The sequence below is a fragment of the Pseudonocardia halophobica genome (genome assembly GCF_027922425.1).
Classification (GTDB): Bacteria; Actinomycetota; Actinomycetes; order Mycobacteriales; family Pseudonocardiaceae; genus Pseudonocardia; species Pseudonocardia halophobica.
In genome coordinates, this window is record NZ_BSFQ01000010.1 from 57,672 (window position 1) to 113,988 (window position 56,317).

Annotated in this window: 51 protein-coding genes (2 of these 51 only partly in view); 23 read left to right on the top strand and 28 right to left on the bottom strand. The window is 73.9% G+C overall.

The genetic code is table 11. The features are described from left to right. Positions 1 to 551, top strand: the 3' portion of a protein-coding gene (locus PKE99_RS14180) for a helix-turn-helix domain-containing protein (protein ID WP_197040380.1). Its footprint begins 418 nt before the window's first position; the window shows 551 of its 969 coding nt (coding positions 419-969); its start codon lies beyond the left edge, outside the window; it ends in the stop codon at positions 549 to 551. A gap of 35 nt (positions 552 to 586) precedes the next feature. On the opposite strand, the gene PKE99_RS14185 is transcribed toward PKE99_RS14180, so the two are convergent. From PKE99_RS14185 to PKE99_RS14205, 5 genes are all read right to left on the bottom strand, one after another. After that, complete coding sequence (locus PKE99_RS14185; protein ID WP_037038754.1) at positions 587 to 1,012, bottom strand: MarR family winged helix-turn-helix transcriptional regulator; 426 nt, start codon at positions 1,010 to 1,012, stop codon at positions 587 to 589. Further along, a complete protein-coding gene (locus PKE99_RS14190; protein WP_037038753.1) occupies positions 1,009 to 2,454 on the bottom strand; it encodes an MFS transporter in 1,446 nt (481 codons plus the stop codon). The genes PKE99_RS14185 and PKE99_RS14190 overlap by 4 nt, the downstream gene beginning before the upstream one ends. Before the next feature lie 66 nt (positions 2,455 to 2,520). Then, positions 2,521 to 4,437, bottom strand: a complete 1,917-nt coding sequence (locus tag PKE99_RS14195) for an ABC transporter ATP-binding protein (protein WP_197040398.1) — start codon at positions 4,435 to 4,437, stop codon at positions 2,521 to 2,523. Positions 4,438 to 4,697: 260 nt separating this feature from the next. Next, on the bottom strand, positions 4,698 to 4,907 hold the full coding sequence (locus tag PKE99_RS14200; RefSeq protein ID WP_028932228.1) for a helix-turn-helix domain-containing protein: 210 nt from the start codon (positions 4,905 to 4,907) through the stop codon (positions 4,698 to 4,700). Between the two features lie 220 nt (positions 4,908 to 5,127). Then, on the bottom strand, positions 5,128 to 6,750 hold the full coding sequence (locus tag PKE99_RS14205) for an ABC-F family ATP-binding cassette domain-containing protein (RefSeq protein WP_037038752.1): 1,623 nt from the start codon (positions 6,748 to 6,750) through the stop codon (positions 5,128 to 5,130). Positions 6,751 to 6,891: 141 nt separating this feature from the next. Here PKE99_RS14205 and PKE99_RS14210 point away from each other — a divergent pair, with 141 nt between their 5' ends. From PKE99_RS14210 to PKE99_RS14225, 4 genes are all read left to right on the top strand, one after another. Then, positions 6,892 to 7,671, top strand: coding sequence for an SDR family oxidoreductase (locus tag PKE99_RS14210; protein ID WP_037038749.1), 780 nt, complete (start codon positions 6,892 to 6,894; stop codon positions 7,669 to 7,671). Positions 7,672 to 7,673: 2 nt separating this feature from the next. Continuing rightward, a complete protein-coding gene (locus PKE99_RS14215) occupies positions 7,674 to 8,873 on the top strand; it encodes a lycopene cyclase family protein (RefSeq protein ID WP_051736495.1) in 1,200 nt (399 codons plus the stop codon). Positions 8,874 to 8,955: 82 nt separating this feature from the next. Beyond that, complete coding sequence (locus tag PKE99_RS14220) at positions 8,956 to 9,405, top strand: universal stress protein (RefSeq protein ID WP_037038748.1); 450 nt, start codon at positions 8,956 to 8,958, stop codon at positions 9,403 to 9,405. Between the two features lie 7 nt (positions 9,406 to 9,412). Continuing rightward, positions 9,413 to 10,480 carry an adenylate/guanylate cyclase domain-containing protein gene (locus PKE99_RS14225; RefSeq protein WP_081923615.1) on the top strand — a complete coding sequence of 356 codons (1,068 nt, stop codon included), beginning with the start codon at positions 9,413 to 9,415 and terminating at the stop codon, positions 10,478 to 10,480. 153 nt (positions 10,481 to 10,633) lie between these two features. On the opposite strand, the gene PKE99_RS14230 is transcribed toward PKE99_RS14225, so the two are convergent. From PKE99_RS14230 to PKE99_RS14260, 7 genes are read right to left on the bottom strand one after another with little or no spacing between them, the layout of a single operon-like run. Continuing rightward, on the bottom strand, positions 10,634 to 11,047 hold the full coding sequence (locus tag PKE99_RS14230; RefSeq protein ID WP_037038746.1) for a metal-sulfur cluster assembly factor: 414 nt from the start codon (positions 11,045 to 11,047) through the stop codon (positions 10,634 to 10,636). Beyond that, positions 11,044 to 11,496, bottom strand: coding sequence for a Fe-S cluster assembly sulfur transfer protein SufU (gene sufU, locus PKE99_RS14235; RefSeq protein WP_037039267.1), 453 nt, complete (start codon positions 11,494 to 11,496; stop codon positions 11,044 to 11,046). The genes PKE99_RS14230 and sufU overlap by 4 nt, the downstream gene beginning before the upstream one ends. Continuing rightward, positions 11,496 to 12,785: a cysteine desulfurase gene (locus tag PKE99_RS14240; protein ID WP_037038745.1), complete on the bottom strand. Its 1,290-nt coding sequence runs from the start codon at positions 12,783 to 12,785 to the stop codon at positions 11,496 to 11,498. The genes sufU and PKE99_RS14240 overlap by 1 nt, the downstream gene beginning before the upstream one ends. Then, a complete protein-coding gene (gene sufC, locus PKE99_RS14245) occupies positions 12,782 to 13,537 on the bottom strand; it encodes a Fe-S cluster assembly ATPase SufC (protein ID WP_037038744.1) in 756 nt (251 codons plus the stop codon). Before sufC ends, PKE99_RS14240 begins: the two co-directional genes overlap by 4 nt. A gap of 30 nt (positions 13,538 to 13,567) precedes the next feature. Beyond that, on the bottom strand, positions 13,568 to 14,788 hold the full coding sequence (gene sufD / locus PKE99_RS14250; RefSeq protein WP_081923614.1) for a Fe-S cluster assembly protein SufD: 1,221 nt from the start codon (positions 14,786 to 14,788) through the stop codon (positions 13,568 to 13,570). Next, on the bottom strand, positions 14,785 to 16,221 hold the full coding sequence (gene sufB / locus PKE99_RS14255; RefSeq protein WP_037038743.1) for a Fe-S cluster assembly protein SufB: 1,437 nt from the start codon (positions 16,219 to 16,221) through the stop codon (positions 14,785 to 14,787). The genes sufD and sufB overlap by 4 nt, the downstream gene beginning before the upstream one ends. Next, positions 16,218 to 17,042, bottom strand: coding sequence for a helix-turn-helix transcriptional regulator (locus PKE99_RS14260; RefSeq protein WP_081923613.1), 825 nt, complete (start codon positions 17,040 to 17,042; stop codon positions 16,218 to 16,220). The genes sufB and PKE99_RS14260 overlap by 4 nt, the downstream gene beginning before the upstream one ends. Positions 17,043 to 17,215: 173 nt before the next feature. Here PKE99_RS14260 and mptB point away from each other — a divergent pair, with 173 nt between their 5' ends. The 4 genes from mptB to PKE99_RS14280 all read left to right on the top strand — a co-directional run bounded on the left by mptB (position 17,216) and on the right by PKE99_RS14280 (position 21,546). Beyond that, positions 17,216 to 18,784, top strand: a complete 1,569-nt coding sequence (mptB, locus tag PKE99_RS14265) for a polyprenol phosphomannose-dependent alpha 1,6 mannosyltransferase MptB (RefSeq protein ID WP_051736494.1) — start codon at positions 17,216 to 17,218, stop codon at positions 18,782 to 18,784. Positions 18,785 to 18,873: 89 nt separating this feature from the next. Continuing rightward, a complete protein-coding gene (locus tag PKE99_RS14270; protein ID WP_037039258.1) occupies positions 18,874 to 19,788 on the top strand; it encodes an ABC transporter ATP-binding protein in 915 nt (304 codons plus the stop codon). A 59-nt stretch (positions 19,789 to 19,847) separates the two neighbouring features. Beyond that, entirely contained in the window at positions 19,848 to 20,564 is a 717-nt protein-coding gene (locus PKE99_RS14275; RefSeq protein ID WP_051736565.1) for an ABC transporter permease, read from the top strand. A 25-nt stretch (positions 20,565 to 20,589) separates the two neighbouring features. Next, positions 20,590 to 21,546, top strand: coding sequence for a COX15/CtaA family protein (locus tag PKE99_RS14280; RefSeq protein WP_037038740.1), 957 nt, complete (start codon positions 20,590 to 20,592; stop codon positions 21,544 to 21,546). A gap of 33 nt (positions 21,547 to 21,579) precedes the next feature. On the opposite strand, the gene PKE99_RS14285 is transcribed toward PKE99_RS14280, so the two are convergent. After that, complete coding sequence (locus PKE99_RS14285; RefSeq protein ID WP_051736493.1) at positions 21,580 to 22,752, bottom strand: MFS transporter; 1,173 nt, start codon at positions 22,750 to 22,752, stop codon at positions 21,580 to 21,582. A 156-nt stretch (positions 22,753 to 22,908) separates the two neighbouring features. Between PKE99_RS14285 and PKE99_RS14290 the strand changes: the two genes are divergently transcribed. Then, the gene (locus tag PKE99_RS14290; protein ID WP_037038738.1) at positions 22,909 to 24,924 is read left to right on the top strand and encodes a S9 family peptidase; all 2,016 of its coding nucleotides are present in this window, start codon (positions 22,909 to 22,911) and stop codon (positions 24,922 to 24,924) included. A gap of 65 nt (positions 24,925 to 24,989) precedes the next feature. Here PKE99_RS14290 and PKE99_RS14295 read toward each other — a convergent pair whose 3' ends face one another. Further along, positions 24,990 to 25,973 (bottom strand): heme o synthase, encoded by a 984-nt coding sequence (locus PKE99_RS14295; RefSeq protein WP_081923611.1) that lies wholly within the window; start codon positions 25,971 to 25,973, stop codon positions 24,990 to 24,992. A gap of 319 nt (positions 25,974 to 26,292) precedes the next feature. Here PKE99_RS14295 and tkt point away from each other — a divergent pair, with 319 nt between their 5' ends. The 7 genes from tkt to PKE99_RS14330 are packed head-to-tail and all read left to right on the top strand — an operon-like array spanning position 26,293 to position 35,050. After that, a complete protein-coding gene (tkt, locus tag PKE99_RS14300; protein WP_037038736.1) occupies positions 26,293 to 28,386 on the top strand; it encodes a transketolase in 2,094 nt (697 codons plus the stop codon). A gap of 29 nt (positions 28,387 to 28,415) precedes the next feature. After that, positions 28,416 to 29,528: a transaldolase gene (gene tal, locus PKE99_RS14305; RefSeq protein WP_037038734.1), complete on the top strand. Its 1,113-nt coding sequence runs from the start codon at positions 28,416 to 28,418 to the stop codon at positions 29,526 to 29,528. Positions 29,529 to 29,574: 46 nt separating this feature from the next. Further along, on the top strand, positions 29,575 to 31,335 hold the full coding sequence (locus PKE99_RS14310) for a hypothetical protein (protein WP_037038732.1): 1,761 nt from the start codon (positions 29,575 to 29,577) through the stop codon (positions 31,333 to 31,335). A gap of 37 nt (positions 31,336 to 31,372) precedes the next feature. After that, positions 31,373 to 32,935, top strand: a complete 1,563-nt coding sequence (gene zwf / locus PKE99_RS14315) for a glucose-6-phosphate dehydrogenase (protein ID WP_051736492.1) — start codon at positions 31,373 to 31,375, stop codon at positions 32,933 to 32,935. 10 nt (positions 32,936 to 32,945) lie between these two features. Then, on the top strand, positions 32,946 to 33,890 hold the full coding sequence (gene opcA / locus PKE99_RS14320) for a glucose-6-phosphate dehydrogenase assembly protein OpcA (RefSeq protein WP_037038730.1): 945 nt from the start codon (positions 32,946 to 32,948) through the stop codon (positions 33,888 to 33,890). Continuing rightward, entirely contained in the window at positions 33,887 to 34,666 is a 780-nt protein-coding gene (pgl, locus tag PKE99_RS14325) for a 6-phosphogluconolactonase (protein ID WP_037038728.1), read from the top strand. Before opcA ends, pgl begins: the two co-directional genes overlap by 4 nt. 9 nt (positions 34,667 to 34,675) lie before the next feature. Further along, complete coding sequence (locus PKE99_RS14330; protein WP_037038725.1) at positions 34,676 to 35,050, top strand: PIN domain-containing protein; 375 nt, start codon at positions 34,676 to 34,678, stop codon at positions 35,048 to 35,050. A 64-nt stretch (positions 35,051 to 35,114) separates the two neighbouring features. On the opposite strand, the gene PKE99_RS14335 is transcribed toward PKE99_RS14330, so the two are convergent. Then, positions 35,115 to 35,612, bottom strand: a complete 498-nt coding sequence (locus PKE99_RS14335; RefSeq protein WP_051736491.1) for an Lrp/AsnC family transcriptional regulator — start codon at positions 35,610 to 35,612, stop codon at positions 35,115 to 35,117. A gap of 119 nt (positions 35,613 to 35,731) precedes the next feature. On the opposite strand from PKE99_RS14335, the gene PKE99_RS14340 reads away from it, so the two are divergent. The 3 genes from PKE99_RS14340 (at position 35,732) to PKE99_RS14350 (ending at position 38,016) form a co-directional block, all read left to right on the top strand. Further along, positions 35,732 to 36,220, top strand: coding sequence for a VOC family protein (locus tag PKE99_RS14340; RefSeq protein ID WP_037038723.1), 489 nt, complete (start codon positions 35,732 to 35,734; stop codon positions 36,218 to 36,220). A 41-nt stretch (positions 36,221 to 36,261) separates the two neighbouring features. Beyond that, positions 36,262 to 37,485, top strand: a complete 1,224-nt coding sequence (gene purT / locus PKE99_RS14345; protein WP_037038721.1) for a formate-dependent phosphoribosylglycinamide formyltransferase — start codon at positions 36,262 to 36,264, stop codon at positions 37,483 to 37,485. 81 nt (positions 37,486 to 37,566) lie between these two features. Beyond that, positions 37,567 to 38,016, top strand: coding sequence for a rhodanese-like domain-containing protein (locus PKE99_RS14350; RefSeq protein ID WP_037038719.1), 450 nt, complete (start codon positions 37,567 to 37,569; stop codon positions 38,014 to 38,016). A gap of 6 nt (positions 38,017 to 38,022) precedes the next feature. Here the strand turns inward: PKE99_RS14350 and PKE99_RS14355 are convergent, their stop codons facing one another. Continuing rightward, complete coding sequence (locus PKE99_RS14355) at positions 38,023 to 39,147, bottom strand: lysylphosphatidylglycerol synthase transmembrane domain-containing protein (protein WP_037038717.1); 1,125 nt, start codon at positions 39,145 to 39,147, stop codon at positions 38,023 to 38,025. A 65-nt stretch (positions 39,148 to 39,212) separates the two neighbouring features. Continuing rightward, on the bottom strand, positions 39,213 to 40,472 hold the full coding sequence (locus PKE99_RS14360; RefSeq protein WP_037038715.1) for a TrpB-like pyridoxal phosphate-dependent enzyme: 1,260 nt from the start codon (positions 40,470 to 40,472) through the stop codon (positions 39,213 to 39,215). A gap of 233 nt (positions 40,473 to 40,705) precedes the next feature. Between PKE99_RS14360 and PKE99_RS14365 the strand changes: the two genes are divergently transcribed. Together PKE99_RS14365 and PKE99_RS14370 are read left to right on the top strand one after the other, a co-directional pair. Beyond that, the gene (locus PKE99_RS14365) at positions 40,706 to 41,443 is read left to right on the top strand and encodes a hypothetical protein (RefSeq protein WP_051736490.1); all 738 of its coding nucleotides are present in this window, start codon (positions 40,706 to 40,708) and stop codon (positions 41,441 to 41,443) included. Next, positions 41,433 to 44,681 (top strand): bifunctional cytochrome P450/NADPH--P450 reductase, encoded by a 3,249-nt coding sequence (locus tag PKE99_RS14370; protein ID WP_051736489.1) that lies wholly within the window; start codon positions 41,433 to 41,435, stop codon positions 44,679 to 44,681. Before PKE99_RS14365 ends, PKE99_RS14370 begins: the two co-directional genes overlap by 11 nt. Before the next feature lie 75 nt (positions 44,682 to 44,756). Here PKE99_RS14370 and PKE99_RS14375 read toward each other — a convergent pair whose 3' ends face one another. The 9 genes from PKE99_RS14375 to uvrC all read right to left on the bottom strand — a co-directional run bounded on the left by PKE99_RS14375 (position 44,757) and on the right by uvrC (position 53,957). Beyond that, entirely contained in the window at positions 44,757 to 45,098 is a 342-nt protein-coding gene (locus PKE99_RS14375; RefSeq protein ID WP_037039243.1) for an RNA polymerase-binding protein RbpA, read from the bottom strand. Between the two features lie 63 nt (positions 45,099 to 45,161). Further along, positions 45,162 to 45,398 (bottom strand): preprotein translocase subunit SecG, encoded by a 237-nt coding sequence (secG, locus tag PKE99_RS14380; protein WP_037038713.1) that lies wholly within the window; start codon positions 45,396 to 45,398, stop codon positions 45,162 to 45,164. A gap of 246 nt (positions 45,399 to 45,644) precedes the next feature. Then, the gene (gene tpiA / locus PKE99_RS14385) at positions 45,645 to 46,430 is read right to left on the bottom strand and encodes a triose-phosphate isomerase (protein WP_037038711.1); all 786 of its coding nucleotides are present in this window, start codon (positions 46,428 to 46,430) and stop codon (positions 45,645 to 45,647) included. Then, positions 46,431 to 47,609, bottom strand: a complete 1,179-nt coding sequence (locus PKE99_RS14390; RefSeq protein ID WP_037038708.1) for a phosphoglycerate kinase — start codon at positions 47,607 to 47,609, stop codon at positions 46,431 to 46,433. After that, entirely contained in the window at positions 47,606 to 48,619 is a 1,014-nt protein-coding gene (gene gap, locus PKE99_RS14395; protein ID WP_037038705.1) for a type I glyceraldehyde-3-phosphate dehydrogenase, read from the bottom strand. The genes PKE99_RS14390 and gap overlap by 4 nt, the downstream gene beginning before the upstream one ends. A gap of 107 nt (positions 48,620 to 48,726) precedes the next feature. Further along, on the bottom strand, positions 48,727 to 49,710 hold the full coding sequence (gene whiA, locus PKE99_RS14400) for a DNA-binding protein WhiA (protein ID WP_037038704.1): 984 nt from the start codon (positions 49,708 to 49,710) through the stop codon (positions 48,727 to 48,729). 55 nt (positions 49,711 to 49,765) lie between these two features. Further along, entirely contained in the window at positions 49,766 to 50,749 is a 984-nt protein-coding gene (locus PKE99_RS14405) for a gluconeogenesis factor YvcK family protein (protein ID WP_037039241.1), read from the bottom strand. A gap of 65 nt (positions 50,750 to 50,814) precedes the next feature. Further along, on the bottom strand, positions 50,815 to 51,672 hold the full coding sequence (gene rapZ, locus PKE99_RS14410) for an RNase adapter RapZ (RefSeq protein ID WP_271214881.1): 858 nt from the start codon (positions 51,670 to 51,672) through the stop codon (positions 50,815 to 50,817). A 161-nt stretch (positions 51,673 to 51,833) separates the two neighbouring features. Beyond that, positions 51,834 to 53,957, bottom strand: coding sequence for an excinuclease ABC subunit UvrC (gene uvrC, locus PKE99_RS14415; protein ID WP_081923610.1), 2,124 nt, complete (start codon positions 53,955 to 53,957; stop codon positions 51,834 to 51,836). A 151-nt stretch (positions 53,958 to 54,108) separates the two neighbouring features. Between uvrC and PKE99_RS14420 the strand changes: the two genes are divergently transcribed. Beyond that, positions 54,109 to 54,888 (top strand): DUF2786 domain-containing protein, encoded by a 780-nt coding sequence (locus tag PKE99_RS14420; RefSeq protein ID WP_051736488.1) that lies wholly within the window; start codon positions 54,109 to 54,111, stop codon positions 54,886 to 54,888. Between the two features lie 28 nt (positions 54,889 to 54,916). Here PKE99_RS14420 and PKE99_RS14425 read toward each other — a convergent pair whose 3' ends face one another. Both PKE99_RS14425 and PKE99_RS14430 read right to left on the bottom strand, forming a co-directional pair. Beyond that, entirely contained in the window at positions 54,917 to 55,648 is a 732-nt protein-coding gene (locus tag PKE99_RS14425; protein ID WP_051736487.1) for an HAD family hydrolase, read from the bottom strand. A 186-nt stretch (positions 55,649 to 55,834) separates the two neighbouring features. Continuing rightward, positions 55,835 to 56,317 carry the 3' portion of a pyridoxamine 5'-phosphate oxidase family protein gene (locus PKE99_RS14430; protein WP_051736486.1) on the bottom strand. It continues 168 nt past the right edge of the window, so only the last 483 of its 651 coding nucleotides appear in the window; its start codon lies off the right edge, out of view; it ends in the stop codon at positions 55,835 to 55,837.

Here is a 56,317-nt window from a genome sequence, read left to right on the forward strand (position 1 = left end):
GGCTCGACGCCGGGGAGTCGGCCCGCGCCACAGCGCTGCGGATGGACGGCCGCGAGGGGCTGTCCGGGATCGTCGGCGGCATGCTGCGCGGGCTGCTGGCCGCCCCGCCCCGGCTGACGGCCGCCGGCGCCGCCCGGGTGGCCGACGAGACCGGCGACCTGGTCACCACCCTGGCCGTGGAGCACCTGGCCGGGCCGCTCGCCGTCGACCGGCCACAGCAGGCGCTGCTGCGCGAGATGCTCACCTACGTCGACGCCCACCTCGCCGACCCCGGCCTGGGCCCGGCCGCAGTGGCGCGGGCGCACTTCGTGTCGGTGCGCCAGCTGCACCGGCTCTTCGCGACCACCGGCGAGACGGTGAACCGGCGGATCCGGCGGCTGCGGCTCGAGCACTGCCGCCGCGAGCTGGCCGACCGGCGGCGGGCGGGTGACCCGGTCACGGACGTCGCGCGGCGCTGGGGTTTCCCCGACCTGGCCACCTTCAGCCGCGCGTTCCGGGGCGCCTACGGCGTCTCCCCCACCACCTACCGGGCGCGCCACCTCGGCGGCTGAATCAGAGCGGCGGCTGAATCAGAGCGGCGGTGGGATCAGAGCGCCGCCAGGATCCGGTCGAGCTGGGCCAGGTCCTCGGCCGGCAGGGCGCGCAGGACCGGGGGCGGGTCCCCCAGGATCGCCCGGGCGGTGGCGGCGGCCCGCAGCCCGTCCGGCGTCGCACTGACGATCTTGCAGCGCCGGTCGTCCGGGTGGTGCTCGCGGCGGACGAGGCCGCGCTTCTGCAGCTCGTCGACCACGACCGTGGCGTAGGGCCGGTCCACCGAGAGCCGGTCGGCGAGATCGGAGAGCGTCCCGGGCTCGCGCGCCACCTCGAGCAGCGCCTTGACGCGGACGAAGCTCAGCCCGACGGCCTCACAGGCCTCGCGCCGCCGGTCGTGCTGGTCCACGACCAGCGCCCGCATCCGGCCCCAGGCACGCACGGCCGGGTCGGCCGGGTCGAGCTCCCGCGGCGCCGTCACGCCACACCCGCCCTGGCCGGGGCGTCCGCGGTCGCGAACAGCTCGGCCGTGCGGGTCGCGCTCCGTCGCGCCCACGCCGTCGTGGTCACCAGGCCCAGCACGAGGACGACGGCGCCGCACGCGATCTGCACCGCCCAGCCGACGTGCGTGGCCTCGGCGAGCCCGGTCGGCAGCGGCCCGACGACGGACGCCGTGACCGCCGACCCGATGACCGCGACGCCGAGCGCGGTGCCGACCTGCCGGCTCGTCGACGCCACCGCGGAGGCGACCCCGGCCTGCGCGGCCGGCATGCCGGACACCGCGGTGTTGGTGATCGGCGGGTTGACCATGCCGAACGCGATCCCGAACAGCACGTACGCCGTGATCGGCACCCACAGCGGCGAGTCCGTGCGCAGCCACAGCAGCACCACGCCGGAGAGCACGATCCCCACGCCGCCGACGACGAGCGGGATCCGCGCGCCGCGGGTGGCGACGAGCCGCCCCGCGACGGTCGGCAGGACCGCGGCCATCGCGGCCATCGGCAGCGTGAGGAGCCCGGCGTGCAGCGGCGAGTACCCGCGGGCGGTCTGCAGGTAGAGCGCGTTGACGAAGAGGAAGCCGGCGAGGCTGGCGAAGGCGCAGACCGCGATCACCGTGGCGCCGGCGAACGGGACGCTGCGGAAGAAGCGCGGGTCGAGCAGCGGCTCCCGCCGGCTCCGCTCCCACGGCAGCAGCGCGACCAGCGCGGCGAAGGCCACGGCCGCGCAGGCGAGGACCCCCGGCGAGGTCCAGCCCTGCGCCGGGCCCTCGATGATGGCGAACGTGGCGCCGCCGAGCAGCAGCGCCATCAGCAGCTGCCCCACCGGGTCGAGCCGCCGCGGCCGCGGGGCCCGGGACTCCGGCACGAACCGCGTGGCCAGGACCACGGCGGCCACGACCACCGGCACGTTGATCCAGAACACCGACCGCCAGCCGACGACGTCGACCAGCGCGCCGCCGATCACCGGGCCGAGCGCCATGCTGAGCCCGACGACACTGCCCCACACCCCGATCGCACGGGCGCGCTCACGCGGGTCGGTGAAGACGTTGACGATGATCGACATGGCGACGGGGTTGAGCATCGCGCCGCCCAGCGCCTGCACCACCCGGAACCCGACGAGCGCGCCGGCCGAGGGCGCCACGCTGCACAGCAGCGAGCCGAGGCCGAACAGCACCAGCCCGATCCGGAAGACCCGCTTGCGCCCCACCCGGTCCGCCGTCGACCCGGCCAGCATGAGCAGGCTCGCGAGGGTGAGCGTGTAGGCGTCGATCGTCCACTGCAACGAGGTGACGGACGCCGACAGGTCCGCCTGGATCGCCGGCAGCGCCAGGTTGACGATGGTGGCGTCCATGCTGACCACGAACAGGCTGGAACAGCAGATCACCAGCACCAGCAGGCGGTGCCTGCGGTCGAGTTCGGGCACGGGTCCTCTCCGCGGCGGTTGCGGCGACACAATCATTAGCACGGTACAACCGATTGGGCCGCGGCGTCAGCGCATGAGAGGCAGATCGCCCTCGTCGTGGGTGTGGTCGCAGCCAGGGACGAGGCAGCGCGTGTCCGTGGGGCTGTCCGGGTCGGCGAACTGGGTGCGGTGCAGCGTGGCGTAGCGCCCCTCGGCGGCCAGCAGCTCGGCGTGCGTGCCCTGCTCGGTCACCCGTCCCGCCTCGATCACCGCGATCCGGTCCGCGGCCCGGATGGTGGACAGCCGGTGCGCGATGACGATCGCGGTGCGCCCCACCAGCGCCTCGGCCAGCGCCTCCTGCACCGCGGCCTCGGACTCCGAGTCGAGGTGGGCCGTGGCCTCGTCGAGCACGACGACCGGGGGGCGGGCCAGCAGCAGGCGCGCGATCGTGAGCCGCTGCCGCTCGCCGCCGGAGAGCCGGTATCCGCGCTCCCCCACGACCGTCTCCAGCCCGTCCGGCAACTGGTCGAGAAGCTCGCCGAGCCGGGCGCGGCGCAGGGCCTCGCGCAGCTCGTCGTCCGTCGCCCCGGGGCGGGCGTAGCGCAGGTTGGCCGCGATGGTGTCGTGGAAGAGGTGGCCGTCCTGCGTCACGACGCCGACGGCGCCGCGCAGGGCCTCGAACGTCAGGTCCCGCACGTCGACGCCGCTGAGCTCGACGGCCCCGGAGTCGACGTCGTAGAGACGCGGGAGGAGCGAGGCGATGGTCGACTTGCCCGCCCCGGACGGCCCGACCAGCGCCAGCAGCGAGCCCGCAGGCCCCTCCAGGTCGACGCCGTGCAGCACCTCCCCCGGCGCCCGGCGGTCCAGCACGGCGACGTCCTCGAGCGACGCGAGCGACACCTGCTCGGCCGTCGGGTAGGAGAAGTGCACGTCGCGGAACCGCACCGACACGGGACCGGGCGGCAGCCCGCGGGCGCCCGGCCGCTCGGTGATCATCGGCTGCAGGTCGAGGACCTCGAAGACCCGCTCGAAGGCGACGAGCGCGGTCATGACGTCCACCCGGGCGTTGGCCAGCGCGGTCATCGGCGTGTAGAGGCGCGTGAGCAGCAGGGCCAGGGTGACGACGGTGCCCGGCTCGATCTGCCCGGTGACCGCCAGCCACCCGCCCAGGCCGTAGACCAGCGCCTGGGCCAGCGCCGACACCAGCGACAGGGAGGCGACGAAGACCCGCGAGACCATGGCCGTCCGGACCCCGATGTCGCGGACCCGCTCGGCCCGCTCACCGAACTCCCGCGCCTCCTCCCGCGGCCGCCCGAACAGCTTGACGAGCGTGGCGCCGGCGGCCGAGAACCGCTCGGTCATCTGCGTGCTCATCGAGGCGTTGAGGTTCGCCGAGTCCCGCCGCAGGTCTGCGATCCGTCGGCCCATCCGCCGGGCGGGCAGCACGAAGATCGGCAGCAGGAGCAGGGCGAGCACCGTGACCTGCCACGCCAGCCCGATCATCACGGCGAGCGCGAGGGTCAGCTGGATGACGTTGGACAGGACGCTCGCCAGCGTGGTCGTGATCGCCGACTGCGCGCCGATGACGTCGTTGTTGAGCCGGCTGACCAGCGCGCCGGTGCGGGTGCGCGTGAAGAACGCGATCGGCATCCGCTGGACGTGCGTGAACACCGCCGTGCGCAGGTCGACGATCAGGCCCTCGCCGATGCGGGCGGAGAACCACCGGGCGCCGAGACCGATCAGCGCCTCGCCCACCGCCAGCGCGGCGATGGACAGGGCGAGCGTGACCACCTCACGACCGGCGCCCGCGCCTCCCGCCACGATGGCGTTGACCACGCGGCCGGCGAGGATCGGGGTGACGACGCCGATCACCGCCGTGCACGTGGTGAGCAGCAGGAACGACAGCAGCCACAGCCGGTACGGCCGGGCGAAACGCCAGATCCGCGGGACGGTCCCCCTGGCGACGGAGCGCGGGGCGTCGGCCGCCCGCGTCATCCCGCGCATGATCGTGATCGGCCTGTCCACACACCTCACCCGAACCGCATCATGGGGCCACGACGCGTCGCCGGAGGCCGACCCGAGAGCTTCGGGTCGACACTAGTGCGCGGCTCGGGGCCGCGCGCGTCACGCGCGGGGTCGGGACGCGGTCGGCGCGCGGTCGGACGGGTCCGGGAGGGTGTGGCACACGTCGACCCGCCGCCGTGCGCAGGCGACGGAGGCGGGTGCGTGTCGACGTGGACGGGCCCGGGACGGCTCCCGGCGCCCTACTTCTTCTTGGTGCGAGTCGCGCCGCCCCGGCCGCGAAGCGTCACCCCGGTCTCGCTGAGTACACGGTGCACGAAGCCGTAGGACCGTCCGGTCTGCTCGGCCAGGGCGCGGATGCTGGCGCCCTTCTCGTACTTCTTCTTCAGATCGGTGGCGAGTTTGTCCCGCTGGGTGCCCGTGATCCGGGCGCCCTTCTTCAGGTCGGCCACGACACTTGACCTCCTCTGCCCCACCGCGGAACCCCGTCCGCGGACCGGAGCCGCCGATCGGCTCGTCGGTGCGAGCCATGATGATCCTTCTGTCGGGATGTGGCCAGCGCAACATCCCGCATGATCGGTGAACGGTTCCCCCGTTCGGATCACGCGGACGGGTGATCGCTGCGGGCGCTCTCGCGACGGTGAGGTCACCTCCGCGTCACGGGCGGATGGCCTACGCCAGCTGGACGAGTTCCAGGTAGTCCGCCGACCAGTGGTCCTCGGTACCGTCCGGAAGCACGATCACCTTGTCGGGTTCGAGTGCCTCGACGGCACCCGGGTCGTGGGTGACCAGCACGACGGCCCCCTCGAAGCGGCGCAGCGCGTCGAGCACCTGCTCCCGGCTGGCCGGGTCGAGGTTGTTCGTGGGCTCGTCGAGCAGCAGGACGTTCGCCGCGCTGGAGACCAGCCCGGCCATCGCGAGCCGGGTCCGCTCGCCGCCGGAGAGCGTGCCCGCCGGCTGCTCCAGCTGCTCGCCGGAGAACATGAACGTGCCCAGGACCGTGCGGAGCTGCTGCTCCGGCGCGTCGGGCGAGGCGTGCCGGATGTTGTCCCAGACGCTGGCGTCCATGTCGAGCGTGTCGTGTTCCTGCGCGAAGTACCCGGTGCGCAGCCCGTGACCCGGCACGACCCCGCCGGAGTCCGACTTCTCGGTCCCGGCCAGCAGCCGCAGCAGGGTGGTCTTGCCGGCGCCGTTGAGGCCCAGCACCACGACCTTGGTCCCGCGGTCGACGGCCAGGTCGACGCCGGTGAACACCTCCAGCGACCCGTAGGCCTTGGACAGGTTCTCGGCGGTGAGCGGCGTGCGCCCGCACGGGGCCGGCGTGGGGAACCGGATCTTGGCCACCCGGTCCGCCTGCCGCTCGGGCTCGAGCCCGGCCAGCAGCTCGTCCGCCCGGCGCGCCATGTTCTTGGCCGCGACGGCCTTCGTGGCCTTTGCGCCCATCTTCGCGGCCTGGGCGTGCAGCGCCGAGGCCTTCTTCTCGGCGTTGGCCCGCTCGCGGCGGCGGCGCTTCTCGTCCGTGGCGCGCGCCTCGAGGTAGCGCTTCCAGTTCATGTTGTACTGGTCGACCTCGCCGCGGGTGGCGTCGAGGAACCACACCTTGTTCACCACGGCGGCCAGCAGGTCGGTGTCGTGGCTGATCACCACGAGCCCGCCCTCGTGGGACTGCAGGAACCCGCGCAGCCAGGTGATCGAGTCGGCGTCGAGGTGGTTGGTCGGCTCGTCCAGCAGCAGCGTGGTGGCGCTCTGGGAGCCGCCGTCCGACGCCGCGAACAGGATCCGGGCCAGCTCGACGCGCCGGCGCTGCCCGCCGGACAGGGTGGCGATCTGCTGGTTCAGCACCCGCTCGGGCAGCCCGAGGTTGGTGCAGATCCGGGCGGCCTCGCTCTCGGCGGCGTACCCGCCGAGGGCGGCGAACCGCTCCTCGAGCCGCCCGTACTCGCGGACGGCCTTCTCGTTCTCCGGGCCGTCGACCAGCTCGGCCATCGCGGTCTGGACCTTCTCCAGCTTGCGCAGCAGCTCGTCGAGGCCGCGCGCGGAGAGCACCCGGTCCTTCGCGGTGACGGAGAGGTCGCCCTCGCGCGGGTCCTGCGGGAGGTAGCCGACGGGCGAGTTGCTGGTGACGGTGCCGCCGTAGGGCTCGCCCTCCCCCGCCAGCACGCGCATGGAGGTGGTCTTGCCGGCGCCGTTGCGGCCGACGAGGCCGATCCGGTCGCCGGGCTGGACGCGCAGGGTGGCACCGGACAGCAGGATGCGGGAGCCGGCGCGCAGCTCGAGGTCGGTGGCGGTGATCATGAGAAGGACTCCGGGGACGGGGTCGGACGAGGAGGGCGGCCTGCGGGCACACGTGTGCCCGGGCGCGGCGCCTACTCGATCAGGATCACGCCACCAGGCTACCGGCACGCGCACCCCGATTTCCCCCGTAGGGTCACCGCCATGACCGAAGTCACCGCCGACGGCACGGGGGACCTCGCCGGTCGCGCCGCGCTCGTCACGGGCGCCAGCCGCGGGATCGGGCTCGCGGTCGCCGCCGAGCTGCTGTCCCGCGGCGCGTCCGTCGCGATCACCGGCCGCAAGCTCCCCGACCTCGAGGCCGCGGCCGCGGAGCTCGGCGCGCCGGGGCGCGTGCTGACGATCGCCGGCAACGCGGGCGACGCCGCCCACCGCGCGGAGGCGGTCACGCGGACCGTCGAGGAGTTCGGCAACCTCGCGATCCTCGTGAACAACGCCGGCATCAACCCGCAGTACGGGCCGCTGGTCGACGCCGACCTCGGCGCCGTCTCGAAGATCTTCGACGTCAACGTGGTCGCCCCGCTGGGGTTCGTGCAGCTCGCGTACCGGGCGTGGATGCGGGAGCACGGCGGCGCGATCGTGAACGTCGCGTCGATGGCGGGGATCCGGGCGACCGGCGTCATCGGGGCGTACGGGGCGTCGAAGGGCGCACTGATCCGGCTCACCGAGGAGCTGGCGGGCCAGCTCGGCCCGGGCATCCGGGTCAACGCGGTGGCCCCCGCCGTCGTCAAGACGCGGTTCGCGGCCGCGCTGTACGAGCGGGACGAGGAGGGCGTGGCGAACCGCTACCCGATGAAGCGGCTCGGCACCCCCGAGGACGTCGCCGCGGCCGTCGGGTTCCTGGTGTCCGACGCGTCGGGCTGGATCACCGGCGAGACCGTCCGGCTCGACGGCGGAGCCCTGGCCTCCGGGGGGAACGGCTGAACGTGCGGGAGCCCGCGGCAGGGACGGCGCACGTCCCGGCCCCTCCCCCGGGCGCGGTCGACGTGCTGGTCGCCGGCGGCGGCCCGGCGGGGCGCGCGCTCGCCGCCGCCTGCGCGCGGACCGGCCTGCGCACCGCTCTCGCCGACCCCGCTCCGGACCGCCCCTGGCGCGCGACCTACGCGGCGTGGGCGGGCGAGCTGCCGGCGGACCTGCCGGCGGAGGTGGTGGCGACGCGGGCGCGGGGCCGTGCCGTGGCGCTCACCGAGCACCGGCTGGGCTGGGAGTACACGGTGCTCGACACCGCGGCCCTGCGCGCCCACCTCGACGCCGGGCTGAGCGGCGTGACCGTCCACCGGGCGAAGGTGGTGGGCAGCGAGCCCGGGTACGCCCGGCTGGCCGACGGGTGCATCCCCGCGCGGCTCGTCGTCGACGCCACGGGGCACCGCCGCGACCGTCGTCCCGCCGCCGAGCAGACCGCGTACGGGCTGGTCGTCGACGAGGCCGTCGCCGCTCCACTGGTGGCGCCCGGCGAGGCGTTGTTCATGGACTGGCGGCAGGACCATCACCGTCCCGGCGGCGCCTGGCCGACCTTCCTCTACGCCGTCCCGCTGGGCGGCGGCCGGGTGCTGGTCGAGGAGACGTCGCTGGCCCGCCGACCCGGCCTGTCCCTGCCCGAGCTGCGCGAGCGGCTGCACGCCCGCCTCGCGCACCGCGGGGTGCGGCCGCCCGCCGACGCCGAGGAGGAACGCGTCCGCTTCCCCGTCGAGGGGCCGATCGGCGCGACCCTCGCCCCCGGGCCCGCGTTCGGCGCCGCGGGTGCGCTGGTCCACCCCGCGACCGGTTTCTCGGTGGCGACCGCGCTGCGGCTGGCCCCGCTGCTCGCGGAGGCGCTCGCGGGGTCCGCGCCCCGGCGCGCGGCGCGGTCGGTCGTGTGGCCGGCGCAGGCACGCGCGGTGCACGTGCTGCGGCACCGCGGGCTCGAGGCGCTGCTGCGCATGCCGCCGGACCGCGTGCCGGCGTTCTTCGAGGTGTTCCTCGGCCTGCCCGCGCACCACCGCTGGGCCTACCTCACCGGCCGCGCCGACCTGCCCGGCACCGCCGCCGCGATGCGGGCGCTCTGGGCACGGGCGGACTGGCCGTTGCGCGCCCGGCTCGTGGGTCCCGCGCTGCTGCCCCGGGCCCGGCCCGCCACCACCGGGTGACGCTCGCGAGTCGGGGCAGGTCAACGAACTACCCGCCGGTAATCTGCGGGGACCATCGTGTGACCGATCCCCCGGAGGGCACATGTCCGCCTACACCACCGTCGTCGTCGGCACGGACGGATCCCCGACCTCGTACGTCGCCGTGGAGCGCGCGGCGGCCGTCGCCCGCGACTCCGACGCCGAGCTCGTGCTCGTCTCGGCCTACACGCCGGCCTCCCGCGAGGACACCCTCGAGGCCGAGGACGCGCTCGGCGCGGAGGCCTACCAGGTGCGTGGCTGGTCGCCCGCCGAGGAGGCCCTGCGCACCGCCGAGGACAAGGCCGCCGCGGTCGGCGCCACCAAGATCACCAAGGTCGCCGAGGACGGCGCCCCCGCCGACGTGCTGCGCAAGGCGGTCAAGGAGCACGACGCCGACCTGCTCGTGGTGGGCAACAAGGGCCTCAACACGCTCAGCGGCCGCATCCTCGGCTCGGTCCCGTCCGACGTCGCCCGCCGCTCCGGCGTCGACGTCCTGATCGTGCACACCACCTGAGCAGCCCGTGAGCGAGGGCTGGGTCCGGGACCTCGAGGCGTTCCTCGCGGCCGCGGACCGCGGCGAGCGGCGGCGGCTCGACGAGTCCACCGCACTCGTCACGGCACTCGAGGAGATCGTCCTGGGCGGCCCGCGGCGGCACACCCGCGCCGAGGTCGTCCAGCTGGCCGGCCTCTCCGACGAGGAGGGTGTGCGGCTCTGGCGGGCCCTCGGCTTCCCCGAAGTGCCCGACGACGCGGTGTTCTTCACCGACCGGGACGTCCAGGCCGCGTCGATGCTCGGCCGCGACCCCGCGGCGGCGGCCATTCCCGCCGACGTCCGCGAGGCGATGCTGCGGGCCGTCGCCCAGTCGGTCTCGCGGCTCGCCGAGTGGCAGATCGGCATGCTGGCCCGGATGCTGGCCGACCGCGCCGGGCAGGTCTCCGCCGAGCAGGCCGTGGAGTTCACCGCCGGGCTCCTGCCGAAGCTCGAGCTGCTGCAGGTCTACATCTGGCGGCGGCACCTGGCCGCCACGATGTCCCGGTTCGTGGTCGGCGGGATCCAGGACGACCCCGCCGCCGACACCGCCGCCGAGACCCGCACCCTCAGCGTCGGGTTCGCGGACATGGTCGGCTTCACCCGCACCACGCGCCGGCGCTCCCCCGCCGAGCTGTCCGAGATGATCGAGCACTTCGAGGCCAGCACGACCGACGTGATCACCGAGTGCGGCGGGCGGCTCGTCAAGACCGTCGGCGACGAGGTGCTGTTCGTGACCGACGAGCCCGCCGGGGCCGCTTGGCTGGCCCTGCGGCTGCGCGACCGGGTGCGCCGCGAGCCCTCGCTCCCCCCGCTGCGGATCGGGCTCGCCGCCGGGGACGTGCTGCTGCGCTTCGGCGACGTCTACGGCGAGCCGGTCAACATCGCCGCCCGGCTCACCACCCACGCCCGCCCGGACACGGTGCTGGTCGACCGCGAGGTCGCGCACGGAATCGAGGACGACGAGCGGTTCAGTGTGCGCCGGCTCAAGCCCCTGCAGGTCCGGGGCTACCGGCACCTGCAGCCCTACCTGCTGCGCGAGCGCGGCGACGGCGGCTGACAGCGCACTATGGAGCCATCATGCGATTCTCGAACTGTTTTGGACGCATTATGGAACCATAATGCGCTTCGGAGCCGACTCTGAACGCACTATGGAACCATAATGCGCGTTCGAGAACCCTCTCTGCGCATCATGGTTCCATAGTGCGATTACTCAGACGCGGAAGCCGAGGGCCCGCAGCTGCTCGCGGCCGTCCTCGGTGATCTTCTCGGGACCCCACGGCGGCATCCAGACCCAGTTGATCGTGATGTCCTCGACCAGGCCGCCGGTGCTGCCGCCGGTGAGGGCGGAGCGGGCCTGCTCCTCGATCACGTCCGTCAGCGGGCAGGCCGCCGACGTCAGGGTCATGTCGATGATCGCCTTGTTGTCCTCGACCTTCAGGCCGTAGACCAAACCCAGGTCGACGACGTTGATCCCGAGCTCGGGGTCGACCACGTCGCGCATGGCCTCCTCGATGTCGTCGAGCGAGGGGCCCTCGCCGGCGGCCTGCGCGGCCGGCGGCTCCGGCATGCCGGCCGCCCCCCGGACGATCTCCGGGTCGGTCGTCCCGGCGGTGTTGTCGCTCATGCCTCCTCCTTCACCCGCGCCACCGCGTCCTTGAACGCCATCCAGCCCAGCAGAGCACACTTCACGCGCGCCGGGTACTTGGAGACCCCGGCGAACGCGATGCCGTCGCCGATGACCTCCTCGTCGCCCGCGATCTTGCCGCGGCTCTGCGCCATCTCCTGGAAGGACTCGAGGATCCGGAACGCCTCCTCGACGCTCTTGCCGACGACGAGGTCGGTCAGCACCGACGTCGACGCCTGGCTGATCGAGCAGCCGAGGGACTCGTAGGACACGTCCTGCACGGTCCGGTTCGCGCCGTCCCCGTCGAGCTTGACCCGCAGGGTCACCTCGTCCCCGCAGGTGGGGTTGACGTGGTGGGTCTCCGCGTCGAACGGGTCCCGCAGGCCGGCCCCGTGGGGCTGGCGGTAATGGTCCAGGATGATCTCCTGGTACATCTGTTCGAGCTGCATCACGCGACCCCGAAGAACTCCCGGGCGGCCCGCACGCCGTCGGCGAGCTGGGCCACCTCCTCCACCGTGGTGTACACGTGGAAGGACGCCCGGACGGTCGCCGCGATTCCGAAGCGCCGGTGCAGCGGCCAGGCGCAGTGGTGCCCGACCCGCACGGCGATGCCGCGGTCGTCGAGCACCTGCCCGACGTCGTGCGCGTGCACCCCGTCGACCACGAACGACACCGCGCCGCCCCGCTGCTCGAGCGAGTCCGGCCCGATGATCCGCACGCCCTCGACCTCGCGCAGCGTGTCCAGCGCGACCCTCGTCAGCTCCCGCTCGTGCGCGAAGACCGCGTCCATGCCGATCGCGGACAGGTAGTCCACGGCGGCGCCCAGGCCCACGGCCTGCGACGTCATCGGCACGCCGGCCTCGAACCGCTGCGGCGGCGGGGCGTAGGTCGAGCCCTCCATCCGCACCATCTCGATCATCGAGCCGCCGGTGATGAAGGGCGGCATCGCGTCGAGCAGCTCGGTGCGGCCGTAGAGCACGCCGACCCCGGACGGGCCGAGCATCTTGTGCCCGGAGAAGGCGGCGAAGTCGACGCCGAGCTCCGTCAGGTTGACCGGCATGTGCGGGACGGACTGGCACGCGTCGAGCACCGTGAGCGCGCCGACGGCCTGTGCCCGCCGCACCAGCTCCTCGACCGGGGCGAGGGAGCCCAGGACGTTGGACTGGTGGGCGAAGGCCACGACCTTGGTGCGCTCGCTGAGCTCCAGCGAGTCGAGGTCGATCCGGCCGTCCTCGGTGACCGAGTACCAGCGCAGCGTGGCGCCGGTGCGCCGGCACAGCTCCTGCCAGGGCACCAGGTTGGCGTGGTGCTCCAGCTCGGTGACGACGATCTCGTCGCCGGGCCCGACCGCGAACCGCTCCGACTCCGCGCCGAGGCCCGTGCGGATCGACGAGTTGCTCATCGCGTACGCGACGAGGTTGATCGCCTCGGTGGCGTTCTTGGTGAACACCAGCTCCTCGGGCTCGGCACCGGTGAAGACGGCGATCTTCGACCGCGCGGCCTCGTAGTCGTCCGTGGCCTCCTCGGCGAGCTGGTGCGCGCCGCGGTGCACGGCCGCGTTGTGCGTCTCGAGGAAGAGCCGCTCGGCGTCGAGCACCTGGCGCGGGCGCTGCGAGGTGGCGCCCGAGTCCAGGTAGACCAGCGGGCGCCCCTCGCGGACGGTGCGCGACAGGATCGGGAAGTCGTCGCGGATCGTGGCGACGTCCAGACCCGCCGTGGGGGTCTGGAGGGTGGTCACGACGCGACCTTCACGAACCGCTCGTAGCCGTTCTTCTCCAGGTCGTCCGCCAGCTCGGGGCCACCGGACTCGACGACGCGTCCGCCGGCGAAGACGTGCACGAAGTCCGGGGTGATGTGCTGCAGGATCCGCGTGTAGTGCGTGATCAGCAGGACGCCGTTCTCCGGGGAGCGGTACCGGTTCACGCCCTCGGACACGACCCGCAGGGCGTCGACGTCGAGACCGGAGTCGGTCTCGTCGAGGATCGCGATCTTCGGGTTGAGCAGGGCGAGCTGCAGCACCTCGTGGCGCTTCTTCTCGCCGCCGGAGAAGCCCTCGTTGACCGAGCGGTCCGCGAACTCCTCGGAGATCTCGAGGTCGGCCATCGCGCCCTTGACCTCCTTGACCCAGGTGCGCAGCTTCGGGGCCTCGCCGCGGATCGCGGTGGCCGCCGAGCGCAGGAAGTTCGCCATCGAGACGCCCGGCACCTCGACGGGGTACTGCATGGCGAGGAACAGACCGGCGCGGGCCCGCTCGTCGACGGTCATCTCGAGCACGTCCTCGCCGTCGAGCAGGACCTGGCCCGAGGTGATCTCGTACTTCGGGTGGCCCGCGATCGCGTAGGCGAGCGTGGACTTGCCGGAGCCGTTCGGCCCCATGATCGCGTGGGTCTCCCCGGCCTTCACGGTCAGGTCGACCCCGCGCAGGATCGGCTTCGGACCGTCGTCGGTGCTGACCGACGCGTGCAGGTCCTTGATCTCCAGGGTGGACATCGCTGTTCGGAACTCCTGTGGTGGGAAGGGCTAGACGCCGGTGACGGCGAGCTCGGCCTCGATGGCCGCGTCGAGCCGCTCACGCAGCGCCGGGAGGGCGCCTGCGCCGTGGGTCGGGATGCGCTGCAGGATCTCGCCGAAGAACGCGCGGACCACCAGACGCCGGGCCTGGTCCTCGGGGATGCCGCGGCTCTGCAGGTAGAACAGCTGCTCGTCGTCGAAGCGGCCGGTCGCGCTGGCGTGGCCCGCCGACACGATCTCGCCGGTCTCGATCTCGAGGTTCGGCACCGAGTCCGCGCGGGCGTGCTCGGTGAGCACGAGGTTGCGGTTGAACTCGAAGGTCTCGGTGCTCTCCGCCTCCGCCTGGATCAGCACGTCGCCGATCCACACGGTGTGCGCGTCCGTGGTGCCCGCGCGGCCCTGCAGGGCGTTCTTGTAGAGCACGTTCGACTTGCAGTGCGGCACCGCGTGGTCGACCAGCAGGCGCTGCTCGAGGTGCTGCCCCGCGTCGGCGTAGCCCAGCCCGACCAGGTCGACGTCGCCGCCCGGGGCCCGGTAGGTCACCGTCGGGCTGACGCGGACGAGGTCCCCGCCGAGCGAGACCGACACGACCCGGAGGGTCGCGTCCCGGCCGATCGACAGGTGCTGCGCCGACACGTGCACGGCGTCGTCCGCCCACTCCTCGGTGACCACCAGGGTCAGCCGCGAGGAGTCCGCGAGCACGACCTCCAGGTTGTCCGCCAGCACGCCGGACCCGCGGTGCTCGAGCACCACGGTGGCCTCGGCGAACGGGGTGGTGCGCAGCTGCAGGTGCCCCGCGGCCGTCGAGCCGGCGCCCGGGCCGTCGACGGTGATCGTGAGGGGCTCCGGGGTGCCGTCGAACGTGACGACGGTGGCCTCGGCGAACGCCGACCAGGCCTGGGCGGCCACGCGGTCGGCGGGGACGCCGCCCTCTCCGATCCGCGCGTCGTCCCGCCCGACGGTCTCCACGGTCACGCCCTCGGCGGCCGGCACCGTGACCGGCGCCCGGCCGTCGAGCGCCGCGCTGCCGTCGTGCAGGCCCTTGAGGCGCTTGAGCGGGGTGAACCGCCAGTTCTCCTCGCGCCCGCGGGGGACCTCGAAGGCCTCGACGTCGTACGAGGTGAAGCGCTCACCGGCGGAGAGGACGGGCTTCTCGCCCTGCCCCTCCTTCGCGCCGGCCAGCTCGGGGGCGAGCCCCGCGACTTCGGGGGCTGTGTTCGGAACCGTCATCCGACGGAACCCTCCATCTGCAGCTCGATCAGGCGGTTCAGCTCGAGGGCGTACTCCATGGGGAGCTCGCGCGCGATGGGCTCGACGAACCCGCGCACGACCATCGCCATGGCCTCGTCCTCGGTGAGCCCGCGGCTCATCAGGTAGAAGAGCTGGTCGTCCGACACCTTGGAGACGGTGGCCTCGTGGCCCATCTGCACGTCGTCCGTGCGGATGTCGACGTACGGGTAGGTGTCGCTGCGGCTGATCGTGTCGACCAGCAGCGCGTCGCACTTCACCGTGCTCTTCGAGTTCTTGGCCCGGGGGTTGACCCGGATCAGGCCGCGGTACGACGTGCGCCCGCCGCCGCGCGCCACCGACTTCGAGATGATCGTCGACGACGTGTTCGGCGCCAGGTGCGTCATCTTCGCGCCCGCGTCCTGGTGCTGGCCCTCGCCGGCGAACGCGATGGACAGGACCTCGCCCTTGGCGTGCTCGCCCATCAGCATCACGGCCGGGTACTTCATGGTCACCTTCGAGCCGAGGTTGCCGTCGACCCACTCCATGGTGGCGCCCTCTTCGGCCTTGGCACGCTTGGTGACCAGGTTGTACACGTTGTTCGACCAGTTCTGGATGGTCGTGTACCGGACCCGGGCGTTCTTCTTGACGACGATCTCGACGACCGCCGAGTGCAGCGAGTCCGACTTGTAGATCGGCGCGGTGCAGCCCTCGACGTAGTGCACGTACGAGCCCTCGTCCGCGATGATCAGCGTCCGCTCGAATTGGCCCATGTTCTCGGTGTTGATCCGGAAGTAGGCCTGCAGCGGGATGTCCACGTGCACGCCCGGCGGCACGTAGATGAACGAGCCGCCCGACCACACGGCGGAGTTCAGCGCGGAGAACTTGTTGTCGCCACTGGGGATCACCGAGCCGAAGTACTCCTGGAACAGCTCCGGGTGCTCGCGCAGCCCGGTGTCGGTGTCCAGGAAGATGACGCCCTGCTCCTCCAGGTCCTCGCGGATCTGGTGGTAGACGACCTCGGACTCGTACTGCGCGGCGACACCGGCGACCAGGCGGGCCTTCTCGGCCTCCGGGATGCCCAGCTTGTCGTAGGTGTTCTTGATGTCCTCGGGCAGGTCCTCCCAGCTGGAGGCCTGCTTCTCCGTGGACCGCACGAAGTACTTGATGTTGTCGAAGTCGATGCCGGAGAGGTCGGAGCCCCACCGCGGCATCGGCTTGCGTTCGAACAGGTCGAGGGCCTTGAGCCGGAAGTCGAGCATCCACTGCGGCTCGTTCTTCAGGCGGGAGATGTCGGCCACCACGTCGGCGGACAAGCCGCGACGGGCGGACGCGCCGGCGACGTCCGGGTCCGACCAGCCGAAGTCGTACCGGCCGAGCGTCGCGAGCGTCTCCTCCTGCGTGAGCCCTGGCTTCACCTCAGGAGTGGTCGTCATGAAGACTGCCTCCCTCTCGGGGACGTGGTGGTCGCTTGCTGCCCCAACGGTCCCGGGCGCTGCCCGGTACGGAGGCGTTCGGGAGCCTCCGGGAACACGGTGGGGACGTGGGTGGTGCACGCGGAGTCGCCGCGCGCGATGGTGGCCAAGCGTTGCACGTGCGTGCCGAGGACCTCCGCGAAGGCCGCGGTCTCGGCCTCGCATAGCTCCGGGAACTCCGCCGCGACGTGGGCCACCGGGCAGTGGTGCTGGCACAGCTGCACGCCGTGCCCGGCCTCGCGGGCCGCCGCGGCGTAGCCCCGCGACGTGAGCACCTTCGCGAGCGCCTCGGCCCGCTCCTCCGGCGTGCCGGCCGCGTGGATCTCGTCCTCGGCGCCGCCGAGGAGCTCGTGCACGCGCGAGCGGGCGAACTCGCCGACGGCCTGCTCCCCCGCGTGCGCCGCGAGGAACCGCAGGGCCGAGGTGGCGAGGTCGTCGTAGCCGTGCCCGAAGCGGACCCGGCCGGCGTCGGTGAGCAGGAAGTGCTTGGCCGGACGGCCGCGCGAGCGCCGGGTGCGCCGCGGCGCGTCCCGGGTCTCCGCCTCGCCGTCGGCGATCAGCGCGTCCAGGTGCCGGCGCACGGCGGCGGCCGAGAGCTCCAGCTCGGCGGCGACCTCCGCGGCCGTGATCGGCCCCTGCTCCAGCAGGAGCCGGGCCACGGCGAGCCGCGTGCGTCCCTCGGCATGGGCGGGGACGTGCGCCACGTGCCCGGCCGGTGCGGGCACGGCGACGGCGGACGCCTGCGGCGCCCGGGTCGTGGTGCTCGGTCCGGCTGTTTTCACAACACCAGTGTTGCGTATATGCCCCGGCGCGGCAAAGGCGGCCCCCCGGGCAGGTGATCGGACTCACCATGAGCACCCGTCCGGTGCCGTTCGTCCGCCCGTGGCGGGCCGTCCGCAGTGCCGGGAGCCCGGCTCCGGGCGGTCGTCCCGAGGCCGGTCGATACGCTCCCGGCATGGCCGCCCCCGCCCTGGACCCGACCGGGTCGCCGCCGGTGGACCGGCCCGCCGGGGCCGATCCGGCCCGGCTCGCCCGGCGGCTCGGGCTGACCGGCGCCCTGCTGATGGCCGTCGGCGCCCTGGGGGCCGGGGCGCTGCCCGTCCCCAACCCGCTCAACGGCCTGCGGCTGATCGGCCTTCCCTCCCGCAACGCCACGCTCGCGATCGCCCTGACCTACGCCGGCATGGGCATGCTCGTGCTGGCCTGGCTGTGGATCGGGCGGATGCTCTCGGCGCGGGGCGCGGTGCCGCCCGCGCCGGACCGGCTCTCCCTCGGCCGGGCGGGGATCCTGTGGGCGCTGCCGCTGGCCGTCGCGCCGCCGATGTTCTCCAAGGACGTCTACAGCTACCTCGCGCAGTCGGCGATCGTCGCCCGCGGGCTCGACCCCTACGTCCTCGGCCCGGCGCAGGCCCTCGGCGTCGACGACCCGTTGACCCGCACGATCCCGACGATCTGGCGGGACACACCGGCGCCGTACGGGCCGCTGTTCCTCGTCGTCGGGCGCGGGATCACCGCGCTGACCGGCAACGACGTCGTGTTCGGCGTCCTGGCCCACCGCGCGCTGGCGCTGGGCGGCGTGGCCCTGATCCTGTGGGCGCTGCCGAAGCTGGCCCGCCGCTGCGGCGTGGAACCCGGCCTTGCGCTGTGGCTCGGCGCGGCCAACCCGCTGGTGCTGTTCCACCTGGTCAGCGGCATCCACAACGAGGCCCTGATGCTCGGCCTGCTGCTCGCCGGCCTGCACCTGGCGCTCGGCGAGCGGGACGTGCCGGTCCCGTGGCCGCGCTGGGTCGCGGGCGCGGTGCTCATCACGCTGGGCGCCTCGGTGAAGCTGCCCGCGCTGCTCGCCCTCGGGTTCCTCGGGATGGACCTGGCCCGGCGGTGGGGCGGACGGGTCCGGGACGTCGTGGTCGCGGCCGCGGCCCTCGCCGGCGTCGCCGTCGCGGTCTACGCCGTCATCGGGGTCGGCACCGGGCTGGGCTTCGGCTGGATCTCCACCCAGGGCACGGCCAACACCATCCGCAGCTGGATGTCGCTGTCCACGGACCTCGGCCAGCTCTCCGGGCAGATCGGCATCCTCGCGGGGCTCGGCGACCACACCGACACCACGCTGACCATCACCCGCGGGCTCGGCGGCCTCGCCGCCGCGGTCGCCTGCGGGTGGTTGCTGTGGCTGTGCCTCAAGGGCCTGGTCGACCCGGTGACGGGCGTGGGTGTCGGGCTGGGGGCCGTGGTGCTGCTGGGGCCGGTGGTGCACCCGTGGTACCTGCTCTGGGCCGCGATCCCGCTCGCCGCCACCCGCGGGATGCCGCGCTACCGGCGCTTCGCCCTGGCCGCGTCGGCGGTGATCGCACTGATGGTCCCGCCCACCGGGGCGGACTTCAACTTCCGGGCCTACCAGCTGCCGTTCGGGATCGTGGCGGGCGCCGTGGTCCTGCTCGTCGGGTTGCTGCTGGTCCGGCGCGCCCTGCGCCGCGAGGCGGCCCGCGATCCGGGTGCCGCGCCCGCCGCCCGGACCCCTGCCTAGACTCGTCGGCTGTGCAGATCCCCCCGTCGGCCCGGTCGGGCGAGGCCGCTCCGGACCCTGCCGCGCCCGTCGCGGAGTCCGCGGCGGACATCGCCGTGTCCGTGCGCGGCCTGGTCAAGCGGTTCGGCGCGACCACGGCCGTCGCGGGGCTGGACCTCACGCTGCGCCGCGGCTCGGTGCTCGCGCTGCTCGGCCCCAACGGCGCCGGCAAGACCACCACGATCGAGGTCTGCACGGGTTTCCTGCGCGCCGACTCCGGTGAGGTCCGCGTCCTCGGGTTCGACCCGGCCGGCGCGCCCGACGCGCTGCGCGCCCGGATCGGGATCATGCCGCAGGGCGGCGGTGCCTACCCCGGCGTCAAGGCCGGCGAGATGCTGCGCGTGGTGGCGGCCTGCGCCGCGAACCCGCTCGACCCCGCCTGGCTGATCGACGTCCTGGGCCTCTCCGGGGCCACCCGCACCCCGTACAAGCGGCTCTCCGGCGGCCAGCAGCAGCGGCTCGCGCTGGCCTGCGCGGTCGTCGGGCGGCCCGAGCTCGTGGTGCTCGACGAGCCCACCGCGGGCATGGACCCGCAGGCCCGCCGGGTGGTGTGGGAGCTCGTCTCCGCGCTGCGCCGGGACGGGGTCGCGGTCCTGCTGACCACGCACCTCATGGAGGAGGCCGAGGCGCTGGCGGACGAGGTCGTGATCGTCGACCACGGCCGGGTCGTCGCCGCCGGCAGCCCGGCGGAGCTCACCTCGGGCGGGGACGAGCAGGAGCTGCGCTTCCGCGCGCGCACCGGCATGGACGTCGAGGCCCTCACCGCCGCGCTGCCCGCGGGCTACCGCGCGGCCGAGACCGTGGCGGGCCGGTACGTCGTCCGCGGACGCATCGACCCGCACGTCCTCTCCGCGATCACCGGCTGGTGCGCGGGCCAGGGCGCCCTCGCCGACGACGTCCAGGTCGCCCGGCGCAGCCTCGAGGACGTCTTCCTCGACCTGACCGGACGGGAGCTGCGGTCGTGAGCGAGCTCTTCGCACCGGGCACCTTCACCCCCGCGCCCGGGCGGGGCCAGCTCGGCCGGATGCTGCTGGCCCAGGCCGGCACCGAGACCCGGCTGGCGCTGCGCAACGGCGAGCAGGTGCTGCTCACCCTGCTGATCCCCGTCGTGCTGCTCGTCGGGCTGTCGGTGCTGCGGGTCGTCCCGCTGCCCGAGCCGCGGGTGAACTCCGTGGTGCCGTCCGTCCTGGCGCTCGCGGTGATGTCCACGGCCTTCACCAGCCAGGCCATTGCACTGGGCTTCGACCGCCGCTACGGCGTGATCCGGCGGCTCGCCGCCACCGCTCTGCCCCGGTGGCTGCTGGTGGCCGGGCGGCTCGCGGCCGTGCTGGCCGTCGTCGTGGTGCAGCTGGTGATCCTCGGGGTGGTCGCGGCGCTGCTCGGCTGGCGGCCCGACGCCGCCGGCCTGGGCTGGGCCCTGCTGATGGTGCTGCTGGGCTGCGCCGCGTTCGGCGCGCTGGGGATCCTGCTCGGCGGCACGCTCCGCGCGGAGATGGTGCTGGCCGTCGCCAACCTCGTGTGGTTCGTGCTGCTGCTCGGCGGCGGCATCGTGATCCCGCTCGACCAGCTGCCCGCCGGGATCGCCGCGGTGGCCGCGGCGCTGCCGTCGGGAGCGTTGGCCGAGGGCCTCCGCGCGCCGCTCGTGGCGGGGACGGCACCCGGGATCGGCCCGGTCCTGGTGCTGGTCGCGTGGGCCGTCGTGGCCGGCGGGGTGGCGGTGAAGGCCGTCCGCCTGCGCTGAGGCGCATCTTCTACCATCTGTAGTCGTGAACCTCCTGCGGCGCGTGCCGGCGACGTCCCCGCTGTGGATGCGGCGGCTGGCGATCCTGTCGCTGATCGGCCAGGCCGGGATCATGGTCACCGGGGCCGTCGTGCGGGTGACCGGCTCCGGCCTGGGCTGCCCGACGTGGCCCAACTGCTTCCCGGGCTCGCTCGTCCCGGAGCCGCACCCCGAGATCGCGCCGCTCACGCAGTGGGTCGAGTTCGGCAACCGGCTGCTGTCGGTGTTCCTCGTGGTCGTGGCCGGGCTGACCTTCCTCGCGGCGCTGAACACGCGCCCGCGCCGCCGCCGGCTCACCTGGCTGGCGCTGGCGATGCCGCTCGGGGTGGTCGCGCAGGCCGTGATCGGCGGGTTCACCGTGCTCGCCGGGCTGGTGTGGTGGAGCGTCATGCCGCACTTCCTGGCCTCGACGATCCTGGTGTGGCTGGCCGTCGAGCTCGTCGACGAGGCCACCGGCGGCGGCCCGGTCACGCGCACGGTCCCGCGGCCGGTCCGGATGCTGACCGTGGTCAGCAGCGTGGTGCTCGGTGCCCTCCTGGTCGCCGGCACGCTCGTCACCGCCGCGGGCCCGCACGCCGGCGACGCCGCCACCCCGCGCCTCGACATCGGCGTGCCCGCACTGGCGCAGCTGCACGCGGACCTGCTGTTCGCCTACCTCGGTCTCCTCGTCGGTCTCGGCTTCGCGCTGTGGACGGCCGGTGCCGACGCCCGGCTGAAGCGCCGCTACGGCGTGCTCGTGGTCGTGGTGCTGGCGCAAGGTGCGCTGGGTGGGGTGCAGTACGCGCTCGGGGTGCCCGAGGTTCTGGTCGCCCTGCACGTCCTCGGTGCGGCGCTCACCACCGCCGCCGCCGCGGGGGTCTGGGCGGCCACGAGCCGCCGCGCCCCCGCCGTCCCCGCTGTCGAGTCCCCGACCTCGGAACCCACCCTCGCCGCCAGCCGCTGAGGGCAGGTGTGAAGCAGCACAGCCCCCCGGAACTCACGCTTCCCGGCGGCTCGCCCGAACCGTGAGCACCAGCGCCACCAGCGCGAGTACAGCGATGATCGCGGAGAACACCACTCCCGCCGGCACCAGCCCGAAGGCCTGGGCGGCGGCACCGACCCCGATCACGGGCAGCGAGATGGCGACGTAGAGGACCAGGAAGAACGTCGCGACCACCGCGCCACGGACGGCCTGCGGGGCGCGCGAGCCGACCGCGCCCAGCCCGGCCCGGAAGCTCATCCCCTGCCCCAGCCCGGCGATCGCGGCGCCCGTGCAGAACAGGGCGAGCGAGGCCGTCGCGATGCCCGTCCCGATCAGCGCCACACCGACCGCCAGCCCGGCACAGCCGGCCGGCAACGCCACCCGCTCGGGGACGGAGAACGACAGCAGCTGCCCCAGCGCCGACGCCCCGAGCATCAGGAACACCACGAGCCCGACGACGACGTGGCTGCTCCGCCCCATCACCTGCACCAGCACGGACGGCGACACGGCCGTGAACAGGCCCAGCACGGCGAACCCCGCGAACCCGCCGATCGCGGCGCGGACGAACACCCCGCGCACCTCCTCCGGCACCCCGCCGACCCGCAGCGGCTCGATGCGGAAGGGCCGGCGCTGCTCGACGGGCTCGGGCACGAACCACAGCGCCACGGTCGCGGCGATCACGAGCGCCGCGTGCACGAGGTACGACAGGTCCAACGGCAGCGGTGCGTACTGGGCGAGGATGCCGGCGAGCACCGGCCCGAGCCCCAGCCCCAGCATGTTGACGGCCGCGGCGACCAGCCCGGCGCGGGCCTTCCGGTCCTCGCGGGCGAGGTCGATGATCGTGGCCGTGGCGGTGCCGGTGAAGATGCCCGCCGAGACCCCGGACAGGAAGCGCCCCACGAACAGCGCCGGCTCCACCGGAATCAGGAACACCAGCGAGCTGAGCACCGCGGCCGCCAGCCCGGCGAGCAGCACGGGCCGCCGGCCGATCCGGTCGGAGAGGTTGCCGAGCACCACCAGCGCGGCGCCGACGCCCACGGCGTAGGTCGCGAAGACGACCGTCACCATCAGGCCGCCGAACCCGTACCGCTGCTCGTAGAGCGGGTAGAGCGGCGTCGGGAGGGTGGTCCCGATCATGGTGACGACGAACGTCACGGCGACGACCGCCGTCCCCGCGCCCCTGCTCATCACCCGCCGTCCGGTCGCCCGCGCTGCGGTCGATGACGTCACCCCGGTCCCCTTCCGTCGTGCCGCGGCCATTCTTCCGTCGCGTCCGACCGGCGCAACGCCGCGTGCCGCCGGAACCCTCCCCTCCCGACGGACGTCACGGTGTAGGTATGGCACGTGTCCGATCCCGTGTCCCCGCCCCCCACCTCGTTCGCCGACCTGCAGTCGTTCGTCGCGCTCCCCCGCCTCGCCGGGCTCGCCCTCTCCCCGGACGGGTCCCGGCTGGTCACGACCGTCGCCGGGCTCGACCGCGACCGGACGGCGTGGCGGCCCGCGCTGTGGGAGGTCGACCCGGCCGGCGAGGCCCCGGCCCGCCGGCTCACCCGCGGCCCCAAGGGCGAGTCGTCGCCCGTCTTCACCCCGGAGGGTGATCTCCTCTTCGTCTCCGCCCGACCCGATCCCGACGCGAGCGCCGACGCGCCGGACACGGCCGCGCTCTGGTCGCTGCCCGCCGGCGGCGGCGAGGCCCACGTCGTCCGGACCCGGCCGGGCGGGATCGCCACCCCGCTCGTGGCCCGCGAGGCCGGCACCCTGCTCGTGACCTCGGCGACCCTCCCCGGGGCCGTGACCGGCGACGACGACGCCGCCCGCCGGAAGGCCCGTACCGAGAAGAAGGTCTCGGCGATCCTGCACGACGGCTACCCGGTCCGGTTCTGGGACCACGACCTGGGCCCCGACGAGGCCCGGCTGCTGGGCGCGCAGCCCGGCGAGCCGTGGACCGACCTCACCCCCGCCCCGGGCCGCGCGCTCGTCGACACCAGCGCCGACATCGCGCCGGACGGCCGCACCGCGGTGACCGGCTGGACCGTGTCGGACGGCCACGGGGTGTCCCGGTCGGTCGTGGTGGCGTTCGACACCGCCACCGGCGAACGCCGCACTGTGCTCGACGACGCGGATCACGACTACGGCACGCCGCGCGTCAGCCCGGACGGCAGCACCGTGGCCGCGGTGCGGACCCGCCGCTCCGCGCCCGAGCGGGCCCCCCGGATGACACTCGTCCTCGTCCCGCTCGCCGGGGGTGAGGCCCGCGAGCTCGCCGCCGACTGGGACCGCTGGCCGAGCGCCCTGGCCTGGACGCCCGACTCGTCCGCGCTGGTCGTGACGGCCGACGAGCAGGGCCGCGGGCCGCTGTTCCGGATCGAGGTCGGGTCGGGCGCCGTCACGCGGCTGACGGGCGACCACGGGGCCTACACAGACCCGGTCGTCTCGCCCGACGGCGCCTCCGTCTTCGCGCTCCGGTCGGCCGTCGACAGCCCGCCGGCCCCGGTCCGGCTCGACGCGCACACCCCGGACCCGCAGCCCACACCGCTGCCCGGACCCGCGGAGGCACCGGCCCTGCCGGGCACGCTCACCGAGGTCACGGCCACGGCCGAGGACGGCTCGCCGCTGCGCGCCTGGCTCGTGCTGCCGGACATCAGCGAGCCCGCCCCGCTGCTGCTCTGGGTGCACGGCGGGCCGCTGAACAGCTGGAACGCCTGGCAGTGGCGCTGGAACCCGTGGCTGATGGCGGCTCGCGGCTACGCCGTGCTGCTCCCCGACCCCGCGCTGTCGACGGGCTACGGCCAGGCGTTCGTGCAGCGCGGCTGGGGCGCGTGGGGCGGCCCGCCCTTCATCGACCTGATGGCCCTCACCGACGTCGCCGAGGCCCTCCCCGAGATCGACGCCTCGCGCACCGCGGCCATGGGCGGCTCGTTCGGCGGCTACATGGCCAACTGGATCGCCGGGCACACCGGCCGCTTCCGCGCGATCGTCACGCACGCCAGCCTCTGGGCGCTCGACCAGTTCGGCCCGACCACGGACTTCGCCGACTACTGGCTCACCGAGATGACCCCGGAGATGGCGGCGGCGAACAGCCCGCACCACCACGTCGACGCGATCACCACGCCGATGCTGGTCATCCACGGCGACAAGGACTACCGCGTCCCGATCGGCGAGGGCCTGCGGCTGTGGTGGGACCTGCAGTCGCGCGTGCCGGACCCGGCCGCCAACCCGCACCGGTTCCTGTACTTCCCGGACGAGAACCACTGGGTGCTCACGCCGCAGCACGCCGTGCTCTGGTACGAGACCGTGTACGCCTTCCTCGCCCACCACGTCCTCGGCGAGCCCTGGCAGACCCCCGATCTCCTGCGCTGACGCGCCTGTGCGCGGTAAGTGGTGCTCCAGCACCACTTACCGCGCACAGGCGGCGAAGCCGCAGGTCAGAGGACGGTCGGCAGGCCGATCGCGGCGTCGACGGCGATGGTGAGGAAGAGGCCGCAGAGGTAGAGGTTGGAGAGGTGGAACAGCCGCATCGGCGCCACCTCCCGGCCCGCCTTGACCCCGGCGTGCAGCCGGTGCGCCGAGACCACGAAGTAGACGCCGCCGGCCAGTGCGAACGCGGCGTAGATCCACGAGGTGACCGGCAGCAGCAGGAAGGTCCACAGCGCCATCACCCAGGAGTAGGCGACGATCCGCACCGACACCTGCCGCGGCGTGGCCACGACCGGGAGCATCGGCACCTCGGCGGCGGCGTAGTCGTCCTTGTACTTCATGGCCAGCGCCCAGAAGTGCGGCGGCGTCCAGAAGAAGATGACACCGAACATCACCAGGGCGGGCCAGCCGACCGTGCCGGTGACGGCCGACCAGCCGATGACCACCGGCATGCAGCCCGCGGCGCCGCCCCACACGATGTTCTGCGAGGTCCGCCGCTTGAGCACCAGCGTGTAGACGAGCACGTAGAACGCGATCGCGGCCACCGAGAGCAACGCGGACAGCAGGTTCGTGGTGGCCCAGAGCCACACCGCCGACAGCGCGCCGAGCACCAGGCCGAAGATCAGTGCGTTGCGCCGGGGCACCTCGCCGCGTGCGGTGGGCCGCCGCGACGTGCGCTTCATCTTGGCGTCGATGTCGGCGTCGGCCACGCAGTTGAGGGCGTGCGCGCTCGCGGCGGCCATCGCGCCGCCGACCAGGGTGGCCAGGATCAGCCAGACCGACGGCATGGCGCGCTCGGCGAGGATCATCGCCGGGACCGTGACCACGAGCAGCTGCTCGATGATGCGCGTCTTGGTGAGGCCCAGATAGGCGCGCACCGTGTCCCGGAACCGTGCGAGCCGGCCGCGGGCGGGTGCCGGCGACGCCTGCCCCGGGGTGCCCGTCCGCTCGGGCCTCTCGGCCGCTCCCCGGTGTGAGACGGGTGCGCTCACCAGTTGCTACCTCGCATGCCGACGGACTGTGGTGGGTGCCGCGTCCACCGGCCCGTATCGAACCCACAGCCCACGGACCGACTTCTACAACGCGTCGATGCTAACCGGTGGAGTGCGCGCCGGGGTCCCGGGGTAGTCCCGTCGGTGTCCGATCGACGCAGGATCGGGCGGCGTCCGTCCCCCGGCCGCTAGAGTCCGGGGTCGAGCCGGACGCGCCGACCGGTCCACGCCGTCGAGGACGTGGCGGACCCGAGGGGCATGGACGTTGCCCTCGCCGGGTAGGTCGGCGCCCCCACCCACGAGGACAGGAGCTTCAGGCGTGTCTGTGACGGAGCCCGACATCGCAGCGCTGACCACGGCGCACGTTCCGGACGACTGGACCGAGCTGGACAAGCGGGCCGTCGACACGATCCGCGTGCTCGCGGCCGACGCCGTGCAGAAGTGCGGGAGCGGTCACCCCGGCACCGCCATGAGCCTCGCGCCGCTGGCGTACCTGCTCTACCAGCGCGTCATGCGGCACGACCCGAGCGACCCGGGCTGGGTCGGGCGGGACCGGTTCGTGCTCTCCGCCGGCCACTCCAGCCTCACGCTCTACATCCAGCTCTTCCTCGCCGGCTACGGCATGGAGATGGAGGACCTGGAGGCGCTGCGGACCTGGGGCTCCAAGACCCCGGGCCACCCGGAGCTGGAGGCCACCCCCAACGGCGTCGAGATGACGACGGGGCCGCTCGGCCAGGGCCTGTCCTCCGCGGTCGGCATGGCCATCGCCTCGCGCCGCGAGCGCGGCCTGTTCGACCCGGACGCCCCCGAGGGGTCCTCGCCGTTCGACCACTTCATCTACGTCATCGCCTCCGACGGGGACATCGAGGAGGGCGTGACCAGCGAGGCGTCGTCCATCGCGGGCCGCCAGGAGCTCGGCAACCTGGTCGTCTTCTACGACGACAACAAGATCTCCATCGAGGACGACACCACCATCGCGCTGTCCGAGGACACCGCGAAGCGCTACGAGGCCTACGGCTGGCACGTCCAGGTCGTCGAGGGCGGCGAGAACGTCTCGGGGATCCTCGAGGCGATCGAGAAGGCCAAGGCCGAGACCGGCCGCCCCTCGTTCATCCTGCTCCGGACGGTCATCGGCTTCCCGGCGCCGACCAAGATGAACACGGGCAAGGCGCACGGCTCCGCCCTGGGTGCGGACGAGGTCGCCGAGGTCAAGCGCATCCTCGGCTTCGACCCGGACGAGAGCTTCCAGATCGCCCCCGAGGTGCTCGAGCACACCCGCTCGGTCGGCGAGCGCCAGGGCGGCGCCATCGACCACTGGCGCAACGCCTTCGACGACTGGGCCATGCGCGAGCCGGAGCGCAAGCAGCTCTTCGACCGGCTGCTGGCCAACGCCCTGCCGGACGGCTGGGCCGACGCGCTGCCCACCTGGGAGCCGGACGCGAAGGGCCTCGCCACGCGCAAGGCGTCGGGCGAGGTGCTGAAGGCGCTGGCCCCGGTGCTGCCGGAGCTGTGGGGCGGCTCGGCCGACCTGGCCGAGAGCAACAACACCACGATGGAGGGCGCCGACTCGTTCGGCCCCAAGAGCGCCGCCACCAAGATGTGGAACGCCACCCCCTACGGCCGCACGCTGCACTTCGGCGTCCGCGAGCACGCGATGGGCGCGATCCTCAACGGCATCGCCCTGCACGGCCCGACCCGCCCGTACGGCGGCACCTTCCTGCAGTTCAGCGACTACATGCGGCCGGCGGTGCGGCTCGGCTCGCTGATGAAGTCGGCGGCCATCTTCGTGTGGACGCACGACTCCATCGGCCTCGGTGAGGACGGCCCGACCCACCAGCCGATCGAGCACCTCGCCGCGCTGCGTGCGATCCCGAACCTCTCCGTCCTGCGCCCGGCGGACGCGAACGAGACCGCCGCCGGCTGGAAGGCCACCATCGAGTGGCAGGACGGCCCGGTCGGCATGGCGCTCACCCGGCAGAACGTGCCGACGCTGGAGGGCACCTCGGTCGAGGGCGTCAAGAAGGGCGGCTACGTCCTGGCGGACGCCTCCGACGGCGACCCGCAGGTCGTGATCATCGCCACCGGTTCCGAGGTCCAGTTGGCGGTCGCCGCCCGGAAGACCCTCGAGGCGGACGGCGTTCCCACCCGTGTGGTGTCCATGCCCTGCGTGGAGTGGTTCGACGCGCAGGACGCCGCGTACCGCGACTCGGTGCTCCCGCCGTCGGTGAAGGCCCGCGTCGCGGTCGAGGCCGGCATCGCGATGCCGTGGTACCGGTTCGTCGGCGACGCCGGGCGGATCGTGAGCATCGAGCACTACGGCGCCAGCGCCGACGCGGCCACGCTGTTCGAGAAGTTCGGCTTCACGCCGGAGGCCGTCGTCGACGCCGCCCGCGCGAGCCTCGGCAAGTCCTGAACCCGCCACCTGAAGAAGGAGTACCGGCAATGAGCACCAACGAACGGCTCGCCGCGCTGTCCGAGGCGGGCGTCTCCATCTGGCTCGACGACCTGTCCCGCGAGCGGATCACGTCCGGCAACCTGGTCGAGCTGATCACCGAGCGGTCCGTCGTCGGCGTCACCACCAACCCGACCATCTTCGCCGCCGCGTTGAAGAACGGCGAGGCCTACAACGCGCAGGTCAACGAGCTGGCGGGCCGCGGCGCGGACATCGCGGCGTCGATCCGCGAGATCACCGTGGCGGACGTGCAGCAGGCCTGCGACGTCTTCAGCGGCACCTGGGAGGCCACCCAGGGGATCGACGGGCGCGTGTCGCTCGAGGTCGACCCGACCCTGGCCCGGGACACCGAGGCCACCGTCGCCCAGGCGCTCGACCTGTGGAAGGCCGTCGACCGGCCGAACCTGCTGGTGAAGATCCCGGCCACCGAGCCCGGCCTGCCGGCCATCACCCGCGCGCTGTCCGAGGGCGTGAGCGTCAACGTCACGTTGATCTTCTCGGTCGAGCGGTACAAGGCCGTCATGGAGGCGTTCCTCAGCGGCCTCGAGCAGGCCGACAAGAACGGCCAGGAGCTCTCCCGGATCGCGTCGGTCGCCTCGTTCTTCGTGTCCCGGGTGGACACCGAGATCGACGCGCGGCTCGACAAGATCGGCACGGACGAGGCCAAGGCGCTCAAGGGCAAGGCGGGCGTCGCCAACTCGCGGCTGGCCTTCGCCGCCTACGAGGAGGTCTTCGGCTCCGAGCGGTGGGCCGCGCTGGAGGCCAAGGGCGCCCGGCGGCAGCGGCCGCTGTGGGCCTCGACCGGCGTGAAGAACCCCGAGTACCCGGACACGATGTACATCACCGAGCTCGTGGTCCCGAACGTCGTCAACACCATGCCGGAGAAGACCCTGCAGGCCTTCGCCGACCACGGCGAGGTGGAGGGCGACAAGGTCACCGGCACCGCCGCCGAGGCGCAGCAGGTGTTCGACGACCTCGAGCGCGTCGGCATCGACCTCACGGACGTCTTCCTCACCCTCGAGAACGAGGGCGTGGACAAGTTCGAGAAGTCGTGGTCCGAGCTGCAGGAGTCGGTGCAGCAGCAGCTCGACGCCGCGAAGTAGGGCCGCGAACCAGGCCGCACCGCACGACCCCAGGAGGCTCACCCCCGTGACCTCGCGACCCGCCGTCGGGCTCCCCGTCGTGGAGCTCGGCGGCGGTTCCCGTCCCGGCACCGGTCCGCTGGCCCGCGAGGCCCGGCGGATCGCCACCGAGCTCGCCACGGACGTCGTCGCGTCCCGGATCACCGACGCGGACCCCTCCGCGTGGGGCCCGGCCGCCGGCGACGGCCTGGGCTGGGCGGCGCTGCCCCGCACCTCGCGCCCGCTCGTCGGCCAGGTCGACGCCCTGCGCGAGGCGTTCCGCGTGGAGGGCGCCGCGCGCGTGCTGCTCGTCGGCGATGCGCGCTGGACCCTCGGTGCGCAGGTCCTCGCCGGCGAGTCCGGCCTGCTCCGGGTGCTCGACTCCCCCGATCCCGGCGCGGTCTCGCACGCGCTGGCCGCCGACCTGAGCGGAACGGTGCTCGTCGTCGCGGACCCGGCGGGCGACACGCCGTGGATCGCGGCGGTGCACGAGCTGCTCACCGCGGCCGTCGCCGAGGAGGTCGGCGCACGCCGGGCGGCGGAGCGCACCGTGGTCCTCACCGAGGCCGGCTCGCCGCTCGACGAGAGCGCCCGCGCCGCCGGATCCGTCGTGATCACCACCGAGCGGGACGTGCCCGGCGCGTGGTCCGTGCTCGGGGCACCCGGGCTGGTGCCCGCCGGCCTCGCCGGGGCGCCGGTCGGCGAGGCGCTCGACGACGCCCGGTCGGTGGCCGAGCTGCTCACCGCCGACGAGGCGGAGAACCCCGCGCTGGAGCTGGCCGGGGTGCTGGTCGCCGTCGGGGCGGGGGCGGTGCGCCTCGACCCCGCCGAGGGCCCGCCGGCACTGGCGGAGTGGGTCGCCGCGCTGGTCGCCGCGGCCGGGGGCTCGCCGGTGCTCGTCGACGGGACCGATCCCGACGGGCTGCCGGACGGGCCGACCCTCGCACCCGCCTCCGCCCGGCACCCCGACGCCGCGCCGGACGACCTGTCCGAGCTCCTCGACGGGAGGTCCGGCGGCAGCATCGGGCACGCGGGCGTCGAGCCGACCGTCGACGCGTTGCTCGCCGAGGTCACCGGGGTGGGCGACGACCCGGACGAGGGCAGTGACGACGACGAGGACCTCGCCGGCGACCCCGCCGACGAGATCGTGCGCACCGGCGGCCCGCTGGGCGCCGAGCTGCTGCTGTGGCAGTACGCCGCCGCGGCGGCCTCCCGCCTGCTCGACGGCGAGGCCTTCGGCCCCGAGGCCCCCGCCACCGCGGGCGCGACCGCACCGGGGCCCCTTCCGCGGCTGGGGTCGGACGGCCTCGTCGACGTCCACGCGGCGGAGTCGCTGAGCGGCGGGGCCGGCGATCCCGGCACCGCGTTGCAGGCGCTGGTCGACGCCGTCCCGCCGGGCGGGCACCTGGCCCTCTCCGTGTGGCTGGACCCGGCCGACGACGCGTCCGTGGCCGTGCTGCGCGGCGAGCTGGCCCGGCGGGCGGGCGTGCCCGTGACGTTCGGCTGGGGCCCGCGGGACCGCGGTGTGCTGGCGCCGTTCCGCCGGGACGACCCCCGACCGGGTGTCCTCTGCCTGGTCACGGGCGACCCGCCGGACGATCTCGTTCCCGATCCCGGGCCCGCCCTGACTAGTCTGGCGCTGACCGAGGCAGGCAGCGTCGCGGCCGACGTCGCGGCACGGGGCGTCCCCGTGCTGCGGCTGCACCTCGCGGACCGGGTGGCCGGGCTCGTCTCGCTCGCCCGCGCGGTCCAGGGGCTGCGCCCGGGTCCGGCGACCCGGACCGACTGATCGAGCCGAGAGACCGAGCCGAGAGACGGAGCGTGTCATGACCAGCGGGACCAAGGGCATCCCCGCGACGACCGCGCACTGGGTGAATCCGCTGCGGGACCCCCGCGACAAGCGGCTCCCCCGCATCGCGGGCCCGTGCGGGCTCGTGATCTTCGGTGTGACCGGTGACCTGTCGCGCAAGAAGCTGATGCCGGCCATCTACGACCTCGCCAACCGCGGGCTGCTGCCGCCGGGCTTCGCGCTCACCGGCTTCGCCCGCCGGGACTGGGACGCGCAGGACTTCGGCCAGGTCGTGTACGAGGCCGTGAAGCAGCACGCGCGCACGCCGTTCCGGCAGGAGGTGTGGGACCGGCTCGCGGAGGGCTTCCGCTTCGTGCAGGGCACCTTCGACGACGACGACGCGTTCGACCGGCTCGAGCAGACCGTGCGCGATCTCGACCGGGTCCGCGGCACCGGCGGCAACCACGCCTTCTACCTGTCGATCCCGCCGTCGGCCTTCCCGGTGGTGTGCAAGCAGCTGGCGCGGTCGGGCCTGTCCGCGCAGGACGCCGACCAGTGGCGCCGCGTCGTCATCGAGAAGCCCTTCGGCCACGACCTGCAGTCGGCCAAGGAGCTCAACGCGATCGTCAACGACGTCTTCCCCGAGGACTCGGTCTTCCGGATCGACCACTACCTCGGGAAGGAGACGGTGCAGAACGTCCTGGCGCTGCGCTTCGCCAACCAGCTGTTCGAGCCCATCTGGAACAGCAACTACGTCGACCACGTGCAGATCACGATGGCCGAGGACATCGGCCTGGGCGGGCGCGCGGGGTACTACGACGGCATCGGCGCCGCTCGGGACGTCATCCAGAACCACCTGCTGCAGCTGCTCGCCTTCACGGCGATGGAGGAGCCGACCTCCTTCTCCTCCGACGAGCTGCGCGGCGAGAAGATCAAGGTGCTGCGGGCGACGAAGCTGGTCCAGCCGCTCGACGAGACCACCGCCCGCGGGCAGTACAGCGGCGGCTGGCAGGGCGGTGAGCTGGTCCGCGGGCTCAAGGAGGAGGAGGGCTACGACCCGAACTCCACCACCGAGACCTTCGCCGCGATCACCTGCGAGATCGAGACCCGGCGCTGGGCGGGCGTCCCCTTCTACCTGCGCACCGGCAAGCGCCTCGGTCGCCGGGTCACCGAGATCGCCGTCGTGTTCAAGCGGGCGCCGCACCTGCCGTTCGACTCCACGATGACGGAGGAGCTCGGGCAGAACGCGCTGGTCATCCGGGTGCAGCCGGACGAGGGCGTCACCATGCGGTTCGGGTCGAAGGTGCCGGGCAGCCAGATGGAGGTCCGGGACGTCACCATGGACTTCGGCTACGGCACCGCGTTCACCGAGGCCTCCCCCGAGGCCTACGAGCGGCTGATCCTCGACGTGCTGCTCGGCGAGCCCTCGCTGTTCCCGGTGAACGACGAGGTCGAGCGGTCCTGGGAGATCCTCGACCCGGTCATCGACCACTGGCACGCGCTGCCCGAGGGCCCACCGCCGTACCCCGCCGGCAGCTGGGGCCCGGAGCAGGCCAACGAGATGCTCGCCCGTACCGGCCGCAGCTGGCGCCGGCCGTAAGGAGCCCCGGATGATCGTCGACCTGCCGTCGAGCAACACCTCGGCGGTGAACAAGAAGCTGGTCGAGCTGCGCGAGCGCGGCGGCGTGCTCGCCCTCGGCCGCGTGCTCACCCTCGTCGTCGTCACGGACGACGGGGCCGCGATCGAGAGCGCCATCGAGGCCGCCAACACCGCGAGCCGCGAGCACCCCTGCCGGGTGATCGTCCTGGCGCGCGGCCAGCGCAAGGCCGCGGCCCGGCTGGACGCGCAGATCCGGGTCGGTGGGGACGCCGGCGCCAGCGAGGTGATCGTGCTGCGCGGCTACGGCGCGTTGGCCGGGGGTGAGGCCGGCGCCGGCATGGTGATGCCGCTGCTGCTGCCCGACGCCCCGGTCGTCGCCTGGTGGCCGGAGGAGGCCCCGGCCGTCCCGGCCGAGGACCCCATCGGCCAGCTCGCCCAGCGCCGGATCACCGACGCGCTGTCGTCGAAGAACCCGATCAAGGCGTTCGAGCAGCGCCGGGCGCACCACGTCGCCGGCGACACCGACCTCACCTGGACCCGGCTCACCCAGTGGCGCGCGCTGCTTGCGGCGGCGCTCGACTTCCCGCCGCACGACGAGGTCACCGGCGCGCTGGTGGCCGGCGAGCAGGTCTCGCCGTCGACCGACCTGCTCGCGGGCTGGCTGGTCACCCGGCTCGGGGTGAAGGTCAAGCGCTCCCCCGCCTCGCGCGGCCAGGGCATGTCGCTGGTCCGGCTCAGCCGGGCGTCGGGTGCGGTCGAGCTGATCCGGCCGGACGGCAAGACGGCCACGCTGTCGCAGCCCGGCCAGCCGGACCGGATGATCGCGCTGGCCCGCCGCGGCGTGCCGGACTGCCTCGCCGAGGAGCTGCGCCGGCTCGACCCGGACGACACCTACGGCGAGGCCCTCGCCGGCGTCGACAACATCTCCCGCGGCCGGACGGCGGTGAAGGTGTGAGCGGCGGCGCTCCCGAGATCGCCCTCCACTCCGACGCCGACGTGCTGGCCGCCGCCACGGCGGCGCGGCTGGTCACCCGGCTCGTCGACCTGCAGGCCACGGGGAACATCCCGCGCCTGGTGCTGACCGGCGGCGGGGTGGGCATCAAGCTCCTCGCGCACATCCGGGACTCGCCGGCCCGGGCCGCGGTGGACTGGTCGCGCGTGGAGTTCTACTGGGGCGACGAGCGCTTCCTGCCCGCCGGCGACCCCGAGCGGAACGAGACCCAGGCCCGCGAGGCGCTGCTCGACCACGTCGACGTCGACCCGTCGCTGGTCTACCCGATGGGCGCGGACGTGGGCACCGGTCCGTCGGGGGCGGACGAGGCGGCCGCGGAGTACGCCGACCTGCTGGCCCGCAAGGCGCGGCCCGAGGACCACGGGGACGTGCCCGCGTTCGAGATCACGCTGCTCGGCATGGGGGGCGAGGGGCACACGGCCTCGGTCTTTCCCGAGTCGCCGGCGGTCTACGAGACCGAGCGGACCGTGGTGCCGGTCTACAACTGCCCCAAGCCGCCGCCGACCCGCGTCTCGCTGTCGCTCCCGGCCATCCGCACCTCCCAGGAGGTCTGGATCGTCACGGCCGGCGAGGAGAAGGCCGCGGCCGTGAGCATGGCGCTCGGCGGGGCGGGTGAGGTCGCGATCCCGGTCGCGGGTGCCCGCGGCCGGCTGCGCACCCGCTGGCTGCTCGACCGCGCGGCCGCGTCGAAGCTGCCGTCGGACCTGCGCAACCCGTAGCGGCGATCCGTGCGGCACCTGATCGTCGACGGCGCCAACGTGGTCGGCGCCCGCCCGGACGGCTGGTGGCGGGACCGGGCGGGCGCGGCGGGCCGGCTCGCCGCGCAGCTCGCCGAGGCCCGGCGATCGGGGGCGCTGGCCGGGCTCGGCGACCGGGTTCTGCTGGTGCTGGAGGGGGCGGCCAAACGCGCCGACGTGCCCGACGACCTCGACGTGCTGCTCGCCCCGCGGGACGGCGACTCGGCGATGGTCGAGCTCGCCCACGACCTCGGCGAACGGGACGAGGACGTGTGCGTGGTGACCGCGGACCGCGAGCTCACGCGACTCCTCCACGCGGTCGGCGCCAGCACGGTGAAGCCCCGCGCCCTCCTCGCCCTCCTGTGAACGAGCGGCACTCTCGTGCGGACCTCGCGCACGACGGTGCCGTTCGTCCAGTTCCGGGGCGGGGTCAGCGGGCGCGGGTGGAGCGGGCGGCCGCGGCGGCGCGGGCGTGCACCGCGCCGGCGACGACGGAGCGGCGCGGCAGCGGGCTCGAGTAGACGACGCTGGTGGTCACCCCGCCGAGCCCGGCGATCCGGCCCGTGACCTCCTCCAGGTGCCGCATCGTGCGGGTCCGGACGGTGAGCACGAAGCAGTCCTCGCCGGTGACGTGGTGCGCCTCGATGATCTCAGGCGTGGTGGCGAGCAGGTCCCGGAAGGGCGTGTAGTTGCCGCTCGGGTAGCGCAGCCGGACCAGCGCCATGATCGGCAGACCGAGCTTCTCGGGGTCGACCTCGCAGCCGTAGCCGGTGATCACCCCGCTCTCCTCGAGCCGGCGCACCCGCTCGGTGACCGCGCTGGGCGAGAGCCCGACCAGCCGGCCCAGGTCGGCGTAGCTCGCCCGCCCGTCCCGCTGGAGTGCTTCCAGCAGGCGCCAGTCCGTGTCGTCCAGGGAATCCGCGGGCATGACGGCACTCTAGCCGTCGAATCCGCGGCCCCCGCTCCCCACCGATGAGTTCGTCCGGTTCGTGCCGTCTCCCCTGCAACCGAGCAGGAACCGCACGAGCCGAGCACGAGGAGTCCCCGATGAAGCAGATCGCCACCTGCCTGTGGTTCGACGGCCAGGCGCAGCAGGCCGCGGAGTTCTACACCTCCGTGTTCCCGAACTCGGAGATCACCGAGATCCAGCGCTACCCGGAGGGCGCGCCCGGGCCCGCCGGCGAGGTCATGATCGTGTACTTCACCCTCGACGGGCGGGAGTTCGCCGGGCTCAACGGCGGCCCGCAGTTCCCGCACACCGAGGCGATCTCGTTCGTGGTGCCGTGCGAGACCACCGAGGAGATCGACCACTACTGGGAGGCGCTGATCGAGGGCGGCGAGCCCCAGCCCTGCGGGTGGCTGAAGGACAAGTTCGGGGTGTCGTGGCAGGTCGTGTCGCTCGAGGCCGAGGAGTGGATGAAGGACCCCGACACGGCGGCGGCCAACCGCACGATGCAGGCCATGCTGTCCCAGTTCGGCAAGCCGGACGTCGAGGCGATGCGCAAGGCCCACCTCGGCGAGACGGCCGACGCCTGAGCGGCGGGGGTGTCGATCCACACGGAACCTAAGCTGGTCGCATGACCGGCCCCGTGCGTATCGGCACCCCGCTCGCCCCCTCCGCCACCCGCGTCATGCTGCTCGGCTCCGGCGAGCTCGGGAAGGAGGTCGTGATCGCCTTCCAGCGGCTCGGCGTCGAGGTCGTGGCGGTCGACCGGTATCCCGACGCGCCCGGTCACCAGGTCGCACACCGCGCCCACGCGATCGACATGACCGACCCGGTCGCGCTCACGGCGCTGATCGAGCAGGAGCAGCCGCACTACGTCATCCCCGAGATCGAGGCGATCGCCACCAGCGCGCTGCTGGCCGTCGAGGAGGCCGGCACGGCCACGGTCGTCCCGACCGCCCGCGCCACCCGGTTGACGATGGACCGCGAGGGGATCCGCCGGCTGGCCGCCGAGGAGCTCGGCCTGCCCACCTCGCCGTACGCCTTCGCCGACTCGCTCGACGAGGTCCGTGACGCGATCGAGGGCGGCGCCGGGGGCGGGATCGGCTACCCGTGCGTGCTGAAGCCGGTGATGTCGTCGTCGGGCAAGGGGCAGTCCGTGCTGCGCTCGGCGGCGGACCTCGAGCCGGCGTGGCAGTACGCGATGGCCGGCGGCCGGGTCGCCGGGACGCGGGTCATCGTCGAGGGCTTCGTCGACTTCGACTACGAGATCACCCAGCTCACGGTGCGGGCGGTCGGCCCCGACCACACCACCGGCACCCACTTCTGCGCGCCGATCGGACACGTGCAGGAGGACGGGGACTACGTCGAGTCGTGGCAGCCGCAGCCCATGTCCGAAGCTGCGGCTGCGGCGGCCCGGGACGTCTCCGGCCGGATCACCGAGGCCCTCGGCGGCCGCGGCATCTTCGGGGTCGAGCTGTTCGTGCGCGGCGACGACGTGCTGTTCTCCGAGGTCTCGCCGCGTCCGCACGACACCGGGCTGGTCACGCTGGCGACCCAGCGGCTCTCGGAGTTCGAGCTGCACGCCCGCGCCGTACTGGGCCTGCCGGTCGACGTCACCCTCCGCTCCCCCGGCGCCTCGGCGGTGATCTACGGCGGGGTCGACGCCAAGGCCGTCGGGTTCGAGGGCGTCGACGCGGCGCTGGCCGTACCGGGCTCGGACCTCCGCCTCTTCGGTAAGCCCGAGAGCTTCGTGAAGCGTCGGATGGGTGTGGCGGTCGCCGCGGCCGACGACGTCGAGACGGCCCGCGAGCGGGCGAAGGAGGCCGCCGGACTCGTCCGCGTCGTCACCGAGTAACCGGGGAATCCACGGCGACGACCTACATGCACCGTGGATTCTCTCTTCCCGAGGCCGCCGCATCTGCCTAGCGTCCGGGGCATGACGATCTCCGCTCCGGTCTCGCCCGTCCTGGCCGTCCCGCCCGGGTCCCCCGCCGAGGCGGCGGCCCACTTCGCGGCCCGGCTGACCTTCTTCACCGACGTCTCCGACGTGCACGCCGCCCTCGGCGGACCGGAGCCCGGCTTCGTGCTCGTGGACACCCGCAGCCGCGCAGCGTGGGACCAGAGGCACGTGCCCGGCGCGGTGCACCACCCGCACGCAGCGCTCCCCGGCGACCTCGATCCGGCGGTCCCCGTGGTCACGTACTGCTGGGGACCGGGCTGCGACGGCGCGACCCGCGGCGCGCTGGAGCTGGCCCGCGCGGGCTTCCGGGTCAAGGAGATGCTGGGCGGGATCGAGTACTGGATCCGCGAGGGCTTCGCCGTCGAGACCATCGAGGGTGTACGGGAGAACGAGCCGGATCCGCTGACCACGCCCTGCGGCTGCTGAGCGGCGTCAGGTGCTGGGCACGGTGCCCGGCGGCAGCTCCCGCTCCCCGTCCGAGGTGCCCTCCGCGGCGCGGTGGCGGTGCCAGTGCGGCGGCGTGAGGTGGATCTGCGCGGCGTAGACGATCCAGCCGGCCACCGACAGCCCCAGCCACGTGATCAGCCGGTAGACCAGCACGGTCGCGGCGGCGGGCGCGGCCGGGGCACCCGAGGCGAGCAGCACGCCGAGCAGCCCGGTCTCAGCCAGGCCGGCACCGCCGGGGAGCACCTGCAGCGCGATGCTGAGCTGGACGACGAGGAACCCCAGCGCGAGGGTCGTCCACCGGGCGTCGAGCCCGAGGGCGGTGGCGCAGGCGTGCAGGGCCAGGAAGTCCGCGGCCCAGCTGGCCAGGGCGGTGCCGGCGAGCAGCAACCACTGCCAGGGCGTCGGGTGCAGGATGTTGATGCGCTCGGTCAGCCGGTTCGCGGTGGCCTCCGGGTCCGACGCCCAGCCGCCGCGGCAGTCGTGGCACACGCCGGGCACCCGGCGCCACAGGTGCACCAGGCCGAGCAGGATCCGGTGCAGCACCGAGGCGTGCGTGAGCACCGACCAGAACCCCATCGTCCCGACGGCGATGGCGGCCGCGACCATCAGGGCCAGCCACATCGGCATCCAGCCGGCGGAGCCGACGATGAACACGGCGCCGACCAGCAGGACGATCGTGGACAGGGCGCCGGGCAGGAACACCGACCACGAGGCCAGGGCCGCGTCCACGCCCCGGCTGCGAAGCCGGGCGATGGAGTACGCGAGCGCACCGGCCCCGCCCACGACCGGGACCGTGTTGGCGATGGCGTTCTCGGCGAAGGTGATGGCCTGGACCGTGCGGCCCGACACCCGCGCCCCGCCGATCACGAGCATCACGCGGTGCAGCTCGCCGTAGAGCATGAGTGCGGCCACCGCGAGCGCCACCGCGAGCCCGAGCCAGCCCGGACGCAGGTGCGACAGCGGCTCGTCCGCCTCGCGGACGGCGCGCGCCATCTCCGGCAGCTGCCACGCGATGTAGCCGAGCGCGGCCGCCACCAGGATCCAGTGCAGCACCGTCTTGAGGTGCCGCAGCGGCCACGTCAGGGCCGAACGCAGGCGTGGTGCCGCCATCGACCCTCCCCGGTGCTCCGCCTCCGACCCAGGCTAGCCCCCGGGCCCGGGCGGGCGACCGGGTCTCAGCCCTGCTCCTCCGGCAGCCGGCCGTTGTTGTGGTCGTCGTAGGCCGACAGGTCGAGGAAGCCGTGGCCGCTGTAGTTGAAGAGGATCACCTTCTCCTCCCCCGTCTCCTTGGCGGCCAACGCCTCGTCGATCGCGGCCCGGACCGCGTGCGCGCACTCCGGCGCCGGGATCTTGCCCTCGACCCGGGCGAACTGCACCGCCGCCTCGAAAACCTTGCCCTGCGGGTAGGCCACCGCCTCCATCCGACCCGCCTTGACCAGGGACGACACCAGCGGCGAGTCGCCGTGGTAGCGCAGTCCGCCCGCATGGATGGACGGCGGCACGAAGTCGTGCCCGAGGGTGTACATGGGCATCAGCGGGGTCAGCCCGGCGACGTCGCCGAAGTCGTACTCGAACCGGCCCCGGGTCAGGGTCGGGCAGGACAGCGGCTCGACGGCGAGCAGCCGCACGCCCTCGTCCGGCACGAACGGGAACGCGATCCCACCCAGGTTGGACCCGCCGCCGCAGGACGCGAGGACGACGTCCGGCAGCCGCTCGCCCGCCAGCTCCAGCTGCTCCTTGGCCTCGAGCCCGATCACGGTCTGGTGCAGCAGCACGTGGTTCAGCACCGAGCCCAGCGCGTAGTGCGTGTCCTCGCGGCCCACGCAGTCCCGCACGGCGTCCGAGATCGCGGAGCCGAGCGAGCCGGGGTGGCCGGGCTCGTCGACCGGGGACGGGACCACCGAGCCGCCCCAGGTCTCCATCGCGATCCGGCGGTACGGCTTCTGCTCGTACGAGGCGCGGACCATGTAGACCTGCAGCTCCAGGCCGTACTGCGCGGCCGCGTAGGACAGCGCGGTGCCCCACTGCCCCGCCCCGGTCTCCGTGGTGAGGCGGGTGATGCCCTCCTTGGCGTTGTAGAACGCCTGGGGCACGGCGGTGTTGGTCTTGTGGCTGCCCGACGGCGAGCCGGACTCGTCCTTGAAGTAGATCCGGGCGGGCGTGCCGAGCGCCCTCTCCAGCCGTTCGGCCCTGACCAGCGGGGTGGGGCGCCACAGCTTCAGGATGTCCAGGACCTCACCGGGGACGTCGATCCACGGCGCGGTCGACACCTCCTGCCCGATGAGCTCCATCGGGAACAGCGGCGCCAGGTCCTCGGGACCGACGGGCTCGCGGGTGGCCGGGTGCAGCGGCGGGTCCACCGGCTCCGGCAGGTGCGGCGCCACGTTGAACCAGGCGCTCGGGATCCGGTCGGGCGGCAGCGTCCAGCGACTCATGGCGCGCAGGCTAGCGATCACCGGGCCGGCGAGGAAGGGCCCACCGACTGCTCCGCCGGCACCTGCGTACGCACGTCCGGCCGGCTCCGCCCGGACGGAACGGGACCTGTGGTCCTTGACCGGTCCGCGGCGGCGTCACGAGCATCGCCCGCACAGCACGGCCGCGCGGTCGCGGCGGCCGGCCGGGCGCCCTGCCCGGCCGGGGCCGCGGCGGCGCCGCCGCGGGAGGCTCCATGCCGGCACCGGTCCGTCCCGACCCGCCCACCGCTCCCGTGGCCCGGCCGGACCGCGCCGAGGCCACCGCCCTCGCCCGCGCCGCCGGCGGCTCGGGGATCGTGTTCGCCGCGCTGTTCGTCGTCGCGCTCGTGCTGGTGTCGCAGGGCCCCGGCCTCGACGCCCCGGACGACGCCTACACCGCCTTCTTCACCACGGGCCGCGACTCGCTGCTCGTCTCCGTCGGCCTCTACGTGGTGCCCTTCACCGGGATCGCGTTCCTCTGGCACATGGCCGCGACCCGGACGTACCTGCAGGTCATGGCGCCGCGATCGTGGGCGCGCATCCCGCACTGGCTGCACCTGGCGTCGGGCGTCCTCTTCGTGGCCCTGCTCTTCGCCGGCACCGCCACCGCCGGCGGCGCCGCCCTGCTCACCCGCTTCTCGTCCGCCGCGCCCCCGCCGCCCGACGTCGTCCGCACCCTGATGACGGTCGGTTTCACCATGGTCTTCGTCTACGGCGTCCGCGCAGCCGGCATGTTCATGATCACGACGACGACCGGGCTGGGTCGCGCGCTCCCCCGGCCGCTCGCCGTCGTCTCCTACCTGGCCGCGGCGTTCCTGCTGGTCAGTACCACGTTCCATCCCTCGGTCCTGCTGGTGTTCCCGGGCTGGGTGCTCGTGCTGAGCGTCCTGCTGCTGGTGCGCCGCCCGGGGCGGGAGGACGGCCCCACGAAGGAGGACCAGGATGAGCAGTGAGACCGGCAGCGCGGGGACGGGCGGGATCATCGGGATCGACGACCTGCCCGGCCCGCACCCGCTGCCCCTGCTCGGCAACCTGCTCGACATCGACAGCGTGGCCCCGCTCGACGGGTTCGCGCGGATGGCGAAGGAGTACGGCCCGATCTACCGGATCAGCATGCCGGGCGGGTCGCGGCTGATCCTCTCCGGCGCCGCGCTCGCCCAGGAGGTGTTCGACGACAGCCGGTTCGACAAGGCGTTGGGCGGCGGGCTGGCCCAGCTCAGCGAGGGACCGATCGGGAACGGGCTGTTCACCTCCCGCACCGGCGACCCGCTCTGGCACCGGGCGCACGAGATCCTCATGGCGCCCTTCTCGATGCGCGCGATGCGGGACTACGTGCCCCGGATGGTCGACATCGCCGAGCAGCTCATGGAGAAATGGGCCCGGCTCAACCCCGGCGAGGAGGTCGACGTCCCGGCCGACATGACCCGGCTGACCCTCGACACCATCGCGCTCTGCGGGTTCGGCTACCGGTTCAACTCCTTCTACCGCGACACCCCGCACCCCTTCGTGCAGGCCATGACCCGGGTGCTCACGGAGGCGCAGGGCCGGCAGCGGCAGCTGCCCATCCAGACCCGTCTGCGGGTCCGCGCGCAACGGCAGCTCGAGGAGGACGCGACCTTCATGAGCGACCTCGTCGACGGTCTGGTGCGCGACCGCCGGGCCCAGGGCGAGGCCGCCGACGACACCGACCTGCTCGGCCGCATGCTCGTCGGCCGGACCCGCGACGGCGAGTCGCTGCCGGACGAGAACATCCGCGCGCAGTGCATCACCTTCCTCATCGCCGGCCACGAGACCACCTCCGGTCTGCTGTCCTTCGCGATCTACGAGCTGCTCAAGAACCCGGAGGCGGCGCGGCGGGCCCGCGACGAGGTCGACGAGATCCTCGGCGACGACGCCGCGCCGACCTTCGAGCAGATCGGCCGGCTCCGGTACGTCCGCCAGGTGCTCGACGAGACGCTGCGGCTGTGGCCGACCGCGCCCGGCTTCACCCGCCGGCCGCGCGAGGACACGGTCATCGGCGGCCGCTACGCGATCCCGGCGGACACGCCGATCACCGTGCTGGCGGGCGCGCTGCACCGGGACACCTCGGTCTGGGACGACCCGGAGCGCTTCGACCCCGACCGGATGGCCGCGGACAGGATCGCGGCCCTCCCGCCGCACGCCTACAAGCCGTTCGGCACCGGGCAGCGCGCCTGCATCGGCCGGCAGTTCGCGCTGCAGGAGGCCACGCTCGTGCTCGGCATGCTGCTGCAGCGGTTCGAGCTCGAGGACCAGCTCGACTACCAGCTCCACACGAAGACCACGCTGACCGTCAAGCCGGACGACTTCCGGATCGTCGTGCGCCCGCGGACCGGCCGCACCCTCCGCGCGGCGCCGGCCACGGACGGCGCGGGCACCGGCACGGTGCGCGAGGCCGTGCCCGCCGCGGCACCGGAGCCACTGGTCGGGCGGCACGGCACGCCGCTCGCCGTGCTGTTCGGGTCCAACCTCGGTACCGCGGAGGCGCTGGCGACCACGCTCGCCGGCGAGGGCACCGCGCGCGGGTTCGACGTGACCCTCGGCCCGCTCGACGACCACGTCGGCGCGCTGCCGGAGAAGGGTGCGGCGATCGTCGTCAGCTCGTCGTACAACGGCACCCCGCCGGACAATGCGGCGAAGTTCTGCGACTGGCTCGCCGGACCCGACGCCCGCGTGCCCGGCACGGCCTTCGCGGTCTTCGGCTGCGGCGACAGCGAGTGGGCCGGCACCTACCAGGCCGTCCCGACCCGGCTCGACGACGGGCTGACCGCGGCGGGCGGCCGGCGGGTCCACCCGCGCGCCGGCGGCGACGCGAGCGGCGACTTCGACGCGGCCTACCGCGACTGGCACGCGGGCCTGTGGGCCGACCTGGCCGGCGCGCTCGGCCTGCCGGACGAGGTGGGCGCGGAGCTGCGGCAGGGCCCGCGGCTGACGGTCACGCTCACGAACCGGCAGGTCACCAACCCGGTGGTGCTCTCGTACCACGCGCGGCCGGGCCGGATCACCGTCAACCGCGAGATGATCCTCGGGTCGAACGGCAAGCCGCCGGAGCGCTCGACCCGGCACGTGGAGATCGCCCTGCCCGAGGGCGTCACCTATGGGGCCGGCGACCACCTCGGCGTGCTGCCGCGCAACGGCATCGACCCGATCCGCCGCGTGATCACGCACTTCGGCCTCGACGGCGCCCAGTACCTCACGATCATCCCGACGGGCACGGCGCCGACCCATCTGCCGGTCGACGAACCCGCCCCGCTGCTCGGGGTGCTGGCCACCTGCGTGGAGCTGCAGGACGTGGCGACCCGCGGCGACGTCGAGACGCTCGCCCGGTACACCGAGGACCCCGCCACGAGGGCCGAGCTCGAGGCGCTCGCCGGCGACGGGTACCGCGCGGGGGTGGCCGAGCCCTACCGCTCGGTGCTCGACCTGCTCGAGGCGTTCCCGGCGTGCGACCTGCCCTTCGCGGAGTTCCTCGACCTCATGCCCCCGCTGCGGCCGCGGTACTACTCGATCTCGTCGTCGCCGCGGGCGGGCCACGACGACTGCAGCATCACCGTCGGCGTGGTCCGCGGGCCCGCCCGCTCGGGGTCAGGGGTGTACCAGGGCACCTGCTCCGGACACCTGTCGGCGCTGCCGGAGCAGGGCACGGCGTTCGTGTTCGTCCGCAAGCCGACGATCGCCTTCCGCCCGCCGGCCGACCCCAGCACCCCGATGATCATGATCGGGGCGGGGACCGGGCTCGCGCCGTTCCGGGGGTTCCTGCAGGACCGGGCCGCCGACGCGGCGGAGGGGCGGACCGTCGGCCGCTCGCTGCTGTTCTTCGGCTGCCGCAGTCCCGAGACCGACGAGCTCTACGCCGACGAGCTGCGCGGGCTCGAGGAGCAGGGCCTCGTCCACGTCGTCCCGGCGTACTCGCGCTACGCCGGGGCGCCCCGGCAGTACGTGCAGGAGTCGATGCTCGAGCACGCCGACGAGGTGTGGGGGCTGCTCCAGCAGGGGGCCGCGGTCTTCGTGTGCGGCAACGCCTCGACCATCGCCCCCGGGGTGCGGGCGGCGCTGCGGCAGGTGTTCCGGGACCGGACGGGCGCGTCCGAGGCCGACGCCGACGCGTGGCTGGCCGGGTTGCGCGCCGCCGACCGGTTCCTGGAGGACATCTGGGGCAGCGGCACCGGCTGAGCCGTCGCCGAGAACGCCGCCGGCCCCGCGGGAAGCGGGGCCGGTGGCGGGTCACTGCTGGTGTCTCGCTGCAGGTCAGAGCTCGCGCGAGGCGCGCAGCCGCGCGAGGGCCTCCTCGAGGATGGCGGCGCCGTCCTCGTCCGAGCGGCGCTCCTTCACGTACGCGAGGTGCGTCTTGTACGGCTCGTTGCGCGGCGCGGCGGGCGGCGAGGTCTGCTCGCGACCGGCCGGGAGGCCGCAGCGCGGGCAGTCCCAGAACTCCGGGATCTCCGCCTCGGCCGCGAACGACGGCCGCGTCTCGTGGCCGTTGGCACAGAAGTACGGGATCCGGGCGCGCGGGGCGGTCTCACCCCGCTCCGACTCCCCCATCGGGCCGGCCCCGACCCGGGTACCTCGGATCGCGTTGCCGCCGGACATCGCCATGGTGCTCTCCTCCGCTCGACGCCGCTGTGGTGCAGGGCGTGACTGCAGGGCGTTCGGTCAGGCCCCGACCTTGACCAGCAGGCCGGTCCCGATGATGGCGACCAGCCAGATCGCCGCGGTGAACAGCGTCAGCCGGTCCAGGTTCTTCTCGACGACACTCGACCCCGAGAGGCTCGACTGCACACCGCCGCCGAAGAGGCTCGACAGCCCGCCTCCGCGTCCGCGGTGCAGCAGGATCAGCAGCACCAGCACGACGCTGGACACGATCAGCACGATCTGGAGCGCCAGGATCATCCCGTTCTCATCCGCCCTCTCGAAGCCCGGCAGGGGTGTCCACTGTAACCGGCGCCGCTCGCCCGCTCGCCCCGGGCCGTGTTCCGTGGGTCGCCGGGAACAGGCGCTCCGTTACCGGACCGCCGACCGCACCCCACCGACCGTCCAACGGCCGCGGCAGGTCCCCGGTTCCCGAGAACGCACGAACGGCGCCCCCGCTCCCGGAAGGAGCGAGGACGCCGTCCGCGGGATACCGGGCGCGGCCGACTAGGGCAGCGGGCCGCCCGCGGCGATCGCGCAGAGCTGCGCGAACTCGTCCGCGTCGAGCGAGGCCCCGCCGACGAGCGCGCCGTCGACGTCCGCCTCGGCCAAGATCTCGCCGACGTTCTTCGCCTTCACCGAGCCGCCGTAGAGGATCCGCAGCGCGTCGGCGACCTGGTCGCCGTACTTCTCGCGGACCGCCTCGCGCAGTGCGTGGCAGACCTCCTGCGCGTCGGCCGGGCTCGCCACCTTGCCGGTGCCGATCGCCCAGACCGGCTCGTAGGCCACGACGACCTGGCCGATCTGCTCGGCCGTGACCTTCTCCAGGGCCGCGACCAGCTGCGCGGTGGTGTGCGCGACCTGAGCGCCCGACTCGCGGACGTCGAGCCCCTCTCCGACGCAGAGGATCGGCTGCAGCCCGTGCTTCAGCGCGGCGCGCACCTTGGCGTTGACGACGCCGTCGTCCTCGCCGTGGATCTCGCGCCGCTCCGAGTGCCCGACCACGACGTACGTGCAGCCGAGCTTCGCGAGCATCGCCCCGGACACGTCCCCGGTGTAGGCCCCGGAGTCGTGCGGCGAGAGGTCCTGCGCGCCGTGGACGAGCTTGAGCTTGTCCCCGTCGATCAGGGTCTGCACGCTCCGGATGTCCGTGAACGGCGGGATCACCGCGACGTCGACGTGGTCGTAGTACTTCTCCGGCAGCGCGAAGGCGACCTTCTGCACCAGGCCGATGGCCTCGAGGTGGTTGAGGTTCATCTTCCAGTTGCCGGCGATGAGGACCTTGCGTGCCATCTACCGCTCCAGGACCGCGACGCCGGGCAGGGACTTGCCCTCGAGGAACTCGAGGGAGGCGCCACCGCCCGTGGAGATGTGCGAGAAGCCGTCCTCGGGCAGGCCCAGCGCGCGCACGGCCGCGGCGGAGTCCCCGCCGCCGACCACGCTGAACGCCCCCGAGGCCGTGCTGTCCACGATCGCCTGCGCCACCCCGCGGGTGCCCTCGGCGAACGGCGCCAGCTCGAACACGCCCATCGGACCGTTCCAGAACACCGTCTTCGCCCCGGAGAGCACCTCGGCGAACGCCCGGACCGACTCCGGCCCGATGTCCAGGCCCATCCAGCCGTCCTCGATCGCGTCGACCGGGACGGTCTTGGTCGCGGCGTCGGCGGCGAACCTGTCCGCGATGACGACGTCCGTGGGCAGGACGATCTTCCCGGACTCCAGGAGCTTGCGGGACGAGTCGATCTGGTCGGACTCGAGCAGCGACGAACCGACGCCGTAGCCCTGCGCGGCGAGGAAGGTGAAGCACATCCCGCCGCCGACCAGCAGCGAGTCGACCTTCGGCAGCAGCGCCTCGATCACGGCGAGCTTGTCCGAGACCTTCGACCCGCCGAGCACGACCGCGTACGGCCGCTCCGGCTCGCCGGTGAGCGTCTTCAGCACCTCGACCTCGGACAGGACCAGCCCGCCCGCGTAGGCCGGGAGGTCCTGCGCCACGTCGTAGACCGACGCCTGCTTGCGGTGCACCACGCCGAAGCCGTCCGACACGAAGGCCGCGTCGGCCCCGACGAGGTCGACGAGCTCGCGGGCGAACTCGGCCCGCTGGTCGTCGTCCTTGCTGGTCTCGCGCGGGTCGAACCGGATGTTCTCCAGCAGCGCGACCCCGCCGTCGGCCAGCTCCGGGCGCTGCCCGTGCGGCACCAGCGGGACCTCCTTGCCGAGCAGCTCGCCGAGCCGCACCGCCACCGGGGCCAGCGAGTAGTTCGGGTCGGCCCCGCCCTTCGGCCGGCCGAGGTGCGCGGTGACGAGGACCCGCGCCCCGGCGTCGGCCAGGGTGGAGATCGTCGGCACGGACGCGCGGATGCGGCCGTCGTCGGTGATGGTCTCGCCGTCGAGGGGGACGTTCAGGTCCGAGCGCACCAGCACGGCGCGCCCGCTCACGCCCTCGGCGACGAGGTCGGAGACCGTCTTCACAGCTTCGACGCCACCAGCGCGGTGATGTCGGCGAGCCGGTTCGAGTAGCCCCACTCGTTGTCGTACCAGCCGACGACCTTGACCTGGTTGCCGATGACCTTGGTCAGGCCGGCGTCGAAGATCGTGGAGTGCGGGTCGGTCACGATGTCCGACGACACGATCGGGTCCTCGGTGTACTTGAGGATGCCCTCGAGCGGACCTTCGGCGGCCGCCTTGAACGCCGCGTTGATCTCCTCGGCGGAGGCCTCCTTGCGCACCTCGACCGTGAGGTCGGTGGCCGAGCCCGTGGGGATCGGCACGCGCAGGGCGTAGCCGTCGAGCTTGCCCTTGAGGTGCGGCAGGACCAGCGAGATCGCCTTCGCGGCACCGGTCGAGGTCGGCACGATGTTCAGCGCGGCGGCCCGGGCGCGGCGCAGGTCCTTGTGCGGGCCGTCCTGCAGGTTCTGGTCCTGCGTGTACGCGTGGATCGTGGTCATCAGACCCTTCTCGATCCCCAGCAGGTCGTCGAGCACCTTGGCCAGCGGCGCGAGGCAGTTGGTGGTGCACGACGCGTTGGAGACGATGGTCTGGCTGCCGTCGTACTGGTCGTCGTTGACGCCCTTGACGATCGTGATGTCCTCGCCGGTGGCCGGCGCGGAGATGACGACCTTCTTGGCGCCCGCGTCGAGGTGCTTGGACGCCGCCTCGCGCTTGGTGAACAGGCCGGTGGACTCGACCACGACGTCGACGCCGAGGTCCTTCCACGGCAGCTCGGCGGGGTCGCGGACCGCGAGGCCCTTGAAGCCCTTGCCGTCGACGACGATCTCCTCGTCCGTCGAGGAGACCTCGTACGGCAGCCTGCCGAGGATCGAGTCGTACTTCAGCAGGTGCGCCAGAGTCGCGTTGTCGGTGATGTCGTTCACCGCCACGATCTCGATGTCGCTCGTGCCGGCGGCGCGCTGGGCGTCCACCGCCCGCCAGAAGTTGCGGCCGATGCGGCCGAAGCCGTTCACGCCTACCCGGACCGTCACACGAACCTCCACTGGTGTCGTCTTGGGGATCGGGGCAACCCTAGCGGCATCCGCCGCCCTTCACAGGGGCCCCGCGGGCGTGACCTGCACGGCATTTCCGCAGGTGGTCACGCCTCTTCGAGCATCTCCGGGGTGACCGCGGACTCGGTGTCCGGGATGCCCAGGTCGGCGGCGCGCTTGTCCGCCATGTGCAGCAGCCGGCGGATCCGGCCCGCGACCGCGTCCTTCGTCATGGGCGGGTCGGCGAGCTGGCCGAGCTCCTCGAGCGACGCCTGGGTGTGCTCGGCCCGCAGCCGGCCGGCGGCCAGCAGATGGTCCGGGACGTCCTCGCCGAGGATCTCCAGGGCTCGCCGGACCCGCGCCGCCGCGGCCACCGCGGCGCGGGCCGAGCGGCGCAGGTTGGCGTCGTCGAAGTTGGCGAGCCGGTTGGCGGTGGCCCGGACCTCGCGGCGCATCCGCCGCTCCTCCCACGCCATCACGGACTCGTGCGCGCCCATCCGGGTCAGCAGGGCGCCGATCGCGTCCCCGTCCCGGACGACGACCCGGTCCGCCCCGCGCACCTCGCGCGCCTTGGCGGTGACCCCGAGCCGGCGCGCCGAGCCGACGAGCGCCAGCGCGGCCTCCGGGCCGGGGCAGGTCACCTCGAGCGCGGAGCTGCGGCCCGGCTCGGTGAGCGAGCCGTGCGCGAGGAAGGCACCCCGCCAGGCCGCCTCGGCGTCGTCCAGGTCGCCGGAGACGACGGCGGGCGGCAGCCCGCGCACCGGCCGGCCGCGCTGGTCGAGCAGGCCCGTCTGCCGGGCCAGGCCCTCCCCGTCGCGCACCACGCGGATCACGTAGCGGTTGCCGCGGCGCAGCCCGCCCGCGGTGATGACGTGCGCCTCGCACTGGTGCCCGTACAGGTCGTGGATCTCCTTGCGGAGCCGGCGCGCGACGGAGCCGGTGTCGACCTCGGCCTCGATCACCACGCGGCCGCCCACGATGTGCAGGCCGCCGGCGAACCGGAGCAGCGAGGCGACCTCCGCCCGCCGGCACGAGGGCTTCGTCACGGTGAGCCTGCTGAGCTCGTCCTTCACCGCCGCGGTCATCGCCATGCCGTGCGCCTCCCCCTCCGGTCCGTCCGCACGCCGGTCGCGTACGCCTGCCCCCTCATGCCCGCCCCCCGGCCGGCATCGGTGCGGAGGCCGCCAGGACCTCCCGCAGCGCCGCCGCCAGCGCCGCCGGCTCGTGCCGCGGCACGAGCGGGTCCTCCGCCGCGACCGGGGCGAGGTGCACCCGGCCGCCGGGTCCCATCATCGCCCGTGCCGCCCGGCGCAGCCGATGGGGTACCGCCACGGCCGCCGCGTCGGCCAGCACCGCGTCCACCCGCAGCTCCGGGGCGTGCGCCGCGAGCACCGCCAGGTGCTGCTCCGGCGAGAAGTCCGCGGTCTCCCCCGGCTCGGGCGCGAGGTTGAGCACCACGACCCGCCGGGCCGCGGTCTCGTGCAGGGCCTCGCGCAGCCCCGGGACCAGCAGGTGCGGCAGCACGCTGGTGAACCACGAGCCCGGCCCGAGCAGCACGAGATCGGCCGCGCGGACGGCCTCGACCGCCTGCTCGCACGCCGGCGGCCGGTCCGGGTGCAGCCACACCCGTTCGACCCGTCCCGGGGTGGAGGCCACGGCGACCTGCCCGCGGATGCGGTGCACGCGGCCGGGCTCGGTCTCGTCCAGGCCGCTGACCTCGGCCTCCATGTCCAGCGGGACCCGGCTCATCGGCAGCACCCGGCCGCGGACGCCGAGCAGCCGGCAGACCTCGTCGAGCGCCTCCACCGGGTCGTCGAGGATCTCCATCAGCCCGGCGAGCAGCAGGTTGCCGACGGCGTGCCCGGCCAGTGCGCCGGTGCCGCCGAAGCGGTGCTGGACGAGCTCGGCCCAGCGGCGGCCGCCGTCGTCCTGCGCGGCGAGCGCGACGAGCGCCATCCGCAGGTCGCCCGGGGGCAGCAGGCCGCCCAGCTCGCGGCGGATCCGGCCGGAGGAGCCGCCGTCGTCCGCCACCGTGACCACGGCGGTCACGTCGGCGACCTCCGGCATGTGCCGCAGCGCGGACAGGGTCGCGGACAGGCCGTGCCCGCCGCCGAGCGCGACGGCCCGCAGGCCCGCCCGGGCGTCGCCGCCGTCCGCGCGGGGTCCGGGCACCCGTGCCGCCGTGCCGGGCCCGCTCACTCGCGGCCCAGGTCGCGGTGCGTCACGCTCACCGCGACCCCCTCCGCGCCGGCCAGCCGCCGGGCCAGCTCCTCGCTGATCGCCACGCTGCGGTGCTTGCCGCCGGTGCAGCCCACCGACACCGCCAGGTACCGCTTGCCCTCGCGCCGGTAGCCGGCGCCGACCAGGGTGAGCAGCTCGACGTACCGGCGCAGGAACTCCTCGGCGCCCTCCTGGGAGAGCACGTAGTCGCGGACGTCCGCGTCCCGTCCGGTGTGCTCGCGCAGCTCCGGGATCCAGTGCGGGTTCGGCAGGAAGCGCATGTCCACGACCAGGTCGGAGTCCATCGGCAGGCCGTACTTGTAGCCGAAGGACAGGAAGTTCACCCGGGTCGGCTCCGGGGCGCCCGTCTCGAAGCCCTGCTCGATCCGGGAGCGCAGCTGGTGCACCGACAGGGTGGAGGTGTCGACGAGGAGGTCGGCGTTCTCCCGCAGCGGGCGCAGCAGCTCGCGTTCGGCCGTGATGCCGTCGACCAGCCGGCCGTCGCCCTGCAGCGGGTGGCTGCGCCGGTTCTGCTCGAACCGGCGCACCAGCACCGCGTCCGAGGCCTCGAGGAAGAGCAGCCGCGGCTTGTACCCGCGGGCGTCGAGGTCCCGGATCACCGAGCCGAGGTCCCGGGTGAAGGCCCGGCTGCGGACGTCCATCACGACCGCGATCCGGGTGACCTCGCCGCTCGAGCGCGCCCCCAGGTCGACCATGGTCTCGATCAGCTCGGGCGGCAGGTTGTCCACCACGAACCAGCCGAGGTCCTCCAGCACCTTCGCCGCCGTGCTGCGACCCGCCCCGGACAGGCCGCTGACCAGCGCGACCGCGATGCCCGACGGGGCGTGCGGCGCGCCGCCCCCGGCGTCGCCGGGCCCGACCGCGGGGGCCGACGCCGCCCACCGGGCCGCCGCGGCCGCCGCCGTGTCGCCGGGGCCGCCCCCCGGATCCACCGCCGGTGCCGTGTCCGTCGTCGTCGGTTCGCCGTCCTCGTTCACCGGCCGGGCGCCCCCTCCGCGCTCGTTCCCGCTGCCTGATGCTCGGCTGCGTGCTGTTCGTCTTTTCGGGCCCCCGGGTTACCGCCGCCGGAGTCGGCCTCGTCCGCCGGGTGGAGGGCGGCGACCACGGCCTCCGCGGTGCGCCGGCCGAAGCCGGGCAGGCCGGCGATCTCGTCGACCTCCGCGGCGCGGATCTTCCGCATCGACCCGAAGTGCTTCAGCAGCGCCTGCCGCCGGGCCGGGCCGAGGCCGGGGACCCCGTCGAGCTCGGACGCCACCATGCTCTTGGAACGACGCTGGCGGTGGTAGGTGATGGCGAAGCGGTGCGCCTCGTCCCGCGCGCGCTGCAGCAGGTACAGCGCCTCGCTGGTCCGGGACAGGATCACCGGGTCCGGGTCGCCGGGCAGCCAGACCTCCTCCAGGCGCTTCGCCAGCCCGCACACCGCCACGTCGTGGACGCCCAGGTCCGCCAGCACGTCGGCGGCCGCCTCGACCTGCGGCTGGCCGCCGTCGACCACCAGCAGGTTCGGGGCGTAGGCGAACTTCTTCGGCCGGCCGGTCTCGGGGTCGATGCCGGTGCGGACCTTCGGCATCGACTCGTCGACCGCCTCGGGGCCGGCCTCGGTGTCCGCGGGAGGACCGTCGACCCCGTCGATCCCGGCTGCGCCGCCGGCCCCGTCGACCCCGTCCCGGTTCTCGGCGAGGTAGCGGCGGAAACGGCGGCGCACCACCTCGGCGATCGACGCGACGTCGCCACCCTGGGCGCCGTCGCGGACCTCGAACCGGCGGTAGTCGGACTTCTTCGCCAGCCCGTCCTCGAACACGACCAGCGACGCGACGACGTTGGTGCCCTGCACGTGGCTGACGTCGATGCACTCGATGCGCAGCGGCGCCTGGTCCAGGCCCAGGGCCTCCTGCAGCTCCTGCAGCGCGGCGGACCGGGCCGTGAGGTCCCCGGCGCGGCGCAGCTTGTGCTGGGTGAACGCCTCCTTGGCGTTGCGCTCGACGGTCTCGGCGAGCGCGCGCTTGTCGCCGCGCTGCGGCACCCGCAGGCTCACCCGGGACCCGCGCAGGCCGGTCAGCCACTGCTGCAGCGCCCCCGCGTCGGCGGGCAGCTCGGGGACCAGGATCTCCTTCGGCACCGGCTGGGAGGCGTCGTCGGCGGACTCGGCCAGCGCGGCCTGCTCGCCGTAGTACTGGGTGACGAACCGCTCGACCAGCGCCGCGGTGTCCGGCGTGTCGTCCGTCTTGTCGATCACCCAGCCGCGCTGCCCGCGGACCCGGCCGCCGCGCACGTGGAAGACCTGGACGGCGGCCTCGAGCTCGTCCTGGGCGAAGGCGACGACGTCCGCGTCCGTGCCGTCGCCCAGCACCACGGCCTGGCGCTCCATGGCCCGCTTGAGGGCGCCGATGTCGTCCCGCAGCCGGGCGGCCTTCTCGAACTCCAGCTCCTCGGACGCGGTCTGCATCCGGCGCTCCAGCTCGCGGACCATCCGGTCCGTGCGACCGGACAGGAACTCGGCGAAGTCCTCGACGATCCGGCGGTGCTCCTCGGCGTCCACCCGGCCGACGCACGGCGCCGAGCACTTGTCGATGTAGCCGAGCAGGCAGGGGCGGCCGATCTGGCCGTGCCGCTTGAACACGCCCGCGCTGCAGGTCCGCGCGGGGAACACGCGCAGCAGCAGGTCGAGGGTCTCGCGGATGGCCCACGCGTGGGCGTACGGGCCGAAGTAGCGGACGCCCTTGCGCCGCGGGCCGCGGTAGACGTGCAGCCGGGGGTACTCCTCGTTCAGCGTGACCGCGAGGACCGGGTAGGTCTTGTCGTCCCGGTAGCGGACGTTGAACCGCGGGTCGAACTCCTTGATCCAGTTGTACTCGAGCTGGAGGGCCTCGACCTCGGTGCCGACGACCGTCCACTGCACGTGGCCGGCCGTGGTCACCATCTGCCGGGTGCGCGGGTGCAGGCCGGCGATGTCGGCGAAGTAGCTGTTCAACCGCTGGCGCAGGCTCTTCGCCTTGCCGACGTAGATCACCCGGCCCTGCGGGTCGGAGAAGCGGTACACGCCCGGGGCCTCGGGGATCGTCCCCGGGGCCGGGCGGTAGGTGGCGGGGTCGGGCATGGCCTCCCCAGCGTAGAGCGGCCCCCCGACACGCCGTGCCGCCCGGGCGGTGTCGGCGCCCGGCGGCCGGGGGTGTATCCAACCGGAACTGTCGGTGCGGTCGGGTAGACCGTTCCTCGACCCGAACGGCCGTTCGAAGGAAGGCTCCCCGATGACCACCGGCACCCCCCTCTCTCCCGCCCGCGCCGATCGTGCGGACCGGCTGGACCGCGTCCGCAAGCTGCTGGCCAAGGCCGAGCGGGCCGGCACGCCCGAGGAGGCCGAGACCTACAACGCCAAGGCCGTCGAGCTGATGGCCCGGCACGGGATCGACGAGGCGCTGCTCGCGGCGGACGATCCGCGGCGGGACGAGATCGGCATGGTCCGGATCGGGATGGAGGACCCGTACTCCGCGGGCAAGGCCCGGCTGCTGGGCTGGACCGCGGCGGCACTGCGCTGCCGGTGGGTGATGCACGGAGCGGCCGGCGGCAAGGTCGCCGCGGTCACGGTGTTCGGGTTCGGGTCGGACCGCGAGCGGGTCGAGCTGCTCTACACGTCGCTGCTGTTGCAGGCCACGGGCCAGCTGGTGCGGCTGAGACCGCCCTGGCCGGGCGAGTCGGTCGCGGCGTACCGGCGGTCCTGGCTGCAGGGCTTCGCGGCCCAGGTGCACCAGCGGCTGCTGGAGGCCGAGGAGCGGGCGGCCGCCGAGGCGACCGCGGGCGACGGCGGGGAGCGGGCCGTGGGCACCGCGCTGGTGCTGGTCGACCGCGGTGCGCAGGTCGACCGGGCCTACGCCGAGGCGTTCCCGCAGCTGGCGCGGGCGCGGCGGCCGTCGCTCTCGGGCAGCGGGTTCGACGAGGGGGCCGAGGCGGGCCGCCGGGCCGACCTGGGCGGGCGGCGGATCGACGGTCGTCGGTCGGGGCCACGCGGGTTGGCCGCCGGCCCGGGCTGACCGCCGGACCCGGGCCCCCGGGCCGGGATCAGCTGGGCAGGTCGAGCAGCGCCTCGACGGTCGTGACGAGCGAGGTGCCCGTCACGTGCGGCAGGTCGATCGTGGCGGGGGCACCCTCGCCCTCGCGCAGCACCAGCGCGCCGACCAGGCCGGCCCGCATCGCCCCGTGCACGAGGTACCCGTGGGCGGACACGAAGGCGGTGGTCTCCGGGTCGACCCGGGCGGCGGCGCAGGCCAGCCGGTAGGCCTCCGGGTCCGGTGGCAGCACGCCCAGGTCGTCGCTGGCCACGGTCCCGCGCAGGTAGGTGCGCAGCCCGGTGGCGTCGAGCGCACTCGAGGTGTGGTCGCCGCTGCCCTGCGCCACCGCCCAGGCGGGGACGCGGGAGCGGGCGAGCACGGTCAGGGCGGGCTCGGCGTCGGCGAAGGCGGGCAGGGCGGTGAAACCCTCCCGGATGTGGGCGAGCGCGTCGTCCGAGAGCTTGTGGCCGGTCGCGGAGCGCAGCGCGTCGGCCAGCACCCGGCCGAAGGCGGTCGGGGTGCCGGCCAGCGCGAAGCCCATGGCGTCGCGCAGCGCGTGCGCGAGGAACAGCTCGTACTCGTGCTCGGGCCGCCCCACGTCGACGAACCGGCGGCGCAGCGCATCCGTCCGCAGGACCGTGTCGTAGACGTCGACGAGGACGGCCCGCGGGCGGCGCGGACGCCGCGGCGCCGCCGTTCCCGCCCGTGGTCCCCCGGCGCGCCCGCCGTGACCCATCGCCATGCGCCCACCTCACCGTGCCGGGGCGTCGCGGCGGGGAGACCCGGCATTCCGTGTGCGTTCGATCACGCTCCGCAACGCGGTCAACATCCTCACCCGGCACGCGGCGCGCACGGTGCTCCGAGTGGCGGCCGGCGCCGAGCGGTCGTGATCTCGCGACGAGCAGCGGCAGGTCGGCGGGGAAGTCGATCAGTAGCGGTTGTGCTCGGCGTCGTGGGCCAGGGCGGCGTCGATGTCCTCGGCCGCCACGTCGAGGTTCTTCATCGCCTTGGCCATCTCGCCGACGCTCGGCACCGAGGCGGGGTCGGGCCACGACCCGGGCTCCCACAGCCCCGCCCGCAGGAAGGCCTTCGCGCAGTGCAGGAACAGCTCCTCGACCGTCACCACGAGGGCCAGCACCGGGCGCACGCCCTGCACGGTGAGCCGGTCGAAGAAGGGGGCTTCGCGCACGAGCTGCGCCGTGCCGTTCACCCGCACCGTGTCCGAGCGTCCCGGGATCACGAAGAGCAGGCCGACATGGGGGTTGTCGAGGATGTTGCGGAAGGCGTCGAGCCGGCGGTTACCGCGCCGGTCGGCGATCACCAGGGTGTGCTCGTCGAGCACCAGGACGCTGCCGGCGGGGTCGCCCCGGGGCGTCACGTCACAGGTCCCGTCCGGGCCCGAGGTCGCGAG

Excerpts from the sequence above, each read along its gene's own strand:
- tpiA (WP_037038711.1), bottom strand. The coding sequence starts at position 46,430 with ATGGCACGCAAGGTCCTCATCGCCGGCAACTGGAAGATGAACCTCAAC.
- PKE99_RS14220 (WP_037038748.1), top strand. The coding sequence starts at position 8,956 with ATGTCCGCCTACACCACCGTCGTCGTCGGCACGGACGGATCCCCGACC.
- PKE99_RS14420 (WP_051736488.1), top strand. The coding sequence starts at position 54,109 with ATGACCACCGGCACCCCCCTCTCTCCCGCCCGCGCCGATCGTGCGGAC.
- PKE99_RS14360 (WP_037038715.1), bottom strand. The coding sequence starts at position 40,472 with ATGAGTCGCTGGACGCTGCCGCCCGACCGGATCCCGAGCGCCTGGTTC.
- purT (WP_037038721.1), top strand. The coding sequence starts at position 36,262 with ATGACCGGCCCCGTGCGTATCGGCACCCCGCTCGCCCCCTCCGCCACC.
- sufB (WP_037038743.1), bottom strand. The coding sequence starts at position 16,221 with ATGACGACCACTCCTGAGGTGAAGCCAGGGCTCACGCAGGAGGAGACG.
- mptB (WP_051736494.1), top strand. The coding sequence starts at position 17,216 with ATGGCCGCCCCCGCCCTGGACCCGACCGGGTCGCCGCCGGTGGACCGG.
- PKE99_RS14425 (WP_051736487.1), bottom strand. The coding sequence starts at position 55,648 with ATGGCGATGGGTCACGGCGGGCGCGCCGGGGGACCACGGGCGGGAACG.
- PKE99_RS14370 (WP_051736489.1), top strand. The coding sequence starts at position 41,433 with ATGAGCAGTGAGACCGGCAGCGCGGGGACGGGCGGGATCATCGGGATC.
- PKE99_RS14205 (WP_037038752.1), bottom strand. The coding sequence starts at position 6,750 with ATGATCACCGCCACCGACCTCGAGCTGCGCGCCGGCTCCCGCATCCTG.
- PKE99_RS14350 (WP_037038719.1), top strand. The coding sequence starts at position 37,567 with ATGACGATCTCCGCTCCGGTCTCGCCCGTCCTGGCCGTCCCGCCCGGG.
- PKE99_RS14355 (WP_037038717.1), bottom strand. The coding sequence starts at position 39,147 with ATGGCGGCACCACGCCTGCGTTCGGCCCTGACGTGGCCGCTGCGGCAC.
- PKE99_RS14340 (WP_037038723.1), top strand. The coding sequence starts at position 35,732 with ATGAAGCAGATCGCCACCTGCCTGTGGTTCGACGGCCAGGCGCAGCAG.
- opcA (WP_037038730.1), top strand. The coding sequence starts at position 32,946 with ATGATCGTCGACCTGCCGTCGAGCAACACCTCGGCGGTGAACAAGAAG.
- PKE99_RS14275 (WP_051736565.1), top strand. The coding sequence starts at position 19,848 with ATGCTGCTGGCCCAGGCCGGCACCGAGACCCGGCTGGCGCTGCGCAAC.
- secG (WP_037038713.1), bottom strand. The coding sequence starts at position 45,398 with ATGATCCTGGCGCTCCAGATCGTGCTGATCGTGTCCAGCGTCGTGCTG.
- PKE99_RS14195 (WP_197040398.1), bottom strand. The coding sequence starts at position 4,437 with ATGCGCGGGATGACGCGGGCGGCCGACGCCCCGCGCTCCGTCGCCAGG.
- sufC (WP_037038744.1), bottom strand. The coding sequence starts at position 13,537 with ATGTCCACCCTGGAGATCAAGGACCTGCACGCGTCGGTCAGCACCGAC.
- PKE99_RS14365 (WP_051736490.1), top strand. The coding sequence starts at position 40,706 with ATGCCGGCACCGGTCCGTCCCGACCCGCCCACCGCTCCCGTGGCCCGG.
- whiA (WP_037038704.1), bottom strand. The coding sequence starts at position 49,710 with ATGGCGATGACCGCGGCGGTGAAGGACGAGCTCAGCAGGCTCACCGTG.
- tal (WP_037038734.1), top strand. The coding sequence starts at position 28,416 with ATGAGCACCAACGAACGGCTCGCCGCGCTGTCCGAGGCGGGCGTCTCC.
- zwf (WP_051736492.1), top strand. The coding sequence starts at position 31,373 with ATGACCAGCGGGACCAAGGGCATCCCCGCGACGACCGCGCACTGGGTG.
- sufU (WP_037039267.1), bottom strand. The coding sequence starts at position 11,496 with ATGCAGCTCGAACAGATGTACCAGGAGATCATCCTGGACCATTACCGC.
- sufD (WP_081923614.1), bottom strand. The coding sequence starts at position 14,788 with ATGACGGTTCCGAACACAGCCCCCGAAGTCGCGGGGCTCGCCCCCGAG.
- PKE99_RS14335 (WP_051736491.1), bottom strand. The coding sequence starts at position 35,612 with ATGCCCGCGGATTCCCTGGACGACACGGACTGGCGCCTGCTGGAAGCA.
- PKE99_RS14285 (WP_051736493.1), bottom strand. The coding sequence starts at position 22,752 with ATGAGCAGGGGCGCGGGGACGGCGGTCGTCGCCGTGACGTTCGTCGTC.
- uvrC (WP_081923610.1), bottom strand. The coding sequence starts at position 53,957 with ATGCCCGACCCCGCCACCTACCGCCCGGCCCCGGGGACGATCCCCGAG.
- PKE99_RS14230 (WP_037038746.1), bottom strand. The coding sequence starts at position 11,047 with ATGAGCGACAACACCGCCGGGACGACCGACCCGGAGATCGTCCGGGGG.
- PKE99_RS14375 (WP_037039243.1), bottom strand. The coding sequence starts at position 45,098 with ATGTCCGGCGGCAACGCGATCCGAGGTACCCGGGTCGGGGCCGGCCCG.
- PKE99_RS14210 (WP_037038749.1), top strand. The coding sequence starts at position 6,892 with ATGACCGAAGTCACCGCCGACGGCACGGGGGACCTCGCCGGTCGCGCC.